We start from the raw sequence: 43,623 nt of genomic DNA on the forward strand, positions 1-43,623 counted from the left end.
TTTGACTTTGCCACTCTTCAGATGTACGGAGCTTGTTCAAAACTCAAATAGGATTCCTATATTTTTATCAGGTATTTCGTGAAATGGTATTACCTCATATCGTAACCAAACAAATTCGGGTCTACTTCTCCTAACTGCAACTCTGCCAAACCATATTCCGCCCATCGTTTCTCTACCATCGCCGCCACATCTGGGTCTGACTCCAAAGGCAAACCCCATTCATGGTCTGTTTCCGGCGGAATTTTTGTAGTTGCATCAATTCCCATACGTCCACCTAAGCCAATCTTCTCACTGGCAAAATCCAAGGTATCAAAAGGTGTATTCGGCAAAATAAAGACATCCCGCACTGGGTCAACTTTGGAACTAATTGCCCACACAACTTGACGCGGATCGCGAATATTTATGTCTTTATCCACAACAATTACAAATTTTGTGTACGTAAATTGTGGTAAAGCACTCCAAAACGCTAAAGCTGCCCGTCGCGCTTGTCCGGGATATGCTTTATCAATGGAAATAATCGCCGCTTTGTAACTCAAAGCTTCCATTGGTAGGAAGAAATCGACAATTTCTGATACTTGTTGCCGCAGTATGGGCGTATAAATGCGATTTAGTGCGATCGCCATCATCGCTTCTTCTTTAGGTGGACGACCGCTAAATGTTGTTAAGTAAATCGGATTTTTACGGTGTGTCATACACTCGAAGCGGATTAACGGCGAATCTTCCACGCCGCCGTAATAACCCATGTGGTCGCCAAAGGGCCCATCTGGTAAAACTTCCCCTGGTGTAATCGTCCCTTCCAAGACAAATTCGGAATCTGCGGGAACTTCCAAATCTACAGTTTTACATTTTGTCAACTGCACACCCGAACCGCCGTACAGTCCAGCAAACAGCCATTCTGATAAATCTACAGGTATGGGTGTCGCTGCTGCCATGATAATTAGAGGATCTACACCAAGTGCGATCGCAACTTCTAATTTTTTCCCACGTTCGGCCGCTTTTCGCAAATGCCTCGCTCCACCCCGTACCGATAACCAGTGAACCGTCATCGTATTCTGAGATTGTAGTTGCAAGCGATACACACCTACGTTTGGAGTACCCGTCTCACAATCTTTGGTAATTACCAGTCCTAGCGTGATAATCTTGCCAGCATCACCAATATAAGGACGTATCAAAGGCAACTTATGTAAATCTAAATCATTACCTTGAAGCACAACTTGCTGACAAGCAGGGAAAAAGTCCCGCCCTGGTTTCGCCTTCACCACATCAAACAATACTTTTGCAAAATCTATCGCTTGGGAAATCTTTTTCGGCGGTTTTGGCTGTTGCAGCATACTCAATTTTTTCCCCAGAGTTTCCAACTCCTCTGGATGCTGCATATTCATCGCCCAGCAAATCCTTTCCACAGTTCCCATCAAATTCACCGCCACCGGGAAGGAAGCACCTTTGACGTTTTCAAACAACAACCCTGGCCCACCTTTTTGCAGCATCAGGTTGGAAATCTCAGCAATTTCTAAATTTGGGTCAACTAAAGCTGAAATCCGCCGTAATTGTCCTCTTTCTTCTAGAATTTTAATAAATCCCCGCAAGTCTCTGGCCATTGTTCTAATAAAGCTGTTTATTTAAGAAGTGTGAAGCGCTTTATTATATTATTAGTCATTTGTGATTGGACATTGGGAAATATTTTTTCTTGTTCCAGTGTCCCCATCTCCCCATTTGCAAAATTGTTAGTTTTAATTGAAAATTAACCTATTTAGTAACTTTTCTTAACTGTGTTTTCTAAAGGATATAGTTATTGTATCTAGGGATACGCAATTATTTTTTACAAATAAGCGCTAACCTAATCAAACATGGCCAAAATATACTATACCTTCCTGGCAGGCGGCCTTGTTATCTGGCCACTGCTGGGTTTATTTATTATAAGCTGGGACTGGGGAGCATCTCAGTGAAAACAAATATACCAGATCAGAAACAAGATTTTTACTCCCTCTCCGAACCCACGCAGAGGTTTGGGTGAGGTTTTACAAGGCTTTTTAGACTCATTGAGATGCTTCCCTTGGACTCTGCCTTCCTTTTGGGTTTTTCTGAATTTTTGTGAGAATGAATTTGATTAATCTTCAAGATTATCAATAAAAAATGTTTTATAAATAATAATTTTTGCAACATCATTAAACTAAGAATACTATGGCTAAAATGTCGGAGATATTCAAGTAATAATGTTGACTTTACCAGTGTCAATATCGTAACAAGCGCCAACAATTTTTAGTTTACCTTCACGGAGCAATTTGGCTAAAATTGTTGAGCTTTCCTGCAATTTTTCAGTCTGATATTGAATATTGGCTATAACTACATCTTGCATATGATCACCTGTTCTTAACTTTACCCTTTCTACAGATGGTTTTATGCTCTCAATAATCAAACCAATTCTGCCAGGAAGTGGTTCGTTTTTGATTGCTTCTGCTACTGCACCACATCTTCTATGACCTAAAACCAGAATCAATTGCGAACCTAATACTGTTGTAGAATATTCCAGACTACCTATAACCGTGTCACTGACGACATTACCAGCAACTCGCACGACAAATAAATCTCCAAGTCCTTGATCGAAGACGATTTCCGCAGGTACTCTAGAATCTGCACAGCCTAATATGGAAGCAAAGGGATACTGAGCTTTAGCAACTAATCGCAAATGTTCTAATGATTGATCGGGATATTTACGTTTTTGATCGATAAATCTTTGATTACCATCCAGCAAGCGTCTGACGGCTTCATTTGGACTGATTAGATTAGGGTTAACTGGGTGAATATCAGCAACAGCAGTTTGCTCTGGATTCCAAAAACTATCCCTAAAAGCAGTAGCCGCAATACCTACAACACTAGCGAATTTTAAGAAATCACGTCGCCCGACAAATCCATTAATTCGACTCATCAATCTACCTGACAACAACAAAGCTGTTCTCAGGAAGATATCAAACTTAAGCAAGATCCAGGAGTACCTTATTACACGATTTAACAGTCATTTAATCTTCACATTGCATCGTAATTTATAACTTATATATTATATAGATTGACTATTATAGCAATCCGATTTGATTCTTGAACTTATTGCGTAGGCAGGGAGTAGGGAATGGGGAATCAGCCCTTTCGAGTTGTACGGAGTTTTTTCAAAAATCAAATAGGAGTCCTATATAGCGGTTCCCAGGTGAATAAAGTATACATATCAAAACCTCATCCCCAATCCCTCTCCTTACCAAAGAGAGGGGAGATAAAGCACAGCTTTATTGGGATGAGGTTAAGCTGTACCTGATTCTTATTAGAAAACACTATATGTGCCTCCAGTAAATTTGATATCATTTGTCAAGTTTAAAGCCAAGGTTAGCTATAACCAAGGCAGTTTTTCCGAAACATTAATGTTCTGATTACGAAAGAGTATAATTCCTGTCAAAAGCCAAAACGAGCTATTGTTTGTATTTCCTGTGTTTTTTGGGAATACTTTACACAGTACTGGCTATAGATATGACTTTTTTAAACAAAATAAACTGGATTTTCCTACGTAAAAATGCTCAAAATAGCTCTGGGATAGATCCGTCTGCTCCCGGACAACTACCTGTAGTGGTGAACAAACCTGCAACACCATCAATCCCCAAAAATCTTGCCGAATTAGAGCATGAAATGGAGTTACAAAGGCGGGTTCTCAAAACATCCCCTCAGCAACTGCATAGGAAAGCCAAGCGGGGTATAGGTAGTAGACTTATTTGGATAGCAATACTTATCGGCATTCCCGTTGGTGTAATTTGGGTGGCGAACCAGCCTTATCCGGTGATTCGTCGGCCGATGATGCTCCATGCGCCTTTTTTGTTGCTACCCAGTTATATCAGTATGGATAATCATTATCGGCAGGCGTTGGTATCAGTTGAGCAAGCTGAACAATTGATTGAAAAAGCTACTAGTCCTGCTGATTTGGCTTTGGGAGAACAGAAGCTACAAGAAACACAAAAACATCTAGATAAGTTACCAACCTCCTTTGTCAACGATTGGTCACAATACAGATATTGGTGGTATGACTCGCAGTTTAGCATCTACGGTTTTAATGCATTTCGGAGTAAAGTTGGGCAGCTAGAAGCTAAGGTTTTTCAGGAAAAGAATGCTCAGTCGTTGCTTACCGATAATATGCAGACCTTCTTAAATGCAAAACAGCAATATGAACGGGCTGCAACAGCAACTGATAAACAGACTGCAACAGCTGCTTGGCAAACGGCGCTTAATCAATTTGAGCAGATTCCTGGTCAAACTTTGGCAGGAAAAACTGTACAAAATCAACTAGATAATTATAAACGTGAGTTTGAGGAAGTTGTTGGATTGGCGGCGGGGAACGATCGCATCAGTGCCTTAATCACCGCAGCGCGGCAATTTTCCTGGCAAGCTGCCAAAGCTGGTCAAAATCCGCCGCACGCCGTAACTGAATGGCGACAGATAGAAAATTTGTGGATAGAGGCAATTGAGCGGCTCAAAGAAATTCCTGCAAAAGACGTGGCAGGTTATACCGAGGCACAGAAGTTATTAGCAATTTATGAGGCTAATTTAGGTCAAGTTAAGGTTAGGCGGCAAGCTGAGGCAGATGCTGTGGAGGCAATGGAATTAGCGCAGCGAGAAATCGAAAGTTTGCTGGCTTCAATTCCTGCTAATGCTAATGATGTGGAGCGCAATCGTGGTTTGAGCCAATTGCAAAGTATTATTAATCAATTAGAAAAGGTGCAAAATGGCACAACAGCTTATCTGAAAGCTCAAGAGTTACTACTATCGGCAAATAATAAACTAAAGCAACTACAGGTTAAATAAATGGTGGCGATCGCTTTGGTATGATCCACCTAGCTAACTATGTGTTTTCTGTTTGATTTCTAGCCAGTTGTGGTGAAGCGGTGACGATTGCGCTGCATCCACCTTAAGGTGGTTCGGAGAGCGTGGGCGTCAACAACTGGCCATTGGGTGGGATTTTTGAGACGGGAATCGATCCCTTGTAGAACTTTCTCAATTTCCCTGTAACCCTGCTGATATTTCAATTAAAACTGCAACAGAAAAATTTTGGATGCCAAATTGCCAAAAGCAATCAACATAATTACTAATTCGTAATTCGTAATTCGTAATTCGTAATTCGTCATAACTTACGCATTGACAAAGTAGGCGAAAAATGCAACAAGGGGAGCAAGAGAAAAATAGGCGATCGCTAGTTTGGGCTACGCCTACGCTAGTTACTAAAGATTTTAACCTGTTCGTAATTAAGAATTAAGAATTTTTAATCGGGGGTTTTGGCAGATCCGAATAATTTACGTTTTAGTCGCTTTTTCCTGAATGAATGTCCTGTTTTACCTCTCGACTAGCTGTAGATGTGATTAGAAAAGCAAGGATTATTGGGGAGAATTCTTTGAGCATCGAAAACGACGGTCGCGGCAGTGGCAGGAAGTGTTATAGCTTTTGTATTAGTTATAGATAGCGTAGGCGCAGCCCAACCTAGTCATCGCTATCGCCTGGTGAAGCTCCTATATTAAACTGGTGTTATGTTGAATGGGGCAAGAGTGATTAAAAAGGGTTAATGTCTCTTACCTACTCCCAGATATAGCTCACCCACTTTCGGGTCATTCAACAATTCTTCACCAGGGCCGGAGATCGCATCACGTCCCGACTCTAATACATATCCACGATTAGCCATCTCTAAAGCCTTACGGGCATTTTGTTCTACTAGTACGATCGCAGTACCCGCCTGATTAATTTGTTTAATCTGCTCAAAAACTTGTGTCACCAGCATGGGGGATAAAGCAGCAGATGGTTCATCCAAAATCAGTAAACTAGGTTCCAACATTAAAGCTTTGCCCATCGCTAGCATCTGGCGTTCTCCTCCAGAGAGAGTACCAGCGCGTTGACGACGGCGATCGCTCAGTCTGGGGAACATGGTAAATATTTTATCTTTAATTGGCTTCAGGGGAACGTTAAGCACAAAAGCACCCATCTCCAAGTTCTCTTCAACACTCAGAGAGGGGAAAACATTGGCGATTTGCGGTACGTAGCACATTCCTCGTTGGACGATTTGATTCGACTTTAGCCCCACGATATTTTCACCTTTGAAGGTAATTGTACCTGTGTGGGGGATCAAAAGCCCAAAAATTGCTTTTGCTAAGGTAGATTTACCTGCACCATTGGGGCCAATCACTGTTACCAATTCCCCTGGTGCAACCCGGAAATTCACACCTTGCAGGATATCTACATCTTTGATGTATCCAGCATGGACATTTTGAACATCTAGTAAATAGTCATTTGTCATTGGTCATTTGTCATTGATCATTTGTCATTTGTCAACAGTCAAGTCAAACATAACTATTGACTGTTGACTATGGACTATTACGGGGTTTTTTGCAACTCTGGTCGTTCTTCTGGAAGAATCGCCCCTTCTACAGGGCAAACTTGGACACAGATGCCACAGTCGATGCATGTGGCAAAGTCAATCCAGTACCAATCAGTGCCCTTGGCATTTTTGCCTGGGCCTTCATGAATACAAGCTACTGGACAAGCACCTACGCAGTCAGCGACACCTTCACAGACTTCTGTAACAATTGTGTGCGGCATGTTCTCGATTCCCTCTCTTCTGTATCGGCTATTTCTAGCCTAGCAGGGGAGTAAGGACACTTCGACATACTTCGACTGCGCTCAGTACAAGAAGCTCAGTGCATCGCTGGCGATTGGATATACCTCTGTCAAGGTAAGTCTGGATGCATCGGTGTCAACTTAAGCCTAAACACTCTATTTCCCGTTCTTTTAGATCCCCCAACCCCCTTTTTAAGGGGGCACTCGATTCTTATTGGTGTCAACTTAAGCTCAAACTCCTTTAAAACCTCGTTTCCAGGCAAAGGCTGGAAATGCATCTCCTGGTGGCTCTGCCGCTCTTCCTTGAGGCGGAGCCTCGCATAGGCATTCCCAGTCAGAGACGACTGGGAACGAGATAAAGGGAAGTACCTATTCAGCTAAATTAATCGCCGGATTCTTATTAAAAAATCCCCTTGGTATCAGCTTAAAGCCTATGCTGTGTGTTGGCATCACAGGCCAATCTTCCGATCGCGGAATATGAGTTAGGCCCATTGTGTACCACAGTACGATATCTTCACCCATCAAGGATTCATCGTCTGCAATATATTTTGGCAAACCCTGTCCGGCTTGAGTCTGGTTGGGATAATCTCCCCCAGCATAGAGTTCAGTAGGTTTATATTTTGTTACCCAGACGTGATGAGTCGCAAATTCTGCCCGTTGACGGATTTTTGAGCCTTCCACAGGGAAAAATATCGAATTTTCACCAGGCATTAACATATATCCAGGTGCAGCCCCTAAAGTATTCTTTTTGTCTGCACTAACAATCATCCATTCCCGACTGCTTTTCATATCCAAATCGCGCACAGCAGCCGTTTCTTTTGCTAGCGGGGCTTCTGCAACTGCGATCGCATTTCCTAATGGATTTTTATCATTTATCGGCAAAGCTTTGACATTCATTTCCATCACGGAATTAGCTTGACCATCGACATCGAAATCCAGGCGATAGTTGAAAAAGTGTTGGTGATTTACTCCGAAGATATTCTTAGCGATTAGCTGACCATAAAAATCATCCTCAGACTGCTTTTCGGCAGCCGTTCCCTGCGCCAGTACGATACCCGTTAATTCATTTTGGACTTCCAAAGTTCCATCTTGGTGAAAGATCCAATTGATACTGTAATCATAGTTATCAATGGCCGCAGTCATTGTCATCACTAATTCTCGACTGCGACGAACATCATTGCGCTGACTATTATACTCATAGTGCTTCCAAAGCATTCCGTTATCGCGCTCGTAAATACCAATAACCCCTGGCATCTTGTAAGGTTCTCCCTGCTCATTGGCAAATACAGCATTTAGCAACAAGCCGTTTTCGGGAATTTCCTTACCTAACTCCATCGTATTTGCTAGTAAACCAAGGTTATATTCTCCAACATCAAAGGCATTTCTAAATGACCAAGTAGGCTCAGGATCGCCATAAGGTACTACCATTTCTGATAGGCTAGCGCGGTATAAAACTGGTCGAATATTTTCCCCATCCTCGTGCGTCACTTGGTAGAGCATTAATCCATTACGAGGATGCATTAAATAGCGAAACTTCCAACCTTGCCAGCTAATTTCATGATCATTAATTTGGAAACTTGCACCATTTGGTTGGAGAATCTTCAATGCTTTAAGTGGTGAAAGTAATTTACCCAAAGATTTGATATCGTAGTTCCAATTTTCCTTTGAGAAAGGTACGTTTCCTCTGTCAACAAAACTGACGATTTTACCCGTGTTCAAATTGACTGTTGCTACAACTCCCTCAATCGGACTACCGTAATAGTTCCAGCCTTTGCCTTTGTAGTAAGATAAGCTCCGACAAAGACGATTACCTGTTGCTTCTTCCTGTTGACTCAGGATTCCTGGTGCCCACGAACTGATTTTGACTTGATCGAAATCGGTAATTCCCCGCCTTTGCATCGCTTTTTGCCATCGGGGATCGGCTTTGACTATCTGAATTGCCAGTTCATATTCGGAATTGACGATCGCAGATTGGACAGACGGTATTTCTTTCCAAGAACTTAAGGTTTTGCTTGTCAGATCAACAATTCCCTCAAAGGTTTTGTTTTGGGAGCGCTCAGAGATTACCAAAAAAGCTTTTCGCTGGAAGACTTTACCGGGTGTAAAATTTAAAACTTCTTTTTTATCTGGTTCTTGTAAAGCAATCAGTGGAAAAGCTGCCATTTCACTCAAAGTTTTTTCTCTTTTGATCAGCGAAACAGCTGTACTAATTTCTGCCTCTGTTAGCGAAGTGAGAGGATGGGAAATCGAAGGCTGTTGAGCCGTCGATATTCTCATTAATCCGAGTGAGATAGAAATGACGACAATGATGGGAATAGCTAGCCACAAAAAACGCTTTAACCGCTTAGTCATCTTTTACATTTTTACAAAAGACGTATAGTTATCTATTTCCAAGCCAAAGCCTGAAAACCGATAAATTAAGAAGTTAATTTGCCAATAATCGTCAAATTTCTCACGATAAAACCACAGATAACTTATCTGTGGTTTTAAATACTAAACTAGGATTTTTGCGGCAAAGACAGACTTTATCTGTGTAGCCGCGAATTCCATTCGCCATTGCTCAATTTGACACTACCCATGTATCTGTCAAATTATTTATTGAAATTGGTATTACTCCTTCAGTCTTTACCCTATGCCTTATTAAGCAGAAACTAAACGGCGTAAAGATTCAGCACGACGTTTAGCAGTAGAGTTATTTGGAGCAAGTTTTAGTGCTTCTTCGTAAGTTTGTAAAGCCTGAGTAGTTAATTTTTTTTTCTCGTAAGCATGACCGAGATTATTCAACCCTGTTACGTAGTCTGGTTTAGATTTTAGGGCTTCTTTATACTGACGAATTGCTAAGTCATATTGCTCTTGAGTAAAATAAATATAACCCAGCCCGTTGTAAATGGGGGCGATATTTTCTTCTCCCTCTTCTTCGGCAGCTTTCAGAGCTTTTTGAAACAGCGCGATCCCTTGGGAATACATTTTTTTTTCTGAATAAATACTGGCTAACTCATAATATTCTTGAGTCGTGCCCTTTTCTTTCTCTAACTTCTTTCGCAATTTTCCAAAAGAGCCTTCAATCTTGCGAGTTTTGAAAATCTGGCGCAAAACACCCACGGCTGCAAGTGTGAGCAAACCCACTAAAATTGAGAGATAAACAACGGCTAGACTGTTATCCATTGCTGTAAATACAAATATTAAAAGTTGGTTCTGTAATCTATTATCAGCCTATTGTCATTTGTCCTTTGTTATTCACTAATGACTAATGACTAATGACAAACTTACGGTAAACCCCAATATTGAGAGCGTTGCTGGAGCCAACCTTCTGCTAAGTAACGAGCGATCGCTTGATTCACATTTCGTCTTAATTCATCGTACTGCAATCCCTTGGGCATGACTACAGACAAGGGTTCAGTTGATAGCTTAGTTGGGAGTAGCCGATATTTCGGATATTGTTGCACCCAACCGCTCAGAACGCTAGCATCTGCGGCAAAGGCTACGGCCGTATTACTTTCTATTTTCTCTCGCGCTTCGTCATAGGAATCAACTCCTACTAACTCGGCTCTTGGCACATAGTACCGCACTTTCGCAATGGTGCTGGAGTTATTCAATACGGCAATTTTTTGTTTTGCCAAATCACTCAACTGCTGCACAGAGGCATCTTTTGTAACTAATACAGTGCCATCCAAATAGTAGGGAACACTGAAACTAACTATGCGGGCGCGTGACTCAGTAGCAGTGACTCTAGCGATCGCAAAATCAACTTTCTTGTCTAAGACTACAGACAGGCGATCGCGATTCGCTACTGGTTTAAACTTGACAGCCTTGGCTTTACCAACCAAATCAACTGTCAAGCGCTGTGCTAAGTCAATTTCCAAGCCCTGCAAATTGCCACTAGCATCTCTAAATCCCAAGGGACGCAAGTTATCCTTAACGGCAACAGTTAGATAGCCTCGCTGCTGAATTTCTGCCATTTCGGCAGCAGATGCAGTTAATCCTGTCCCCATTATGTAAAAGCAAAAAATCCAAAAAACAGTGGCGGATAATACCAGATGTAACCGAGTAATTACTTGCCATCTGCTACATCCGTTATACATCCGTTGCCACCTTTATCCTTTAGCTTGATTTGCCAATTCAGCAACTTTGCCGAAGCTAGCTGGATCGAGGACTGCCAATTGCGCCAACATCTTGCGATTTAGTAGGATATCAGCTTTTTTCAAGTTACCGATTAACTGGCTGTAACTCAAGCCGTGTTGCCTTGCAGCAGCGTTGATCCGGGTGATCCAAAGGCGACGGAAATCGCGCTTTTTCTTTTTGCGATCGCGGTAGGCACTGCGTAGTGCCTTCATCACTTGTTGGTTAGCAGTTCTAAACAGAGTTGAATGGGAACCGCGAAAACCTTTAGCTAGTTTGAGAATTTTATTGCGGCGCTTCCGAGCTACATTACCGCGTTTTACCCGTGTCATAACTTATTTCCTGAAATACTTACAAATATGGGAGCATCAAACGCACGTTAAGTTCATCGCGTTCATGTACAAGTGTACTCTGGCGCAGGCTACGCTTCTTGTTGGAAGATTTGTGCTCTAAAAGGTGGCTTTTGAAAGCTTTACGCCGGACGATTTTGCCGGTGCCGGTGGCACGGAATCGCTTCGCTGCGGCTTTACGAGTCTTTAGTTTAGGCATGGTTTAGCTTTAATTCGACACGATCCATAATTATATACTAAAAAAAATGCTTGAATGGCAATTAAATAAGGGATTCAACTTTTACCCCGTAAGTCCGCCACTGAGTTTACTGGGAATTCAGTGGCGGGATATTCGGATTGTAGCTTGCTTCTCCCTTGGCGTAGCGTCCCGTAGGCAAGAAGTACCTTCTACGCGTTGCAAAATATGAATCAAGCGATCGCCCCGCAGTGCCACTGAGCCATACTTGAGATACAGAAGTTTACAAAGTGTCCCGTTTTGCAGATATCCCGGCTGAACCCCATATTTTACCAGGAGGCGATCACCTTCGATAATTGCGTTCTTGATATTGTGCCGTTGCTCGTCGGTTTGCATTGCCAACATTGGCCCAAAACATTTGTTACTCTCTTAACTGAAGTCTTAGTAGATTGATCAATTGTTGTAAAGTGATTTTGAAGAGTCAGTGAGCGCCCAAGGCATTGAGCAAAATTTTAATTTAAGTATTTGTTAGTAAAATGGAACCTGAATTCAACTTTTTTCAGCAGTGGTATCCCCTCTCACCAGTCGAAGATTTAGTCTTAGAGCAACCTACTTCAGTGACACTTTTGGGACTGCGTTTAGTTATCTGGAAACCCAAATCATCTCAAACTTTTCGGGTGTTTTTAGATCAATGTCCTCACCGCCTTGCACCCCTAAGTGAGGGGCGCATTGATGACAAAACAGGGAATTTAATGTGTAGCTATCATGGTTGGCAATTTGATCAGCAAGGACTTTGTACTCATATTCCCCAAGCAGAAAATCCAGAACTTGTGAGTAAGAATAAAGAAAATCTGTGTGCTGTAGCACTACCAGTTCGTCAGGAACAGGATTTACTCTGGGTTTGGCCAGATGCCAAATCAAGCGAACAAGCTGCTAATACACTCTTACCTTTATCACCGCAAATAGATGCGACTATTGGCTTTGTTTGGTCTTCTTATGTACGGGATTTAGAATATGACTGGCAAACCCTTGTAGAAAATGTAGCAGATCCTAGTCATGTTCCTTTTGCTCATCACGGCGTGCAGGGCGATCGCTCAAAAGCAATACCTATACCAATTAAAATTGTGCAATCTTCACCAAATTTGATTGAAGCGGCAACAATTGGGAGATTTGAAACAACAATCACTTTTGAACCACCTTGTCGCTTGGAGTATGCAATCAAGTTTGGTAACTCTGAAAAGCAGGTTGGACTTGTCACTTATTGTATACCAGTATCTCCTGGTAAATCTCGGATTGTTGCTCAGTTTCCCCGTAACTTTGCCAAAACACTCCATCGTCTTAGACCCCGTTGGTGGGATCATATTAGCGAACGCAATCAAGTTATTGATGGAGATATGGTTCTTCTCCAGCAGCAAGAGTATTTTCTACAACAGACACAATCGACCCCTAGCTGGAAAACTTCCTATCAACTACCTACAAGTGCAGATAGGCTAGTGATTGAGTATAGGAATTGGTTTGATAAATATTGTCAAGGACAGCTACCCTGGAATCAAGTAGGAATAAGTGTTCCAGAAATCAGGAATCTAAATAACAATCGAGAACAAGTTTTGGATCGCTACAAACAGCATACGCAGCATTGTAGTAGCTGTCGGCGGGCGCTAAAAGTTGTGCAACGCTTGCAGGCAGGGCTTTTGATCTACTTTGCTATTACTGTTTGTGCTGTTGCTCTCCTTCCTGACACTTTAAAAGTTAAGCTGGGTTTACCCCTAACTGTGACAGCCCTACTAAGTTTAGGAGCTTACGCTTGGTTGAAATTCTGGCTTAGTCCGAGGTTTTACTTTGTAGACTATATCCATGCACAAAGATAGGGGTCAATGATTTGGGTGTAATATACCAGCTGACACCAAGGGCAAGATAGCTTCAAATGCTTATTTAGTAAGTTTACAGTTGACAAATATGTAGTTTTATTTACCACGTTGCCGCCCATTCTTACGAATATGAGTTGATTCACACCTTGGACATTTCATAGCGATGTCTACGACGGGCTACGCCTACGCCCTAATTCATATTTCTATTCTGCAACGCCCCTTCTACTTCTCTACGAGACGAGACGTGAACGTTGCACTCGCAATGACGACATATCGTAAATAATTAGGCGGACGTAATATTACCAACTAGAAGCAGGGAAGAAGAATAAAGATACTGGATCAGGGTTTTAGTCTTAAGTTGACACTAATGACCAGCTATATGCTAATATTTCATGGCATTATGTTAAAAAACTTTGCCTAGAATCAAAGAGTCGCCAACCCATGAGTTTAGCTGTAATTAAGTTCTCTTCAGAAGAGTGCGGCATTTGCCACAAAATGTCTTTTTATGACAAAAAGGTGGCTGAAGAACTGGGTTTAGAATTTATCGATGTCAAAATGCAGGATACGGCTGCTTACCGCAAGTATCGCAAGATTTTATTAACTCAGTATCCCGATAAATCAGAAATGGGATGGCCTACTTACATTCTCTGCAATTCTCCAGAAGGGGAATTTCAAATTGTGGGTGAGGTAAAAGGAGGTCATCCGAAAGGCGAGTTTAGAAGCCGTCTTCAAGAGGTTCTAAATTCCACAGCTAATCAGAACTAATTAGACATAGGCGTGAAAAAAATGTAGAGACGTAGCAGTGCTACGTTTCTACAAGGCTTCTGGATTAGGCATATTTAATTTTTGGAGATGTCTATTACCTCAAAAGATTTAACCTCCAGGACAGGGCCAATCATGGCAGCTGTCATGACATCTTCACGTACCTGTCCTTTGACTTTTGCTTTTTGTCCAGCTTTGAGTAAATCTTTGTCAGCCCCTCTGAGGATTTCGTAAGTAACGCCCTCTTCTGTAACTAACGCCCATGCGCCTGTGCCAATATCACGGCGTTCGATTGTACCTGTAAGTGTAATGCTCATAACAGTTCTGAGTGCTGAGTGGGGGAGTTAGGAGAGACGCGATTAATCGCGTCTGTACAGGAGTTGGGAGAGACGCGATTAATCGCGTCTGTACAGGAATGAGGAGAGACGCGATTAATCGCGTCTGTACAGGAGTTAGGAGAGACGCGATTAATCGCGTCTGTACAGGAGTTAGGAGTTATAAAAATTTATTCCCCATGCCCCATGCCCCATGCCCCATGCCCCATGCCCCATGCCCCATACCCCATACCAATTTATGCTATTTTTTCTTCGTTTTTCAATGCCAAACGAGCAAGCCCATAACAGATTAGGGCATTGGCGATCAGGAATAGGCGTGCTAAATGACCACTTCCCAAACCCCAAACTGCTGGATCGAAAAATGCACTTACTGTCAAGCACGCTGCTACACCTAAAGTTGAACCAATGGCAAACCATTTCCAACTAGGATGTCCCAGCAGCAATGCCATTAAGACAATAGGAATCAGTACGCTAGCAAACAGGGGATTTAACGCATCAGTTCCCTGGAGGCTACTGCCTAGTTCGGGAATTGAACTGCCCAAAACCCGGAAAGGCCATTGGGGAAGATCAAAAATATAGATTCCCTTGAGGAAGAATAATCCAGAACTGCCAGCAATTAAGCCGCTAGATAAAGACCAACTCCAAGTAAAGGGAAAGTAAACCCGTAAAAACCAAGCTAGCAAATAGGAACCAACTACCATTAAAATCTTAGGTAACAGTGCGATCGCACCACCATCAATCCAAAAGCCGGGGTTAAGATAGCCGTTATCGCGTAACCACCGAAAGAAATCTGTGAAACTGATTTGCCCCGCAAAGGCTAGCTTTACTGCTGCTTCTGCATTCAGGTGTCCAGCGCCATAATAGTTCAAACCATCATCCTGGATAACTCGCGCTGACTGCTTAAGGACTTTTAAAACTTCATCTGGTTCTTTGATGCCAGCAGCTTTGATTAATGCCGCAACACCCGCAACGTGGGGAGCAGCCATGCTTGTACCCTGGAAGCCCAGAAATACGCCTTCACCGTTTTCGTCGATAGTTTCTTGGAGAATCTTACCAGCTTCACTACCACCAGGAGCCGAGATATCTACCCCCGCACCAAAGTTAGAATAGGGTGCTCTTTCCCCATCTGGGCCAATTGCCGAAACGCCGATGACGTAGGGATAACGGGCTGGATAGCTTGCCCCATTAGTGTTTTCATTCCCGGCTGCGGCAATAATAACTACACCTTTTCTATGGGCATAGTCGATCGCTTCTTTCATCAATTTGCTTTCACCACCACCGCCTAAGCTCATATTAATCACATCTGCGCCTTTATCAGCAGCAAATTTAATCGCTTCGGCAATATCGGCAACAGTACCGCCACCATAAGAACTTAGTACCTTCAGGGGCATCAGACTGGCTTCATAGGCAATTCCAGCGACGCCATATTTATTATTTGTAGCCTGGGCAATAGTTCCGGCAACATGAGTACCGTGGCCGTTATCGTCTTTGGCTTCTTCTCGGTCGTTAACAAAATCATAGCCTTTGACGAATTTTGTCTCATACAAGTCCCGCACCTTGGTAATACCGGTGTCAATCACTGCAACTGTGATGCCATTACCTTTGGTTTGACTCCATGCGCCTTCAACGCCGATTTGGTGCAAGTTCCACTGCTTGCTGTAATATTGGTCATTGGGGCCAGTTAATGAAGGACTTGCTTCATCATCTTCTTGGGGTCTCAAAAATTCTCCCAGCCAAGCTACTTCACCGGGTTGTGGAATCTTCCTGTAAATATAATTCGGTTCAATGAATTCTGTAGCTTGGGCAAATTGAGATTTTTTCAGTTCTTGGAGTCGCTGGCGATCGCCTTTGACAATATACACATGATCTTTTTTGGAAAACTTGTTGTCTAATTGGGGTGTAACGTTGTATTGTTTGGCGATCGCTTGTAAATTCTGTTCCACCACAAGTGATGGAATATCTTCCCGAAAATCAAGCAAAATCGTCTCAAACTCTCCTTTACCTGCCAGTCCCTGGAAATTCAGGAAACCAAATATGGCAGAAACAAGCCCAATGACAAACAAGCACAATAATATAAGCTTTCTCATATTAACTCATCACCGCTTTTTGCCAGATTGCTCACTACCATAACTTATCTGCATCCTTTATTGGAAGATTTTGCACTTTTAGTTACAAGTTTCACTCAGGACTTTTTTAAACGATGGAACGTGGTCTTTTGTGGTTTCCCCTGTTAGTAATGTTTTTCTGGTTGGCTTGGCAAGGCTCGAAGGAGTATCAAAAAGTTGAAGCCTATCGCGCTTGGGCAGAGCAATTTGAACGGGCTAAGTACGATATTTATTCAGTATTAGGTCAAAAAGGCAACAATCTAACTTGGGGAAAACCCACGCCTAAAGGGCCTATTAAACTAGAAACATTCTCTTTGCTTGATGTTAAACAAATCCACCTTTTAGTAGATGATAAACAAGTAGATTTGGAAAGGATACCGGAGAAAGGTCGTTCTATAGAGTTAGAATTTCTATTTTCCGAATCTACTAACTCAGTGCGGGTTCCGTTTACAGAAATCCCTTTGGCAGCAGAATGGGGTAAGTTTTTGCAGGGGGTATTACCAGACTTGCGATCGGAATCACAGCAGTAGTTAAACTAGAAAATACAAGTTCTTGTTGAAGAAGAATACATTCGTCAGAATACATTCGTCAAAATCAAGACGCTCGCGGACACGAGAAAGCGTGACGCTATCAGTCGGGGATTGGGACCCGCGACTACGAAAGTTGACCACCAAATTTTCTTGTTTTGTGGGGGTCTTAAACGCCGATTATTCATCCACCAGTCGTACAGAATACCTTTCCTGTATTCTGACTCCTGACTCCTGAATTCTGTTCGATAATACGGCTATTTCTGGTCAAAAAGTAGGGGCACAAATATCTTGCGCCCCGATGTGTGTGATCTATTTTATTGAAAACCGCATTAAAAGTCGATTCATGTTTGGATTAGACTTACACTCAGTTGACCCGACCCAACTATGCTTGAATGATGAAGTCGGAAGCAGTAAGAGTGGGCGCACCAGTAAGTTGTGCAAATTGAGCACCACCGCCGAAACCAGGAGCATTACCATTTTGATTGTATAGTAACTGCCCAGTGATCGGGTTGTAGACAATTACAGCATTGCTAGCTGCCCCTAAAGTGGTGATTTGAAAATCACTGGCGTTACTAAAACCCGTTCCCACAACAGAAGTAATGGCACCAAAGGTGGACTTATCCAGAACAATTTTGTCACCTTGAGAGTGATTGAAGTCAGCGATCGTATCAATACCCACAGCAGCGCTAGTAAAAGCACCATTGGTGTCGTAGAGGAAAGAGTCAGCACCCACACCACCCACAAGAGTATCATTGCCTTGTCCACCAATGAGAAGATCATCACCAGCACCACCCCGCAGTAGGTCGTCACCACCGCTGCCATTGATGGTGTCATTACCCCCCTGACCATTAATCACATCGTTGGAATTGTAATAACCGCTGATGTTATTGTTCAAGTCATTGAGGAAGGTGACGCTGTTTGCCGTGGAAATATACGTTGGAGTGGAGTTAGGATTAATCACATCAAAGCTTTTGGTAACACTGGCTTCTCCGTCAAATAGGATATTACCGATGGCGGGTCTTGTTGTCGATGCGGCTAAGTTCTCTAGATTTTTTAACTGAAAGTTTTGCAGAGTGACTTTGGTATTAGCCACATCTTGAAAGGTGACTTCTAAATCGTTGCCATTTTGAGTTAATTGCAGATTTCTCGCAGTCAAGCCAGCCCCAGTAAATTGCAAGGTGTCTATTTTGGCAATCACCGCAGCCGAAGGGTTTGAGCTAGTACCTACACCGCCAAAGTCCGTGATGATGTAATCGCTATTGCCTCCTTGGACAATAAAGGTGTCATTGCCCGCTGTGCCATTGATAATTTGAATTTTGGGTTTAACTGTGCCACTAATTGCAAAGTCAAAGGGGCTTTCATTACTATCGTTGTTGTTTAAACTGAAGCTGCCACCATAGCTGCCGGGTGTAGTGGCGTTGAGTGCCACCGATATAGTGGTAGAAGCATTAACAGCCACGCTCGTTGGAAGAGTACCGACCAAACTAAATCCGTCGGGAAGTTTGAGATTACTTAGATTAAGTGCAGCTGTACCGGTGTTCTTAATCGTAAAGTTTTTGGTCAGGGTGTTACCAACAGTGGCATTGCCAAAGTTAATCGGAGTAGTGCTGCCATCTGCAATGTCAATGGTGCCATTGAGAACTTGAATTTCCGGGGACAAAACAGGTTTGACTGTGCCACTAATTGCAAAGTCAAAGGGGCTTTCATTACTATCGTTGTTGTTTAAACTGAAGCTGCCACCATAGCTGCCGGGTGTAGTGGCGTTGAGTGCCACCGATATAGTGGTAGAAGCATTAACAGCCACGCTCGTCGGAAGAGTACCAACCAAACTAAATCCGTCGGGAAGTTTCAGATTACTCAGGTTGAGTACAGCTGTACCGGTGTTCCGAATCGTAAAGGTTTTGCTCAGGCTCTTACCAACAGTGGCATCGCCAAAGTTAATCGCAGTAGTACTGCCATCTGCAATGTCAACAGTACCATTGAGAACTTGAATTTCCGGGACGGTAATGCCAGGGGCTTCGTATGCACCAATATCAATCACTGCGGTGCCATTACCATCGCCATCTTGGGGAATGTTCTTAGTGATGCTATTGAAGGCATTGGAACCAGCATCGATCGCAGCACTTCCAGTTTTGAGCGCAAAATTCCCTCCCGCCGCATCAACAAATTGGGGATCTTGACCAAAAATATTCTGGAATCCTGTGGCATTTAGATTATCTGAGGCTTGGAATACATCCGAGTTATAAACAAGATTGTGGTCATAGTTTACATTTGTAGAATATTTAACAACATTAGCGTTTTGATTGTCAGTTGCATAAAGAATGTTGTTATCGACTCTAACATTTCCTGAGTAACTAACATCAATCTCTCCAGAATTTGTGAGAACACGACTATTATGATAAGCTGTATTATTAACAACATCTACATTAGTTGCTTTGAAAACGTTAATTCCAGAGCTGCCATTGTTGTAGACTATATTATTAGCAATTAAGGCTTTACCTGTATAGGGTACGCCGCCTTGAGCTTCATCAGTAGTATCAAGCATGATACCGTGTCCTTCAGTGATTTTGCCTGCTGTTATCCACGGAACCAGACTTTGATTATCGTAGACAGTGTTGTTTTGAATAATCATCCTGTAGTCAGTAGTATTGTTATCCAAATTAAAACTGCGAAGAATGGTGACACCCTGAGGACCATAAGGCGAATACCAAGCGTTTCCAGATATAATATTTTTCTCAATAGTGATGTAGTCTGAATTATTTGATTCAATGCCTGCTCCTGGAAAGTTACTAACTGTGTTACCAGAGATGACAATGTGATGAGTATTACTACCGCCCACTCCTTCGCTATTTGTCCAGGCTTTGATACTAATTCCATTGGAATTGGTTAAAGGATTGTTGTAAATATTCTTCTGTTCTAAGGCATATTTTAGAGTGATGTTTTTCCGATTGCCTTCTATATTAAGTCCTTCAATCCGCACGTAGGATGAGCTAAATATATTAATGCCACCTCCCGTTGTTTTGATCTTAGGCGTAGCCCCTGGATAAGCTTTGATTGTTGTCCAGTTATTTGCTGAACCATTAAAGTTAAAAAGCGTAGCGCCTTTGTCATAAGTCCCATTCATCACGTAGAGCGTGTCGCCTGTTTGCATCTGATAGACGGCTCTGCCCAAGGTGCGAAACGCACTTCCTTCGATTAAGCCATTGTTGTTATCATCGCCTGTTCCAGAAACGTAGTATGTATTGCCAGCCATAGGTTTAGTCCGAATGTGTGTCAGGTGAATTGGAGTGATTTAAATCGATGATTTATCTGGAGTTTTCAAGACAGTCACAGTTGTGCGATCGCAACTTGAAATCGCATCGATTGTTAAAAGGTTGTTGTGAAAGTGAAAACTTTTTCTTTTGTCAACCGTTGATGGTTAAACCAGGGATATCGATATCGTTAATCGTCAGGATTTTGTTGAGGGTGATTGAACGATTTGTGCCTGGATGCTTGCTTGCGAACAAGTCCTGAAAAACTACAGTTCAATGGAGCCGAATTGAATCGTATCTTCATCTGTAGCAACCACCTCACCGAATAGCCCGTCGTAGACATGGCTGCTCTTTGCGAGCAAGCTTTCTTATCTGCTAGATTCGATTCGGTAATCATATTTGGCATCAGAATTCCTCTGAACTTTATCCCTTGTCTAAGGTCAGGAGGTTGCCAAATCTGCATGGTAAAATCCACCCCTGGATAATAAACTAGGGACTTAAAGTTACAGTGGTAAAAGTTAAATTGGTTGAAACTTTAGTCGGTTGACCCCTTAATTTAAGGGAACTAATTTAACAACTTAGTCGAACCTGTTGTAAGCGGTGTAACTGAGCCTTGTGAACTCATGTATTAAAACTAACCTTTACAAAAGGCAGGTTCATCAGTAAATACGCTGGATGTAGTTATTATTTTTACAACAAGCGTAAAATTTTTACGTAAGAGTCGTAGTGAGTCCTGTTAATTTCCAGAGTGATAAGCTAAAAATCTTTTAATTTGCATCCTCAAAAAAATGAATCTCTTGTGGGGTGGGCATCTTGCCCGCCCTAGTTGTGCAAATTAAATGCGCGACAGCTTATGCGAATGGAGAGCGCTTTGTGCGAGGATTTGATGAAATTTCTCTAAAAATTTTGAAACAAGCGCAGTCTGTATAATTCGTAAAAACTAAAAACTTTGCCATTAAATTGCAAAATTGTAGGGGCACAAATATATTGCGCCCCGATGTGTGTGATCTATTTAATTGAAAACCGGATTTAAAGTCGATTCATGTTTGGATTAGACTTGGACTCAGTTGACCCGACCCAACTATGCTTGAACGATGAAGTCGGAAGCAGTAAGAGTGGGTGCACCAGTAAGTTGTGCAAATTGACCGCCACTGCCGAAACCAGCAGCACTACCATTTTGATTGTATAGTAACTGCCCAGTGATCGGGTTGTAAACAATCACAGCATTGCTAACCGCCCCTAAAGTGGTGATTTGAAAATCACTGGCGTTACTAAAACCCGTTTTCACAACAGAAGTAATGGCACTAAAGGTGGTCTTATCCAGAACAATCTTGTCACCTTGAGAGTGATTGAAGTCAGCGATGGTATCAATACCCACAGCAGCGCTAGTAAAGGCAGCATTGGTGTTGTAGAGGAAAGAGTCAGCACCCACACCACCCACAAGAGTATCATTGCCTTGTCCACCAATGAGAAGATCATTGCCAGTACCTCCTATTAGTTGGTCGTCCCCACCGTAACCATTGATGGTGTCATTACCCCCCAAGCCATTAATCACATCGCTGGAATTGTCAAAACCGACAATGTAATTGTTCAAGTCATTGGGGACGGTAATACTGATGTGAGGGGCTTCGTATGCACCAATATCAATCACTGCGGTGCCATTACCATCACCATCCTGGGGAATGTTCTGAGTAATGCTATTGAAGGCATTGGAACCAGCATCGATCGCAGCACTTCCAGGTTTGAGCGCAAAATTCTTTTTGGCCGCATTAACAAATTGGGGATCTTGACCCAAAATATTCTGCAATCCTGTGGGATTTGTATTATCTGAAGGTTTGAATACATTCGAGTTATAAACAAGGTTGTGGTTAAAGTTGACATTTGTAGAATATTTCAGAATATTAGCCGCTTGATTGTTGCTGGCATACATGATATTGTTATCAACTCTAAAATTGTCTGAGTAATTGACTTTAATCTCGCCGCCACTAGGGACATGACGGCTATTTTGATAAACTGTATTGTTGATAATATCGACATTTTTCGCTTTGAAAGCTCCAATACCTGCATCTCCATTGTTGTAGACTATGTTATTCGCAATTAAGGTTTTACCTAAGTAAGGTATTCCATCTTCACTTTCATTAATAGTATCTAAAAAGAGACCTTTCCCTTCAGTAATCTTCCCAGCTTCTTTCCAGGGAACCAAATTTTGATTATCAAAAACAATATTGTCTCGATAAATTATTTTGTAATCAGTAGTATTGTTATCAGAATTAAAAGCATGAAGTGTCGTGACACCTTGAGCACCATAAGGCGAATACCAAGCGTTTCTAGATACAACATTTTTCTCAATAGTGATGTAGTCTGAATTACTTGATTCAATGCCTGCTCCTGGAAAGTTACTAACTGTGTTACCAGAGATGACAATGTGATGAGTATTACTACCGCCCACTCCTTCGCTATTTGTCCAGGCTTTGATACTAATTCCATTGGAATTGGTTAAAGGATTGTTGTAAATATTCTTCTGTTCTAAGGCATATTTTAGAGTGATGTTTTTCCGATTGCCTTCTATATTAAGTCCTTCAATCCGCACGTAGGATGAGCTAAATATATTAATGCCACCTCCCGTTGTTTTGATCTTAGGCGTAGCCCCTGGATAAGCTTTGATTGTTGTCCAGTTATTTGCTGAACCATTAAAGTTAAAAAGCGTAGCGCCTTTGTCATAAGTCCCATTCATCACGTAGAGCGTGTCGCCTGTTTGCATCTGATAGACGGCTCTGCCCAAGGTGCGAAACGCACTTCCTTCGATTAAGCCATTGTTGTTATCATCGCCTGTTCCAGAAACGTAGTATGTATTGCCAGCCATAGGTTTAGTCCGAATGTGTGTCAGGTGAATTGGAGTGATTTAAATCGATGATTTATCTGGAGTTTTCAAGACAGTCACAGTTGTGCGATCGCAACTTGAAATCGCATCGATTGTTAAAAGGTTGTTGTGAAAGTGAAAACTTTTTCTTTTGTCAACCGTTGATGGTTAAACCAGGGATATCGATATCGTTAATCGTCAGGATTTTGTTGAGGGTGATTGAACGATTTGTGCCTGGATGCTTGCTTGCGAACAAGTCCTGAAAAACTACAGTTCAATGGAGCCGAATTGAATCGTATCTTCATCTGTACCGAATAGCCCGTCGTAGACATCGCTGCTCTTTGCGAGCAAGCTTTCCTATCTGCTATATTTATCCGGTGATTATATTTGTCACCAGAATTCCTCTGAACTTTATCCCTTGTCTGAGGTCAGGAGGTTGCCAAATCTGCATGGTAAAATCCACCCCTGGATAATAAACTGGGGACTTAAAGTTACAGTGGTAAAAGTTAAATTGGTTGAAACTTTAGTCGGTTGACCCCTTAATTTAAGGGAACTAATTTAACAACTTAGTCGAACCTGTTGTAAGCGGTGTAACTGAGCCTTGTAAAATCATGTATTAAAACTAACCTTTACAAAAGGCACGTTCATCAGTAAATACGCTAAAAATGGTTGTTATTTTTACAAAAAATGTAAAATTTTTACGTAAGCATCGTGGTGAATCCTGTTAATTTTCACAGTGATATGGGAATGGAGAGCGCTTTGTGCGAGGATTTGATGAAGTTTCTCTAAAAATGTTTAAAGAAGCGATGCCTTCTTTACCAAACGCTAACAGCACTTTCAAGTCAGGTTTTCGTAAATATTTGTGGGTGCAATCAGGCACGAGGCAGGAAGGAAGAGGGTTTTAGCCTAATTTATCAATCTTTGAGATAGTTTGGTTTGATGGTGCCAATTTACTTAATCTTCATAATATGAACACTGAAATAAATTCCAGAATACCTGTTGCTCTAACCATTGCTGGTTCAGATAGCGGTGGGGGTGCAGGAATTCAAGCTGATTTACGCACCTTTGCTTTTCACTGTGTCCACGGTACTAGCGCTATAACCTGTGTGACGGCACAAAACACTCTAGGAGTAAGCAGGGTTGATGCCATGCCAAGAGAGGCTGTTGTGGCGCAAATTCAGGCAGTAGTTGAGGATATTGGCGTACAAGCTGCCAAAACGGGAATGTTGCTCAATCAGGAAATTATCTTTGCTGTTGCCCAGCAGGTAGAAGTTTTACAAATTGCTAATCTAGTAGTTGATCCAGTAATGGTGTCACGTACAGGAGCACAATTGATTGATGATGATGCTGTGAAGACTCTGTGCCATGCCCTGATTCCCAAGGCGGTTATCATTACGCCGAATCGCTACGAAGCCCAGATTTTGAGCGGTTTACAAATTAATTCCTTGGAGGATATGCAAGCCGCTGCTGAAATTATTCACAAGACTTTACGGACGAAGGCTGTTTTAGTCAAAGGCGGAGGTATGCAGGGAGATATGCGTGGCGTTGATATCTGGTTTGATGGGGACAAGTTGGAAGTTTTGACTTGCCAGCAAGTAGAGACCAAAAATACCCACGGGACTGGTTGTACACTATCGGCTGCGATCGCTGCTAATCTGGCTAAGGGAAAAGACTTGTGGCAGGCAGTGCAACACGCAAAGGAGTATGTGACTACTGCACTCACTTACGCCCTAGATATTGGCCAAGGGCAAGGCCCTGTAGGACACTTCTTCCCATTGTTACAAAATTAACCTTTTGTGATCAAGGGGATTGGGAACTGGGGTATGGGAATGGGAGCAGGGGGAGATGAGGGAGTGAGGGAGAAGAATTAATAACTAATGCCCAATGCCCAATACCCAATGCCGCATAATAAATCTTTGCCCTTTCGGCATTTTTCTATTATTCTTGGGCATAGTTTCAGGGTTGACTATCTCTGTTAGCATCTCTGTACGATCTAATTACCTTGATTTTTAATACCAAGTCCCCGATGCGAACAACCATAGGTTCTGTTCACAGGAATTCGCCAACACCGACTACTCAAGCCTACCCTCCCTCTGTACCACTATCTGTATACAGGGAATTGTCAACAGAGTTGCAAGCAACACAGGTGAGGCTAAATGCACTCACCACCCAAAATCAGCAATTAGCACAAGAGAATCAACTACTACGCCAAGAAATTATCAAAGTCGTTGAGTCTTTTTCTCACTTGCAAAAGTTTGTGGATTCCCGTGCTACGCCTAGTTATCACCAAGCTACCCAAGCTTCTGGCGACGTTAAAAGTGCAACCAAACAGCCAGTAGCACAAGCGCGTCCACGTCAGCAGGTTTCTCGTTCGCGCCCACCCGTTGTGCCCAAAGCCCCACCCGAAAAAAGCCGCCGCCAAGACTTTTCTACACCTGTAATTGAAATAAATTCCCCGATACCAGAAACAGTTTTTATCGAAGAGCAACAAGTAAGTTATTATTCCACTACTGAGCCAGATATCAAAGGACTCAATGGCTGGTGGTTAATTATCACCATCTTGTTAATCATGCTGACTGCCTTTAGTGCTGGATATTTTGTTGTGCGTCCCTTATTTGAACATCAGAAACGTTAGTTGATACTCCCACAGTCAGCAGCAGCAGGCTTTTGGGCTACCGTGCAATTTGTCTACAATCACTCTCTAAGTATCCGAACAAATCTGCTAAATGGCGGAGTTGATCTATTTTTAGGTTATAAAAGCTACATAAAATGCTAAATTGACAGCAACTTGTTTATGTTAGAACCTCAAAAATTATCCAATTAATACATCCTTGCTGGTTCTCATGTCCCAAACCCTCAAGCAAAGCATCTACACTTTAAAAAAAGTGGTAATTATTACATATGTTTTAGGAAAAGCACTGCTAGTTACAGCTTCAGACAACGGATCTGGTTAGATATATAAACGAAGCTAGTAGAAGTCAGGAGTCAAGAAGATGAAAAAAGTGGAAGCTATTATTCGGCCATTTAAGCTAGATGAGGTGAAAATTGCCTTAGTTAACGCTGGTATTGTTGGGATGACTGTTTCTGAAGTCCGGGGGTTCGGACGTCAGAAAGGTCAAACTGAACGGTATCGCGGTTCTGAGTATACCGTTGAGTTTCTGCAAAAACTCAAAGTGGAAATCGTCGTTGACGATAATCAGGTTGATATGGTGGTGGACAAAGTTATTGCTGCTGCCCGCACTGGTGAAATCGGCGATGGTAAAATTTTCATCTCGCCTGTTGAGCAAGTGATTCGGATTCGCACTGGCGAAAAGAACACAGAAGCAGTTTAAAAAAGTTATGAGTTAAGAGTTAAAAGTTATGAGTTGTGAGTCAGGGATAATGAATTAAGATTTAGCATAAATCCTAATTCCTAACTCCTAACTCCTAACTCTTAACTCTCTCTAGTTGCGGAAGTAAAGCTGTAAAAGCCTTGCCTCGATGGCTAATTGAACCCTTCAACTCCCGTGTCATCTCAGCAAAAGTCAATTGCAACTCTTGTACATAAAAAATTGGGTCGTAGCCGAAACCATCATTACCACGAGGTGTGTGGAGAATTTCACCACGACAAACACCTTCAGATTCTAATACGATCGCACCATCAGGACGAGCGATCGCTACTGCACAAACAAATTGAGCTTGCCGATTTAATTCGTTGCCTAATTCCTTCAATATCCTAGCAATGCGTTCTGAGTCCGTTTTAGCGTAACGTGCAGAATACACCCCTGGTGCGCCATTTAGGGCATCTACTTGCAAGCCCGAATCATCAGCAATTGCCCAGTTTCCTGTGGCTTTAGCAATTTGTGAGGCTTTTAGACAAGCGTTCGCGGCAAAAGTTTCGCCCGTCTCTTCAATTTCCAATTCTTCAGGTTTGAGGGTTAATTCCCAACCAGAGTTTGTCAGGTAAGCTTGCATTTCCCGCAACTTACCTGGATTTCCTGTGGCTACTACGAGTAATTTGGCCATTAGTCATTGGTCATTGGTCATTGGTTATTAGTCATTGATCATTTACCAAGGACAAAGGACAAAGGACAAATGACTAATAATTAATTTTACTCCGCCCACTGTTTCGCCCAAGCAAGAGTTTGATGCACTTGCTCAATTGTCGGGGCTTCGCAGTACAAGCGTAAAACTGGCTCAGTACCGCTAAAGCGAATCATTAACCAGCTTTTATCCGCGAGGCGGTACTTGTAGCCGTCAATTGTCTGGCAATCAATTACTGCTAACCCGGCAATTTCTGTTAAGGGTTCGCTTTGCAGTTGTTGCAAAAGACGCGATCGCACTTGCATACTTGCTAAGGGCAAATCAATGCGATCGTATGCTGAGGTAAACCCTGTTTGATTCTGCAACTGGCGATAATACTCACCTAAATCCAAACCAGATTCTACAATCGCCTCTAGGACGTATAACGCTGACAGCAGGGCATCGCGTTCGGGAATATGGCTGCCATAGCCAATTCCTCCCGACTCTTCGCCACCCAGTAACACTTTTGCTGCTAACATTCTGTCAGCAATGTATTTATAACCAACTGCTGTCTCAAAAACTGAGAGGTTATGTAGTGCTGCCACAAGGGGCATCAAGTCTGAACCACTAACAGTTTTGACTATTTCACCACTAAAGCCACGCCTTAGGGTTAAGTGGTCGATTAATATCGGGATTAATACTTGGGAACTTAGGAAGTTGGCTTCTCCATCCACAGCTGCAATGCGATCGCAGTCTCCATCAAATACCAACCCCACAGTTAAACCTGATTTATCAGTTTCTCGGTGAGTTTTGATAACTTGAAATAGCTTTGAAAGGTATTTAGGCAAAGGTTCCGGCGCACCGCCACCAAAGAGGGGATCGCGTTCTGAGTTGATTTCTTTGACCTGATTGCCTAGTAGTCTGGCCAATCCGCCAGCAGCAGCGCCATGCATGACATCGGCAAATAACGTCAATTTCCCAGAGGCGATCGCTTCTCGAATTTTGACGATATCAACTTTACCCTCTAGTGCTTGGGTATAACTGGGCCAAGGATCGAATTTCTCTTGCTTGCCTGGGGTAGCTGCTACTGGTACTACTCCAACGGACAACTGCGCTTCTATCTCTTTTGTGACTTCTGGCGGTACTGACCCACCAAAATAGCCCTTGACTTTTAAACCCAAATATATACCAGGATTATGGCTGGCTGTAATTACTAGCGCCCCTAAAGCATTGAGTTGTTTTGCTGCCCAACTATAAGCTGGGGTTGGAGCATAGCCCTCGCTCAACAGCACATCAAATCCAATCGCGGTGACAGTATCGGCAACAGCACGAGCAAAGTCTTCAGCCATGAATCGGCGATCGTAACCGACAATTATTGTCCGGCTACCCACAGTAGAAAAATATGTATCATATAATACTTTTGCGGCAACTGGTGCGACCAGGGCTAGACGTTCAAAGGTGAACTCGTCACCAATAACGCCCCGCCAGCCGTCTGTACCAAACTTGATTGAGTTAGCTACAACTGGCATCTAGGTATCCTAACTGTCTACTTGAGGATTCTAGCATTCATACAGTGTATAAAGTAAAAAAAGAATCTAGTAATAATATTTGGCTGTTTCAACACAAAAGTGAGCAGACTTGTTTATGTAGCTGGGAATTCTAATCGCTAAGTATTCCAGTATTATCCAGATTTGAATGCATTAGCTGCTCTACCTCGGCAGCTTTTTCGCTTAAATCAAGCTCTCTGTAGATTTGTAGACTTTCAGTGAAAAATTGGGTAGCAGTTACCTTAGTACCTGATTGATGATGCTGGGAGCGGTTCAGGTATATTTCGCCCAAGAGTTTACGAGATGAAGCTTCAAGTTCTCGGCGATTGTACTCCTGAAAAACTTGGAGGGATTCTTGGGCTAGTTCTTCGGCTCGATCAAGATTTTTTAAGACACTGACTTCCAGATAAGCACGGGCGATATCAAGAGCTTCATGTGCTCGATTTACTGTCTGCCCCAGTTCGGCAAGATATGTCAAGCCAGTATTATAATATTCTTCAAATTGGGTAATTTGTTCTTGCGGTAACGAGTCGTCAATAGACGATAGGCGTAAGCGTTCTGACCAATTAAGCTAAAAACAATGTAGTCGTAAGCAAGATTTTCTTTGTAGTCTCCTGTGGTACTAATTTGAATTGCTTGAAGGATATTTTGTTCAGCTTGTGACAGTAATTCAAAAGCTACTGCTCTATCTGAGCTATTTTTTGCTAGCAAGCGTTGGCTGTTACCAAGTTGCATACAGCGTGTAGCTTCACTCTCATCATGGCCTAAGTGCTGATGAAAATTTCGACTTTGCTGGTAATATTCAATCGCCTTGGTGTAATTCTTTAAATTGCGGTAGCAACTAGGGATCCAATATAGTAGATTAGCCACATCCTGCTTTAGACCCAATTGCTTATAAAGGTCATGGCTTTGTTGGTGGTAGATGATCGCTTGTTCATATTTACCCCATGTTTGATATATACGTCCTAGCTGATAATGAGCAAGAGCTATTCTGGTTTGGTCATCTAACTGCTGGCGAAGTGCCAAATCCTTTTGTTCATACTCTACGGCTTGGTGATATTTACCCCAATCACGATAGCAATCAGCTAGCCAATACCACAGGTCAGCTATATCTTTCTCTTTACCTAATTGCTTATAGAGGTCACGGCTTTGTTGGAAGTAAGTGATCGCTTGTTCATATTTTCCCCAAGTTTGATAGATTTGACCTAATTGACGGTAAGTTACAGCTATCAATGATGTGTCATTTAATGACTGGCGTATGAGTAAACAATGCTGCTGACACTCTAATGCCTGTTCATATTTGCCCCAGTCGCTATAACAATCAGCTAGCCAATACCACTGGTTAGCGACATTCTCCTGTAGACTCAATTGCTTATAAAGGTCATGGCTTTGTTGGTGGTAGGCGATCGCTTGTTCATATTTACCCCAAGCTTGATATATATGTCCTAGCTGATAATGAGCAAAAGCTATTCCGGTTTGGTCATCTAATTGCTGGCAAATTGCCAAATCCTTTTGCTCACACTCTACGGCTTTCTGATATTTACCCCAATTACGATAGCAATCAGCTAAGTTGTACCATTAGACTTATCCACAAATAAACCTCAAAATAGCTGAAACCCTTACATAGCTGGCTTTTTAGCTTATATAAAACAGGAACCTCTAAAACCCTCTCCAGAGCTAGGTTTCAGCCAAATAAAGTTCTCATTTCCGGATAAGTCTATTGGTTAGCTATATCTTTCTCTTTACCTAATTGCTCATAGAGGTCACGGCTTTGTTGGAAGTAGGCGATCGCTTGTTCGTACTTGCCCCAAGATTGATGAATCCAGCCTAGTTGAAAGTAGGCACTAGCTATACGTGGTTGGTCTTCTAGCTTTTGACGTTGTGCCAAGCACTTTTGCTGACACTCAAGTGCTTGTTCATATTTACCCCATTCTCGGTAACACCCAGCTAAGTTGTACCACTGGGTTGCTAAATTCTTATCTTGACCCAATTGCTCATAAAGTTCGCGGCTTTGTTGGTGGTAGGCGATCGCTTCTTCATATTTACTCCAACTTTGATATATAAGTCCTAGCTGATAATGAGCAAGAGCTATTCTGGTTTGATCATCTAACTGCTGGCAAATTGCCAAGTCCTTTTGCTCACACTCTACGGCTTCCTGATATTTACCACAATCACGATAGCACGCAGCTAAGTTGTACCACTGATTACCTACATCCTTCTGTTTACCTAATTGCTCATAGAGGTCACGGCTTTGTTGATAGTGGGCGATCGCTTGTTCATATTTGCCCCATTCTTGATAAATCCGTCCTAATTGTCTGTAAGCAGAAGCTATTTCTGTTTGGTCTTCTAACTGCTGGTGGATTGCCAATTCTTTTTGCTCATACTCTAATGCCTGTTCATATTTACCCCATTCCCGATAGCAATTACCCAACCAATAACACTGGCTTGCGACATTCTCCTCTAGACCCAATTGCTCATATAGGTCACGGCTTTGTTGGTAATGGGCGATCGCTTGTTCATATTTGCCCCAAGCTTGATAGATTTTACCTAATTGTTGGTAAGCAGCTGCTACATTTGTTTGGTCATCCAGTTTTTGACGGATTGCTAAATCCTTGAGTTCATATTCGAGTGCCTGCTCATATTTTCCCCAGTCCCGATAGCAAGTAGCCAGCCAGATCCATAGGTTAGCTACATTTTTCTGTTTACCTAATTGCTCATAGAGGTTACGGCTTTGTTGGTAGTAGGCGATCGCTTCTTCGTATTTGCCCCAAGTTTGATAAATTCGTCCTAATTGCCAGTAGGAGAGGGCTATTCTCGTATGATTATCCATCTGCTGGCGAATTGCCAAATCCTTTTGCTCACACTCTACGGCTTCCTGATATTTACCCCAATCACGATAACAACCTCCTAAGTTGTACCACTGGTTAGCTATATCTTTCTCTTTACCTAATTGCTCATAGAAGTCACGGCTTTGTTGGTAGTGGGTGATCGCTTCTTCATACTTACCCCATGCTTGATATATGCTTCCTAACTGCTTATAGGCATCTGCTATGTTAGATTGATCATCCATCTGTTGACGAATTGCCAAATCCTTTTGCTCACACTCTACGGCTTCCTGATATTTACCCCAATCACGATAACAACCTCCTAAGTTGTACCACTGGTTAGCTATATCTTTCTCTTTACCTAATTGCTCATAGAAGTCACGGCTTTGTTGGTAGTGGGTGATCGCTTCTTCATACTTACCCCATGCTTGATATATGCTTCCTAACTGCTTATAGGCATCTGCTATGTTAGATTGATCATCCATCTGTTGACGAATTGCCAAATCCTTTTGCTCACACTCTACGGCTTCCTGATATTTACCCCAATCACGATAACAATCTGCTAAGTCGTACCACTGGTTAGCTATATCTTTCTCTTTACTTAATTGCCTATAAAGGTCAAGACTTTGTTGGTGGTAGGCGATCGCTTCTTCGTATTTACCCCAGTCTTGATAAGTTCTACCAATATCCCACAAATCACTTGCTTCATCTTCAGACTTGCGAAACTCTCTGTCTATAGCTAACGCCTGCTGGAAGCATTCTAGTGATTGCTCGTATTTGGTGTGTAAGCGATGACAAATACCCCTATTTCGCCAAAACAGTAGAAAAGCTGATGGATGAATATATAAGGCTAGTTTTTCAAAACATTCCTGATAGTAGTCAATTGCTTTATCAAATTTTTCTTGTTCTTGATAACAAGTTGCAATTGACCAAGCTATATAAGCACTGTGCCTAACATTTAGCTGAACATTGATTTTTTCTAGAAGCTCAACAGCTTTTGTATATTTATCTGTACGAATATAAGATATTGCGGTGAGTAAGTTTAATGCCCTTTGAGAATCTTGATCACTACTATAATTTTCTAGACTGTTTTCTAAAGCAGGTGTCATTTCTTCACCTAGTTCTTTAACCAATTCTCTAAGACTACAAAATATAGTAGGCTCTAGCTGATTAACAATATCATTAACACAACTAACTAATCCTACCCCTGATTCACCACAAGCAACATAAAGAATAGCTGTCTGTGCTTTTACCCGTATCTTTTCACTAAGTGTTGAGTCATTAGCGAATTCTTTCAGTCGTACCAAAACTTCACCTTTCTGGTTAAACAGTTCAATTTGGCGTAACAGTCTTAACAGTTGTTTACTTGTATCATGCTCAAAGTCTGTATCCAAACCAAGATAGGTAATAACCAATTTTTGAATTAGCTTTTTCCGAGGACTGCTATTAATCTCAACTTGAGTTAGAACCTCACCAGCAAATAATAAATCTTTCAACCGTAATTCCGACTGCTTACAGTTAGTAGTTGATTCCTCTTGCAAACCTGACCAGATGATAAGCGCATCCTGCGAAGATGCATTTTTTATTTTTAACTTACCACCTTGAATTACAGGTTCATAAGCCTCAAGATTACTGAAAAGCTGCTCAACTAGCTTATTAACCTGTTTAGGAGAATAAATTCCGTAATAGCCTAAAGCCAGTAAAATCGGCTCATTCCAACGCGGCTCATGCAAATGTTTACGGATGATTGCTAAAATATCGCTTACTTCATTGTCAGCGATATAACGTGCAGCAAAATACTCCTCAAACGTCAGGTGCATAAAGCCGTAGACTCCTGGCGCACGTTCCACAAATAGACCTGTGGTTTCCCGCACTTTTCGTAAAAACTCCTGCACGGCAAGCCGTACTGAGTCTGATTCTAGGTTAGTATCATTTAGTTCTGCTAGCTTTGCTGCTAACTGTTGTTCAACTTCTGCCTCAGTGACTAAACCAGAGGGCTTCTCCTCATGCATCCAGTAAGCCAGTGGTGCTAAGAATGCCACTACTTCATTTTGGTTCAGCAGCACTTTCGGAGCATCTGGCAACTTCTTACCTAGCTGCCAATCTTCGGTCAAGGTTTGCACAGCCAATTCATAAAGTTTCACCCGGCGGTTAGGTAAGCGCTCACCATTGCGGTGAATCAGTGCCAAAATTGTCAACAGTAGAGGGTTGGCTGTCAAGCGTTTTACACCCTCATTGTCTTTAATTGCCTCTAAAATCTTCCTTGCTTGTTCATCTCCGGCTCTTTGCCATTGCGCCTCACTAGCTTCTGGCTGCTGCGCTCGTTCTATCACCAAACACCAGCGTTCCAGGAATTTTTCTACCTGTTCGCCACCCATATCTTCAATAGTGAACTCAGCAAAACGGCTGCTCAGTTTCACATCGCGGTAGCCAGCTATGCGGCTGGTAATGACAAACTTATTAGTAGAGAAAGCATTGACAAACTGATCAATTCTTTCCACAATCAGCCTGCGGCTTTCTTGTTCAAATACCTCATCTAAACCATCCAGCAGCATTAAACACCGCCCTTGGCGCATTTTTTCTAATAGTAGCGTTGCCATCTCAGTTCCGGCTTCAGCTTCATCTTGAAAGTAAGCTACCCACTGGCGGTAGAATTGCCGCAGATACTCCAGCAGACTTAACTCAGGTTCTTGTTGAAGTCGTTCTGCATAGTCGGCAATGCGAAAGAAAATTGGCAACAGAGCTTTACCTAATTCTTCTTGGAGTTCGCCACCTGTAACTGTTTCATTGTCATCACGTTTCGCTGTGGCAAAATGTAGCGCTAGATAACGCAGTAGCGTTGTCTTTCCTGCACCTGGAGCGCCGAGAATCACACAGTATTGATTTTCTCGCACTGCATGAGATAAATCAATTCTTTGTGTTACTGTTTTGGTGCTAGTAGCGGGTATTGAACTTAGTAAAACTGGTTCGTAATAAGAAGGTTCGTCTAAATCGTAGGGGCTAGAGATGCTCATGCTCAACCTATGTTCAGCTTTACGAAATGTAGTCATCTCTTGGTCTAGTTTCGACGTTTCTGTAACCTGCTGTTGCCTTACTGCTTGCAGTGAAACATAAATTTGATCCAGAAAAATATCTACTTGGCGCTGGACTTGCATCACGCCACTAATTTTGAGATAGGAATTCTCAGCTATCAACCACTCCAGATAAGGATAAAATAGGGGATTTACGGGAGGACGTGCCTCAAATTTCACTAACTTACCTCGCCAATCCCAGAAATCAGGCGCACGGTTACGAAACTCTTCTAAAAATTCCTCTTTATTCAGCCAAAAAATTATGATCAATTCCCGACCGAATAGCGAATCTCTCCCTAAATTCAACTGCTTCATCTCTTGTTTCAGGCGAGATGTCGGCAGTTGATCGATTCCAAACGCCATTATCAATTTGCGTTTGTTTTGAGAATTATGCTGCCCAGTTCCATCTAAACTGTAGAGAAAATTATATAGTGAATTATCACTGTAAAAAAAGATCTGAGGTTCATTGAAACTATGATCACCATCTGATAAAAGTAACTTGATTTCCTCGACTATGGGATGTTGTGGCCCACTCTCCGGTGCAATAGCAAAAATTGTCGTTGTCCCACTAGATAATTCTAAGAAACTAACTAATTTATTTAGCTCTGTTGCGTCATTTGCACTTAGAGAATCGTTATAAGCCATTGTTCTTGATGAATAATTGCTGATTGCGAGAGAAAACAACTATTGAATTTTTGGAGAGTTAGCAGCTTGCCAGCGTTGTAAATCTTCTAATAAAATAGGGTTGACATCAAACCAGGATTTTTTACTGCGATCGCAATAACCTAATACAAATTTGTTTTGCAAAAGCTCATCACAAATCACAAACTGAACTTTATTAGGCAAACTATGGGTATTAGTAGTTAAGCAACCTGTGCGGTGAACCTTATCTAGTTCGGGGAAATGGTAATCACTCAAGTTGTATTCTCTGCATATTTCTTGCACAGCCTCTTTAGCAACATCTAAGTCTACATATATCAAATCTCGCCTTAAAGAAACTTCACAAGCTGTACGAGCTAGTCGTATCAAGTCACGCATCACACCGCCACTCTTCTCAGAAATTAGTTCTAGCGCATCTGGATTAAATAAACCCTTATAAGCAACACCCAAACTTGCTAAACGCTTATGAATTACACTATTAAGAATGTCTCTACCAAGTTGATTAGGGATTGTAGTAGGACATAAATTCTCATCGCACTCAAATACTGGTGGATTAGTTAAATCCAAGCATTTTTGAAAGCTTTCCATTGGTTGACGAAAGCTTGGAGAATATCTCAGCGAAATCGGAATCGCATATATAATATGGCAACTTAGCTGAGTCAGCAGTGGACTAGCGAACATTTCCAAGGCTGTAACTTGATCGTGTCGGTCAAGACCATCTACAATTACCAGTAATTTCTGCTTGTTTCTTGTCTCGGCAGCTTCTATGATGGCGTTAACTCGCTCAATTATTTTACTAAGCTGCGGACGAATGTTGAGAGTTGTAGTAACTTTTCGAGTTAAACCTTGTTTAAGAATTACACCTAGCTTTTTGATAATTTCTGGAAGTTCAAGTCCAGTATTTTCAGCTTCTTCATCTTGATAAACTACAGTTTTGAGACTTTCGAGTAAATCATTTAATAAATCGTCTTTTAAAGCCCACTTTCGTTGAATAACTTTTTCAAAAATTTTAATTCCAATGAGTACTACAACCTCAGCATAGCCAATATTGTACTGGTCGAGAGCAGTTACAGTATCAATCCAAATTACTGTATACTTGCTGTTCAAATGTTGTTCTAATCGCCGCAATTCTGTAGTTTTGCCACCACCCCTATGACCTGCTAGTAAAAATTTAGCTGGGTCGTCTTCCATATCCAAGAAAGTGATTAAATTCTCTACAGGACTGTTAGCTCGCTGGACATAAAAATTTCTCAGTTCTTCAGGTGTAGTAAGTGGTTCCTCTGGCTTAAAAAGCTGATAAGCAGGCTTCCAAAAACTGGTATTACTCATGGTGACAAATCTCAACTGACCCCAAACGGTGTTTTGACTTACACTCGATTATCTCAATATAGTTGGGTAATTTCCTGGTGTAGATTCCTAGAGGTGAAAAACTTTATACTATAGTCCTAAATAATACTTTATCTCACTTTGATCGCACATCAATTTTTAGTGTGCGATCGCTCTTTTGCATAACTTGATTAGCCACGTAGATGCATAGACTCAAAACGGCTTCCCGTTTGCGTAGCGTCTCCTAAGCAGAAGGGTAGCGGCTTGTTGCCAAATATTGTATCTATACAAAATAATAAACATTAATAATCCTTAATAGTTAATACTATTAAGGATTGTTAACATGAGCAAAAACTGCTCACAAACCAGATTGTTCCTTAAAAATCATCGAGAAACTGACTAAGGCGACTGATTACGGGGTCAACCTCTTGAGGAGGAGTAGCAACAGTATAAGAAGTATTATTTACTACTTCTAATTGAGATGGAGACTGAATGAATGATCGATCATTGACTATGAGCGCCAGTTGTGCAACTTGTTGAGAAAGTTGCAATAGATGGCGTTCCATCGTCTCCAAACGATTAGATCCCTTGGCAAAAAAACGTTCCTCAAGTCCAGCCACTTGACGTTGCAGTTCACCAATTTGCTGATCAATCGGTGTTGTTGCTGCTGTTTGTGGAGCAGGTTGTACAGATTCCGGTACACATAAAGATTGCCACAAGGCTTCTTTACAGAGGTCACTGAAAGTCTTGTCTGGTTGTTTTTCCAAATAACTTTCTACTTGCGCTAACAAGCTTTCATCAGCAAGCTCTGGGTTGAACGTGACGGATTTAACTACCTTTTTTGACCATTGGAACATCAGCTTTATGCCCTAGCAGCGCGATTGGAGGATAATTGTGCCTCTCCATAAATATACTGCCCCAAAGCATTCGCCTGTCGTGAAGGTGCTGCTAAATGAGCATTAATCTTTGCTTCTTTGAGCAGACGTTGAACGTCGTCCCAGAAAAACTCACCACCCCCTCCAGTCAGAATTACATCGGTGACGCGTTCTGGCAACCAGGCTAGCACACGGCTACAAATTTCGCGAGAAAACATCTCCGTGAGGTTGGGAAGGAAATCATCTAGGTTGGTGGGCTTGCTAGCGCCTTTAGGACGGTAATAGCGTTCACCTCTAGGTTTGTTAACAGCGGAAATCAGCGCTAGAGATTGACTATCTGCTCCCTCAATTTCGGCGGACACCAATTCATAAAACTTATTCATCCCGAAGTCTTCGCTCTTAGAAGCACCTCTGGCAAAACGGAAGTTATCTACCATCAAAAGATCGACGGTTTGATGTCCAATATCGACGATCGCCACCGATATTTTTGTAAAATCGGGACTGCCAGGACTTTTCTTCGGTTGAGCTTCAGACCAGAGTAGGCTACCGTAGCCCTCTGGCATTACCCAAACCTTACTGACGTTCAGCGACACAGATTCGCCTCGGAAGTTCAACACATGGGGGCCGCCGACTTGGCTAATCAACTGTGCTTTTTCCTTTTCAAATTGCTCTAAGGAAAGAAAAGGCAGACCCAGTACGACTGAGATATCATTTTTGAGTTTAAAGTAGCCAGCACTTGCTAACACTTTTACCAGTGCAGCTTCTACCTTAGATTGGCCGACTCCTAAATTTGCCCCAAAATCTGCTGCCAGTTGACCAACAGCATATCCATTTCCTTGATACTCCAGCCACAAATCCATTAAGGGGTCAGTAGCCCTAGCTTCAAAAACACCACCGCGTACTTGTTCTATTGACATCTGCTTCACGTTGGCAGGTACGAACACCACATTGTTCGGTTCGCGACTCACACAAGTTTTTGTGGAAGTTCTGCCTAAATCAACACTGAGAATAGTTTTTCCACCAGCGACTGGGATGGCAGGATTAACAGCATTGATGGGGGTGGATGCTGACACTCTATTCATGGGTATAGCAGCGGCATTCATTGGGGTAGCGGCGGAAGGTTGGTCTGTCATCAAAGCTCCTAGTTCAAACTTAACTGTAAAAAGTTGTCATGCTCATCTTACAAAAATGCGAGCAACCAGAAATTCTAGGTTGCGTCAAGTGTAGCTAGAAATACGCCAAAAATTAATTCGGGCGATACCTCCGGTAGACTTTGCCAACGTACATCTAGTATTATTTGGCATAGTGTAGGCGAATTTTGGCCAGATGTAACCCCTGCTTTCACTGCTTTCAAACCAAAAGCCGCCGTGTTTCATCTTCTAGTACGTCTTAACTGGCGCTTGAATATCCAGAAAACAAATGCCAAAACCAAACCACCAAGTACGATTTTGGATACAGGAGCAAGGTACTTGTCCACAAGTTCATACTGACTACCCAACGCGTATCCTGAGTATGTTAGCAAACCCACCCAAGCAGCGCTACCTAATGTTGTGTAAAACAAAAATGCTAGCAAGGGCATATTGGTGATTCCTGCGGGAACAGAAATCAAGGTACGGATTCCTGGCACAAGGCGACCAATCAAAACTGCTTTGTTACCTTGAGAGCCAAACCAGCGCGTTGCCTTATCGATATCTTTGCTGGATATTGCCAGCCACTTGCCGTACTTGTCAGCCATAGCTTTCAAGCGCTTTTCGCTCAAGAACTTACCAGGGTAATACCAAATAAGTGCGCCCAATACAGAACCCAAAAGTCCTGCGAAAAACACTCCAATGATATTCAGCTTTGCTCCTCCTGGTTGATATGGACTTGCTGTAAATCCAGCCAGTGGCATGATCAATTCTGAAGGAATGAGGGGAAAAAGGTTTTCTAGGAACATTAGTAGGGCGATTCCCCAATAGCCAAAATAGTTGATAGTATTAGTTATCCATTCAAGCATTGAGTTAATTCCTGAAAATGCTGCACTAGTCTTGTTACTAAATTCAGCCTGATAGCGGTTCTCGTTTACGCGAGGTACACCTGTAGGGGCTGTTCTGTGCCCATTGGTGTCAACTTAAGCTCAAACTCCTTTAAAACCTCGTTTCCAGCCTCTGGCTGGAAATGCATCTCCTGGTGGCTCTGCCGCTCTTTCTTGAGGCGGCAGCCCCCGCATAGGCATTCCCAGTCAGAGACTTCTTTTCGAGACAATCTCTAAAAGCTGGTTCTAGACTAACTTTCACGTTAAGTTGACACGGATGTTCTGCACCCCTACACCTGGTGATGTAATGTTGTACCGCATCTGAATGGGAACCGCTATAACTACGAACCTCACAAAATTAATAAAACGAGCCACTAGGTTTTGTTTTCTAATTTTTTAGATCCCCCTTAGTCGCTTTTTTAAAAAGACTAGGAAGGATCTAAAGACTTGATGGCAAATTTCAAAACACACTTTAGAATTTTCTTCTGAAGTTTATGCTGTCAAAGAGATGAGGGAGCAGAGGGGAGATAAGAGAGAAAATTTTACTTTATCCCCCTCATCCCCCTCTCTTGTTCTAGGCTGTCGGGGTCAATGATTGTACTCTTGGTTCCGATTGCCAGTCTAATGGATTCCAAACTCGATCTTCCAGCGCCATTTGCTCAATCAAACTTGCCAGTCTCAGGGCTTTGAGAGCTTGTTCACCACCCACTGAGGGTTGATTGCCACCGTGTACACAGTTGACAAAATGTTCTAATTCTGCGCTCAGGGGTTGAATATTGCTGGTGTAGACTTTTTCAATCACACCATCTTGCCTGTAAAGTACTTGTCGGTGGTCGGTGAGAGAATTGGCAGTTGTTTGTCGGTGAATCAAAATTTCATTCTTGAGAAAATCTGCCTCTGTAAATGAATTTTTGCAATGGGCGACAATCCGGCGAATTTTTCGGTGGGTGACTTTACTGGCAGTCAAAGTAGCAACAATACCATTGGCAAACCCCAAGGTGGCGGTTACGTAATCTAAATAACCAGAGTCCAGGGCGCGACTACCGCTAGCAGTCAATTTTGTGACTGGGGAAGCAGCTAATTCCAAAAGTAGGTCGATATCATGGATCATTAAATCCAGCACAACTGAAACATCGTTTGCCCGATCTGAGTAAGGACTCATCCTATGGGCTTCTAGCGCCAGTAATTCCTCAGTTTTCAGTACTTGGCTCAGTTCTTTAAAAGCTGGATTGAAACGCTCAATATGACCTACTTGCAGGATACAGCCAGACTCAGCTGCGGCATTTACTAGGGACTCTGCCTCAGAAATACTGGCTGCGATCGGTTTTTCAATCAAAACATGAATTCCCGCTAACAGACAGTTAATGCCCACGGCATAGTGCAAGCGCGTGGGAACAGCTACACAAACTGCTTCCACAAGGGGTAGCAGATCACAGTAATCTTCAAAAAAACGCACCTTATACTTGCTGGCAGTTTCTAACCCTCGCTCAACATTAATATCTGCGACTCCGACTAGCTCAACATCTTTCATTGAACTCAGCACGCGAGCGTGGTGTTGTCCCATGTTACCCACTCCAATCACGCCTATGCGGATCGGTCGTGGCTGGTTGCGCTGTGTATATGGATTCGGTTCTGCCACTGACATGCTATTTTGCACTATTATTCTCTCCTCAACCACCAAATTTAGAGACGCTACGGCCGTTGGCGTTTATACTCGAAAGCCAGTTACGATCCGTCTAAAACCATCCAGATGGTAACATAGAGCCTATGTTTATGAAGAATTTCAAAGTTTGTGATCGGTTCCCGTAATCCAAATATCTTTTGTATAGATAGTTCGGGTTTGTTTTGGATTTTGCACTTTCTACAAAAAATACATGTCTTTTTATTAACTTTAAAAAATTCAGTAAGACCTAAGTGTAAATTCTCTTTAGCATTGCTTCCTAGCATCTTGTTAAGGTCTAATTTGGCGATTTTAAATCCAAAATTTGTCACCGATATGAAAGCTGTAATTCTGTTATCTGGGGGATTGGACTCTGCCACAATTCTGTACAAAGCCAAGGCTGATGGCTATGAATGTCATGCTATTTCCTTTGATTACCAGCAGCGACACCGACGAGAGTTACAGTCAGCCCTCACCGTCGCTCAAAAAGCTGGGATCGTGAAACATCAGGTGGTTAATTTTGACTTACGACAATGGGGCGGTTCGGCACTTACCGATGACGCGATTGATTTACCCCAGGAGCGTTCTCTGGATGAAATGTCTCAAAATATTCCTGTAACGTATGTTCCGGCTCGTAATACCATCTTTTTAAGCTTTGCTCTTGGTTACGCCGAAGCGATCGCAGCAGAGCGTGTCTATATCGGTGTCAATGCCCTAGATTACTCAGGATATCCTGATTGTCGCCCCGACTATATCCAGGCAATGCAGGAAGTTTTTCGCTTGGGAACCAAACAAGGACGCGAGGGACAACCAATTAATATTGTTGTACCTTTAATCAACTTGAAAAAAACTGAAATCATCCAACTGGGGAACCAATTGGGAGTTCCTTGGGAGCTTACTTGGTCTTGCTATGTGGGTGGAGATGTCGCCTGCGGCGTGTGTGATTCTTGTCGGTTGCGGCTAGCAGCTTTTGCCGAATTGGGACTCGTTGATCCACTGGCGTATGCTTCTTGAGTGGGGAGTGGGGAGTGAGGAGTGAGGAGTTAAAATTCATAACTCCTAACTCTTAACTCTCAACTCCTAACTCTTCTAACCGTCGCAGTTGAATTTGATGCAGGCGTGGGCCAACAATTGATACCACAGTGAATTCGAGATTTTGATAACAGAAGGTTTCGCCTTTGGCAGGAATTTTCTGTAACTGATATAGCAAAAAGCCGCCCAGTGTTTGGTATTCTCTTGTCAGGGGCAAATTGAGATGCAAAACCTCGTTGAGGTCTTCGAGGTTGATTTGTGCCTGCACCAAAAATTTCTGCTTATCTAACATCTGAATCAGTAAGTCATCACTGCTTTCAGGTTCGCTGGCGTCGCCAATGATTTCGGCAATCACATCTTTGATTGTCACCAGTCCCACAGTACCGCCAAATTCATTCACTACCATGACCATAGCTGGTTTCTCTTGCTGCATCATTGGCAAAAGTTCACTCAAGGACGTGTGTTCTGGAACAAACCGGGCCGGACGCATCCAAGGTTGGATCTGTGTCTCTAAACTTAGCTTTCCTACAGCCAAAGGTTGTGCCAAATCTTTAAAATAAACAATGCCGCGAACATCGTCTAAAGATTCACCAATCACGGGATAGCGAGAGTAACCAGTAGAAGCCATTTCCCTGAGTAATGTTTGGAAGGTAGCATCTTTTGGCAGCGCCACGATACTGGTGCGAGGGATCATCACATCTTGGGCCATGACACCCCCAAACTCAAAGACATTATTGAGCAATTCTCGCTCTGCACGCTGTAAACCAGTAGACCCCCATTCTGTAGAGATAATCAGTTGCAATTCTTCGGGAGTTACGGGTGGTCTCCAGCCTTGACCTGTGTATTGGATACCAAAAATACGCAATAAGCAACGAGTTGATTGGTTGAGAATCCAGATGAAGGGGCCAAAAAAACGCACGATCGCTTTTACCGAAGGCCCCAAAAACCTCGCTAGCTGTTCTGAGTACAGCATAGCTAAAGATTTGGGACATAGTTCTCCGATCACAATTTGCAAATAGGCAATCAAGAAAAAGGCGATGGGAATTGATAGGGAATGGGCTAGGAAGGTAGTCATCCCACTCGGTAAAGGCCAGGATTTTAACCAGGCATTCACCAGCACGACAATCGTACTTTCTCCAATCCATCCTAGTGCCAAACTAGAAAGGGTAATGCCTAACTGGGTGGTAGATAGCAGTCGGTCAATACTACGTTGTAGCATCTCCACAGCGATCGCAGGAATATCCCCAGCCTTAACCAGCTGGTGAATACGCGATCGCCGCACGCTCACGATCGAAAATTCCGCCGTCACAAAAAAGGCATTTATGGCAATCAGTAGTAGCACTGACAACAGCCGCAGCGCCACGTCTGTCCAAATTAAATTAGGAAAACCACTCACCGCCAAAGCTCGTGTAAAACTCACGCCCTCCATTTAGGGGAATAGGGAGTGGGGAGTGGGGAGTGGGGAGTGGGGAGTGGGGGGAGATGAGCGGGGACAAGGGAGAATTTACTTCCCCTCTCCCTTGTCTCTTCTCTATCCCCAATGCCCCGTGCCCCGTGCCCCGTGCCCCATGCCCAATGCCCAATGCCCAATGCCCAATGCCCAATGCCCAATGCCCAATGCCC

Annotated in this window: 34 protein-coding genes and 1 pseudogene; 9 read left to right on the forward strand and 26 right to left on the reverse strand. The window is 42.5% G+C overall.

Annotated features, from left to right (window positions below; all coding sequences use genetic code 11):
* Positions 1-89: 89 nt before the first annotated feature.
* Together PUQ00_RS17285 and PUQ00_RS17290 are read right to left on the reverse strand one after the other, a co-directional pair.
* Entirely contained in the window at positions 90-1,598 is a 1,509-nt protein-coding gene (locus PUQ00_RS17285) for a UbiD family decarboxylase (protein ID WP_300418886.1), read from the reverse strand.
* A 605-nt stretch (positions 1,599-2,203) separates the two neighbouring features.
* Positions 2,204-2,926: a carbonic anhydrase gene (locus PUQ00_RS17290; RefSeq protein WP_300418888.1), complete on the reverse strand. Its 723-nt coding sequence runs from the start codon at positions 2,924-2,926 to the stop codon at positions 2,204-2,206.
* 587 nt (positions 2,927-3,513) lie between these two features.
* On the opposite strand from PUQ00_RS17290, the gene PUQ00_RS17295 reads away from it, so the two are divergent.
* Positions 3,514-4,836 carry a hypothetical protein gene (locus PUQ00_RS17295; protein WP_300418889.1) on the forward strand — a complete coding sequence of 441 codons (1,323 nt, stop codon included), beginning with the start codon at positions 3,514-3,516 and terminating at the stop codon, positions 4,834-4,836.
* A gap of 748 nt (positions 4,837-5,584) precedes the next feature.
* Here PUQ00_RS17295 and PUQ00_RS17300 read toward each other — a convergent pair.
* The 8 genes from PUQ00_RS17300 to PUQ00_RS17335 all read right to left on the reverse strand — a co-directional run bounded on the left by PUQ00_RS17300 (position 5,585) and on the right by PUQ00_RS17335 (position 11,673).
* On the reverse strand, positions 5,585-6,313 hold the full coding sequence (locus PUQ00_RS17300) for an ABC transporter ATP-binding protein (protein ID WP_300418891.1): 729 nt from the start codon (positions 6,311-6,313) through the stop codon (positions 5,585-5,587).
* Positions 6,314-6,390: 77 nt separating this feature from the next.
* Positions 6,391-6,615, reverse strand: a complete 225-nt coding sequence (locus tag PUQ00_RS17305) for a ferredoxin family protein (RefSeq protein WP_300418893.1) — start codon at positions 6,613-6,615, stop codon at positions 6,391-6,393.
* A gap of 387 nt (positions 6,616-7,002) precedes the next feature.
* Positions 7,003-8,985, reverse strand: a complete 1,983-nt coding sequence (locus PUQ00_RS17310; protein ID WP_300418895.1) for a primary-amine oxidase — start codon at positions 8,983-8,985, stop codon at positions 7,003-7,005.
* 288 nt (positions 8,986-9,273) lie between these two features.
* The gene (locus PUQ00_RS17315) at positions 9,274-9,798 is read right to left on the reverse strand and encodes a tetratricopeptide repeat protein (protein WP_300418896.1); all 525 of its coding nucleotides are present in this window, start codon (positions 9,796-9,798) and stop codon (positions 9,274-9,276) included.
* A 101-nt stretch (positions 9,799-9,899) separates the two neighbouring features.
* Positions 9,900-10,715, reverse strand: a complete 816-nt coding sequence (locus tag PUQ00_RS17320; RefSeq protein WP_300418898.1) for a transporter substrate-binding domain-containing protein — start codon at positions 10,713-10,715, stop codon at positions 9,900-9,902.
* A gap of 12 nt (positions 10,716-10,727) precedes the next feature.
* On the reverse strand, positions 10,728-11,084 hold the full coding sequence (gene rplT, locus PUQ00_RS17325; protein WP_229545555.1) for a 50S ribosomal protein L20: 357 nt from the start codon (positions 11,082-11,084) through the stop codon (positions 10,728-10,730).
* A 19-nt stretch (positions 11,085-11,103) separates the two neighbouring features.
* Positions 11,104-11,301, reverse strand: coding sequence for a 50S ribosomal protein L35 (rpmI, locus tag PUQ00_RS17330; RefSeq protein ID WP_292760699.1), 198 nt, complete (start codon positions 11,299-11,301; stop codon positions 11,104-11,106).
* 117 nt (positions 11,302-11,418) lie between these two features.
* Positions 11,419-11,673 carry a hypothetical protein gene (locus PUQ00_RS17335; RefSeq protein WP_300418901.1) on the reverse strand — a complete coding sequence of 85 codons (255 nt, stop codon included), beginning with the start codon at positions 11,671-11,673 and terminating at the stop codon, positions 11,419-11,421.
* 140 nt (positions 11,674-11,813) lie between these two features.
* Here PUQ00_RS17335 and PUQ00_RS17340 point away from each other — a divergent pair, with 140 nt between their 5' ends.
* On the forward strand, positions 11,814-13,145 hold the full coding sequence (locus PUQ00_RS17340) for a Rieske 2Fe-2S domain-containing protein (protein WP_300418903.1): 1,332 nt from the start codon (positions 11,814-11,816) through the stop codon (positions 13,143-13,145).
* Between the two features lie 441 nt (positions 13,146-13,586).
* Positions 13,587-13,910: a thioredoxin family protein gene (locus PUQ00_RS17345; RefSeq protein WP_292800934.1), complete on the forward strand. Its 324-nt coding sequence runs from the start codon at positions 13,587-13,589 to the stop codon at positions 13,908-13,910.
* Between the two features lie 74 nt (positions 13,911-13,984).
* Here the strand turns inward: PUQ00_RS17345 and PUQ00_RS17350 are convergent, their stop codons facing one another.
* Entirely contained in the window at positions 13,985-14,224 is a 240-nt protein-coding gene (locus tag PUQ00_RS17350; RefSeq protein WP_300418905.1) for a hypothetical protein, read from the reverse strand.
* Between the two features lie 11 nt (positions 14,225-14,235).
* On the opposite strand from PUQ00_RS17350, the gene PUQ00_RS17355 reads away from it, so the two are divergent.
* Entirely contained in the window at positions 14,236-14,535 is a 300-nt protein-coding gene (locus tag PUQ00_RS17355; RefSeq protein WP_300418907.1) for a hypothetical protein, read from the forward strand.
* On the opposite strand, the gene PUQ00_RS17360 is transcribed toward PUQ00_RS17355, so the two are convergent.
* Complete coding sequence (locus PUQ00_RS17360) at positions 14,479-16,329, reverse strand: S8 family peptidase (RefSeq protein ID WP_300418909.1); 1,851 nt, start codon at positions 16,327-16,329, stop codon at positions 14,479-14,481. The two genes, PUQ00_RS17355 and PUQ00_RS17360, sit on opposite strands and share 57 nt — an antisense overlap.
* A 113-nt stretch (positions 16,330-16,442) precedes the next feature.
* Here PUQ00_RS17360 and PUQ00_RS17365 point away from each other — a divergent pair, with 113 nt between their 5' ends.
* The gene (locus PUQ00_RS17365) at positions 16,443-16,877 is read left to right on the forward strand and encodes a hypothetical protein (protein ID WP_300418911.1); all 435 of its coding nucleotides are present in this window, start codon (positions 16,443-16,445) and stop codon (positions 16,875-16,877) included.
* A 382-nt stretch (positions 16,878-17,259) separates the two neighbouring features.
* On the opposite strand, the gene PUQ00_RS17370 is transcribed toward PUQ00_RS17365, so the two are convergent.
* A complete protein-coding gene (locus PUQ00_RS17370; RefSeq protein WP_300418912.1) occupies positions 17,260-20,130 on the reverse strand; it encodes a choice-of-anchor D domain-containing protein in 2,871 nt (956 codons plus the stop codon).
* 1,079 nt (positions 20,131-21,209) lie between these two features.
* The gene (locus tag PUQ00_RS17375; protein WP_300418914.1) at positions 21,210-22,991 is read right to left on the reverse strand and encodes a choice-of-anchor Q domain-containing protein; all 1,782 of its coding nucleotides are present in this window, start codon (positions 22,989-22,991) and stop codon (positions 21,210-21,212) included.
* A gap of 965 nt (positions 22,992-23,956) precedes the next feature.
* Between PUQ00_RS17375 and thiD the strand changes: the two genes are divergently transcribed.
* The 3 genes from thiD to PUQ00_RS17390 all read left to right on the forward strand — a co-directional run bounded on the left by thiD (position 23,957) and on the right by PUQ00_RS17390 (position 26,320).
* Positions 23,957-24,778 carry a bifunctional hydroxymethylpyrimidine kinase/phosphomethylpyrimidine kinase gene (gene thiD / locus PUQ00_RS17380; protein WP_300418916.1) on the forward strand — a complete coding sequence of 274 codons (822 nt, stop codon included), beginning with the start codon at positions 23,957-23,959 and terminating at the stop codon, positions 24,776-24,778.
* A gap of 236 nt (positions 24,779-25,014) precedes the next feature.
* Entirely contained in the window at positions 25,015-25,623 is a 609-nt protein-coding gene (locus PUQ00_RS17385) for a hypothetical protein (RefSeq protein ID WP_300418918.1), read from the forward strand.
* Positions 25,624-25,981: 358 nt separating this feature from the next.
* The gene (locus PUQ00_RS17390) at positions 25,982-26,320 is read left to right on the forward strand and encodes a P-II family nitrogen regulator (RefSeq protein ID WP_300418920.1); all 339 of its coding nucleotides are present in this window, start codon (positions 25,982-25,984) and stop codon (positions 26,318-26,320) included.
* A 94-nt stretch (positions 26,321-26,414) separates the two neighbouring features.
* Here PUQ00_RS17390 and rdgB read toward each other — a convergent pair whose 3' ends face one another.
* The 11 genes and pseudogenes from rdgB to PUQ00_RS17445 form a co-directional block, all read right to left on the reverse strand.
* Entirely contained in the window at positions 26,415-26,993 is a 579-nt protein-coding gene (gene rdgB, locus PUQ00_RS17395; RefSeq protein WP_300418921.1) for an RdgB/HAM1 family non-canonical purine NTP pyrophosphatase, read from the reverse strand.
* A gap of 86 nt (positions 26,994-27,079) precedes the next feature.
* Positions 27,080-28,519 (reverse strand): phosphoglucomutase/phosphomannomutase family protein, encoded by a 1,440-nt coding sequence (locus PUQ00_RS17400; protein WP_300418922.1) that lies wholly within the window; start codon positions 28,517-28,519, stop codon positions 27,080-27,082.
* Between the two features lie 130 nt (positions 28,520-28,649).
* Positions 28,650-29,015 (reverse strand): hypothetical protein, encoded by a 366-nt coding sequence (locus PUQ00_RS17405; RefSeq protein WP_300418923.1) that lies wholly within the window; start codon positions 29,013-29,015, stop codon positions 28,650-28,652.
* Positions 29,012-29,407 carry a hypothetical protein gene (locus tag PUQ00_RS17410; protein WP_300418935.1) on the reverse strand — a complete coding sequence of 132 codons (396 nt, stop codon included), beginning with the start codon at positions 29,405-29,407 and terminating at the stop codon, positions 29,012-29,014. The genes PUQ00_RS17405 and PUQ00_RS17410 overlap by 4 nt, the downstream gene beginning before the upstream one ends.
* A gap of 66 nt (positions 29,408-29,473) precedes the next feature.
* Positions 29,474-30,088, reverse strand: a pseudogene (locus tag PUQ00_RS17415) (tetratricopeptide repeat protein); the annotation flags it as partial.
* A 166-nt stretch (positions 30,089-30,254) separates the two neighbouring features.
* Complete coding sequence (locus PUQ00_RS17420) at positions 30,255-35,078, reverse strand: tetratricopeptide repeat protein (RefSeq protein ID WP_300418924.1); 4,824 nt, start codon at positions 35,076-35,078, stop codon at positions 30,255-30,257.
* 39 nt (positions 35,079-35,117) lie between these two features.
* Positions 35,118-36,422, reverse strand: a complete 1,305-nt coding sequence (locus tag PUQ00_RS17425; RefSeq protein ID WP_300418925.1) for a P-loop NTPase fold protein — start codon at positions 36,420-36,422, stop codon at positions 35,118-35,120.
* 374 nt (positions 36,423-36,796) lie between these two features.
* Complete coding sequence (locus PUQ00_RS17430; protein WP_300418926.1) at positions 36,797-37,276, reverse strand: plasmid segregation centromere-binding protein ParR; 480 nt, start codon at positions 37,274-37,276, stop codon at positions 36,797-36,799.
* Positions 37,277-37,281: 5 nt separating this feature from the next.
* Entirely contained in the window at positions 37,282-38,427 is a 1,146-nt protein-coding gene (locus PUQ00_RS17435; RefSeq protein ID WP_300418928.1) for a ParM/StbA family protein, read from the reverse strand.
* A gap of 239 nt (positions 38,428-38,666) precedes the next feature.
* Positions 38,667-39,290 carry a DedA family protein gene (locus PUQ00_RS17440; RefSeq protein WP_300418930.1) on the reverse strand — a complete coding sequence of 208 codons (624 nt, stop codon included), beginning with the start codon at positions 39,288-39,290 and terminating at the stop codon, positions 38,667-38,669.
* A gap of 592 nt (positions 39,291-39,882) precedes the next feature.
* Positions 39,883-40,965, reverse strand: a complete 1,083-nt coding sequence (locus tag PUQ00_RS17445) for a Gfo/Idh/MocA family oxidoreductase (RefSeq protein WP_300418931.1) — start codon at positions 40,963-40,965, stop codon at positions 39,883-39,885.
* A gap of 339 nt (positions 40,966-41,304) precedes the next feature.
* Here PUQ00_RS17445 and queC point away from each other — a divergent pair, with 339 nt between their 5' ends.
* Positions 41,305-41,982 carry a 7-cyano-7-deazaguanine synthase QueC gene (gene queC, locus PUQ00_RS17450; protein ID WP_300418937.1) on the forward strand — a complete coding sequence of 226 codons (678 nt, stop codon included), beginning with the start codon at positions 41,305-41,307 and terminating at the stop codon, positions 41,980-41,982.
* 52 nt (positions 41,983-42,034) lie between these two features.
* On the opposite strand, the gene PUQ00_RS17455 is transcribed toward queC, so the two are convergent.
* Positions 42,035-43,429, reverse strand: a complete 1,395-nt coding sequence (locus PUQ00_RS17455) for a hemolysin family protein (RefSeq protein ID WP_300418933.1) — start codon at positions 43,427-43,429, stop codon at positions 42,035-42,037.
* Positions 43,430-43,623 lie beyond the last annotated feature (194 nt).

It is taken from the genome of Nostoc sp. S13, assembly GCF_029379315.1.
Lineage (GTDB): Bacteria > Cyanobacteriota > Cyanobacteriia > Cyanobacteriales > Nostocaceae > Nostoc.

Coding starts and splice junctions, on each gene's coding strand:
- PUQ00_RS17365 (WP_300418911.1), top strand. CDS start 16,443: ATGGAACGTGGTCTTTTGTGGTTTCCCCTGTTAGTAATGTTTTTCTGG.
- PUQ00_RS17295 (WP_300418889.1), top strand. CDS start 3,514: ATGACTTTTTTAAACAAAATAAACTGGATTTTCCTACGTAAAAATGCT.
- PUQ00_RS17340 (WP_300418903.1), top strand. CDS start 11,814: ATGGAACCTGAATTCAACTTTTTTCAGCAGTGGTATCCCCTCTCACCA.
- rplT (WP_229545555.1), bottom strand. CDS start 11,084: ATGACACGGGTAAAACGCGGTAATGTAGCTCGGAAGCGCCGCAATAAA.
- PUQ00_RS17370 (WP_300418912.1), bottom strand. CDS start 20,130: ATGGCTGGCAATACATACTACGTTTCTGGAACAGGCGATGATAACAAC.
- PUQ00_RS17390 (WP_300418920.1), top strand. CDS start 25,982: ATGAAAAAAGTGGAAGCTATTATTCGGCCATTTAAGCTAGATGAGGTG.
- PUQ00_RS17440 (WP_300418930.1), bottom strand. CDS start 39,290: ATGCTTGAATGGATAACTAATACTATCAACTATTTTGGCTATTGGGGA.
- PUQ00_RS17285 (WP_300418886.1), bottom strand. CDS start 1,598: ATGGCCAGAGACTTGCGGGGATTTATTAAAATTCTAGAAGAAAGAGGA.
- PUQ00_RS17435 (WP_300418928.1), bottom strand. CDS start 38,427: ATGACAGACCAACCTTCCGCCGCTACCCCAATGAATGCCGCTGCTATA.
- PUQ00_RS17430 (WP_300418926.1), bottom strand. CDS start 37,276: ATGTTCCAATGGTCAAAAAAGGTAGTTAAATCCGTCACGTTCAACCCA.
- PUQ00_RS17425 (WP_300418925.1), bottom strand. CDS start 36,422: ATGAGTAATACCAGTTTTTGGAAGCCTGCTTATCAGCTTTTTAAGCCA.
- rdgB (WP_300418921.1), bottom strand. CDS start 26,993: ATGGCCAAATTACTCGTAGTAGCCACAGGAAATCCAGGTAAGTTGCGG.
- thiD (WP_300418916.1), top strand. CDS start 23,957: ATGAACACTGAAATAAATTCCAGAATACCTGTTGCTCTAACCATTGCT.
- PUQ00_RS17375 (WP_300418914.1), bottom strand. CDS start 22,991: ATGGCTGGCAATACATACTACGTTTCTGGAACAGGCGATGATAACAAC.
- PUQ00_RS17320 (WP_300418898.1), bottom strand. CDS start 10,715: ATGTATAACGGATGTAGCAGATGGCAAGTAATTACTCGGTTACATCTG.
- PUQ00_RS17310 (WP_300418895.1), bottom strand. CDS start 8,985: ATGACTAAGCGGTTAAAGCGTTTTTTGTGGCTAGCTATTCCCATCATT.
- PUQ00_RS17290 (WP_300418888.1), bottom strand. CDS start 2,926: ATGAGTCGAATTAATGGATTTGTCGGGCGACGTGATTTCTTAAAATTC.
- PUQ00_RS17360 (WP_300418909.1), bottom strand. CDS start 16,329: ATGAGAAAGCTTATATTATTGTGCTTGTTTGTCATTGGGCTTGTTTCT.
- PUQ00_RS17315 (WP_300418896.1), bottom strand. CDS start 9,798: ATGGATAACAGTCTAGCCGTTGTTTATCTCTCAATTTTAGTGGGTTTG.
- PUQ00_RS17350 (WP_300418905.1), bottom strand. CDS start 14,224: ATGAGCATTACACTTACAGGTACAATCGAACGCCGTGATATTGGCACA.
- PUQ00_RS17420 (WP_300418924.1), bottom strand. CDS start 35,078: ATGGCTTATAACGATTCTCTAAGTGCAAATGACGCAACAGAGCTAAAT.
- queC (WP_300418937.1), top strand. CDS start 41,305: ATGAAAGCTGTAATTCTGTTATCTGGGGGATTGGACTCTGCCACAATT.
- PUQ00_RS17400 (WP_300418922.1), bottom strand. CDS start 28,519: ATGCCAGTTGTAGCTAACTCAATCAAGTTTGGTACAGACGGCTGGCGG.
- PUQ00_RS17345 (WP_292800934.1), top strand. CDS start 13,587: ATGAGTTTAGCTGTAATTAAGTTCTCTTCAGAAGAGTGCGGCATTTGC.
- rpmI (WP_292760699.1), bottom strand. CDS start 11,301: ATGCCTAAACTAAAGACTCGTAAAGCCGCAGCGAAGCGATTCCGTGCC.
- PUQ00_RS17455 (WP_300418933.1), bottom strand. CDS start 43,429: ATGGAGGGCGTGAGTTTTACACGAGCTTTGGCGGTGAGTGGTTTTCCT.
- PUQ00_RS17335 (WP_300418901.1), bottom strand. CDS start 11,673: ATGCAAACCGACGAGCAACGGCACAATATCAAGAACGCAATTATCGAA.
- PUQ00_RS17305 (WP_300418893.1), bottom strand. CDS start 6,615: ATGCCGCACACAATTGTTACAGAAGTCTGTGAAGGTGTCGCTGACTGC.
- PUQ00_RS17385 (WP_300418918.1), top strand. CDS start 25,015: ATGCGAACAACCATAGGTTCTGTTCACAGGAATTCGCCAACACCGACT.
- PUQ00_RS17300 (WP_300418891.1), bottom strand. CDS start 6,313: ATGACAAATGACTATTTACTAGATGTTCAAAATGTCCATGCTGGATAC.